This is a genomic window from Cupriavidus sp. 291-E7 (assembly GCF_057798835.1).
Map to the genome: position 1 here is coordinate 1 of NZ_JBYOJV010000016.1, position 55719 is coordinate 55719.

A 55719-nucleotide genomic window follows, 5' to 3' on the forward strand; every position below is an offset into this window, starting at 1 on the left:
TGAACTGCACCCCAGAAGTTGGACATCCATCCAACCTTTGGGGTGTTTTTCATGGCGAAGTACGATGAGCAATTCAAGCTCAGAGTGGTAAGGCAGTACCTGGCCGGTCGAGCCGGCTTCAACGCAATCGCAGCCGAGCATGGTATTGGCCATAGTCTGGTGGAGCGTTGGGTGGCCAGCTACCGACAGCATGGCCGAGACGGGCTGCGCAAAAAATTCAGCCACTACAGCGCCGAATTCAGATTGGCGGTGCTGCGGCGCATGTGGCGAGATGGTTTGTCGATCGGACAGACGGCCGCTTTGTTCGACATTCGCAGCCCTGGCTGCATTGGGGTCTGGGAGCGCCGCTATCATAGTGGCGGTATGGATGCCCTGTCGCCCCGACCTCGCGGGCGCCCCAAGACGATGCCACAAGCCACGCCTCGCAAGCCTGCAACCGACACCCCAGTCCCCGACGACGAGCGCTCCCGCAAGGACTTGCTCAAGGAGATCGAGAACCTGCGCGCGGAGGTGGCGTATCTAAAAAAGCTCGACGCCTTGGTTCAAGCGAACAAGACATCTGCGCAACCCAAAAAGCGCAAATAGTGCTTGAGCTGAGGCAGCAGTATCCATTGGTCGGCTTACTGAAGGCGGCGGGGCTGGCGCGCAGCACGTTTTACTACCAGCAGGCGGTGCTCCAGGCCCAAGACAAGTATGCGGGCCTGAAAGCGCGCATTCGCGACCTCTTCGACCGACACATGGGCCGTTATGGCTACCGCCGCATCACAGCAGCAATCCGGCAAAGCGGCATGATCGTCAACCACAAGACGGTCCAGCGCCTCATGAGCGAGATGGGACTGAAGTCGTTGGTACGGCCAAAGAAATACCGATCCTACAAGGGCACGGTAGGCCGTGTCGCGCCCAACGTTCTGCAACGGCAGTTCCGGGCCAGGCGTCCGAATCAGAAGTGGGTAACCGACGTGACCGAATTCAACGTGGCTGGCGAGAAACTGTACCTCTCCCCGGTGCTGGACCTGTATAACGGCGAAATCATCGCCTACGAGACCGCCCACAGGCCGGCCTTCGAGATGGTGAGCAGCATGCTGAAGAAAGCGTTCCGGCGCCTATGTCCGCAGGACCGGCCGGTCCTGCATTCCGACCAAGGCTGGCAGTACCAGATGCCGGCCTACCAGCGGATGCTCAAGCAGCGCAATATCCGTCCCAGCATGTCACGCAAGGGCAATTGCCTTGACAACGCCGTTATGGAAAGCTTCTTCGGGACCCTGAAGTCCGAGTTCTTCTACCTGAACAAGTTCGCCAGCGTCGAGGAGCTACAGCAAGGCCTGCGCCAATACATTCACTACTACAATCACGACCGCATCAAGCTCAAACTAAAAGGGCTGAGTCCCGTGAAGTACAGAACTCAGCCCTTGGCGGCCTAAGTTACCCGTCCAACTTTACGGGGTCCGTTCACTTCGGGTGCCTTTTTTTGGTGCCTCGGTGCCTTGCTGGCTCTCCCCCTGAATCGCGCAGCCGGGGAGAAAGCAACCCTATGCTTCCGTCAGTTGCTCGATCCAGATTGCCAGACGGTCCGAGGAGAACGATTCGTTGCGGGTACCGGCACGCGCGATGATGGCATCGCCTTCACGCACCAACTGCAGCGCCCCGCCCGCCTCTTCGAGCCACAGCAATGCCGCCAGCCATCCGGCATGTTCGACCGAAACGTCTTCGGCCACTGGCCGGGACACAAACTCGTTAAGCGTGGCGAGCGAGTTCCACGTGATGACATCGCCGTCGCGTCGCACCGCCGCTCCCAGCGTTTCCGCCAGAACGGCCGCCGCATCGCCCGCGCCTCGGCCCGACGCACGCAGCGTGGCCAGCTTCGTGCTCACCGCGTGGCCAAACGATCCGCTGCGCTTGCTCTCGGCACCCACCAGATCGGCATAGTCCAGACGCTGCCAGTCCGGCTCGGCGTTTTTCGCGCCCGCGAGCGACGTGCCGAACAGATATGTGTCCACCGGCTGGAAGCGGCCGGGACCGATCAGGCTGGCGCATATCGCATGGACCATGCCCACTCGCGTGGCCACGGTCTGCTTCTGCAGCACCATCAGCTTTTCTCGTACCAGCTGATCGCGCTCCCTGCGCAGCCCGGACATTTCCAGCGCCTGCTTCAGCTCCATGCGCAGCGCGGTGATGTCCCACGGCTTCTTGATATAGCGATGGATCTGTCCCTGGTTCACAGCCTCGACGGTCTGGTCGAGTTCCGAATAGGCCGTGGTCAGAATCCGCACGATATGCGGATAACGCTCGCGCGCATACCGCAGCAATTCATTGCCGTACTCGCCCGGCATGCGCTGGTCGGAAACCAGCACGGCCAGGCTGTCGGCGTGGGCGTCGAGCAGGGTCTTGCCCTCTTCCACGGATTGGCCGGTCACCACCGGCGCAAGCTGGCCAATGGCACGCTGGAAATATTTGACCGCAGTCGCTTCGTCGTCGACGAACAGAATCGCCGGGGGTGCCTGCGTAGTATTCGGTTCGCTCATCGGTCACTCCTGTGCATACGATTCTTGAAATTGGGGAAATCGAGGGTAACGGTGGTGCCGGCACCAGATGCCGACGCAATGCGAATGCCGCCGCCAAACGACTGCATCACGCGATTGCAGAAAATCATGCCCATGCCGCTGCCGCCCGCGGATGCATGGGTGGTCACGGGGTCCACCAGCAGTCGGCCCATGATCTCGGGCGGAATGCCGGGTCCGTTGTCGGCAATGCGTATTTCGGGGTGCTCGCCCGCCACCACCACAAAGCGCAGCGACGGGTCGCCCACATCGGCCAGCGCGCGCAAGGCGTTGCTCATGACCGACGACAGCACCAGCGCCACGCAATTGGGCAGCGTGGGCACCGGAAAATCGCCCTCTAGCTCCACTTGCACCCAGCTACGCTGATTGTCGGCAAATGGATAGGTATCCAGCAGGGATGCCACGAGGGCGCCCGCACTCACTTCCTGTCCGGCGCCGCGCTTTGGCGCCGCGCCGCCGGCACTGCTGCGCACCGATTGCAGGAACGATGACAGCACCGCCAGGCAATACTGGGCGTTGTCATGCATGGCACTGGCCGCGCGACCGATTTCCTGCTGGCGCTGTTCGCTGTACTCGCCATCGACCCGCGACCCGATACCGAGCGCGAAATTGGCGATGGCCGCCAGCGGCGTGTTCAGTTCATGCGCCAGAAACGCCAGCGTTTCGTCGATGGCCATCAGCCGCTGCTGGCGCACCGCGCGCTCGCGATAGCGCTCGCCCGCCAGGCGCAGAATTTCGCGCACATCGGCCACGCCAATCGGCTTTTCGAGGATGCGGAACACCTCGCCGCTATTGACCGTCTCCAGCAGCATGTCCTTGTCCGCATAGGCCGTGACCAGGATGCGCACGATCTGCGGATATTCCTGCGCTACCTGCCGCAGCAGATCGCCGCCATCGCGGCCAGGCATCCGGAAGTCCGTGACCAGCACCGAAATCCGCGCCTGATGCGCGCGCAGAATGGCCACTGCCTCGTCGGCGCCAGTGGCCGACAGCACTTCGTATTCACTACCGACCGCTCGCGCGAAATACTTGCACGCCATCTCCTCGTCATCGACGTAGAGGATGGTAGGGCGCGTCTGCGTGGTATCCGTCATCACAGCGTCACTCCGCGCGCGGCAGGTCGAAACTGAAGGCGGCCCAATGACCGACTTCGCTTTCGGCGAACAGCACGCCGCCGTGCCGCTCGATCACCGCGTAGCTGATCGACAGTCCCAGACCCAGCCCCTGCCCCACTTCACGTGTGGTGAAGAACGGTTCGAACACGCGGGCCAGGTGCTCGGCGGCAATACCGGGGCCGTTGTCCTTGACCGTCACGTGCAGGCGCTTGTCCTGCCAGCGCACCGTGGTGTGGATGGCCGGATCCTTGGTGCCAACCTTGCGCATGGCCAGCGCGGCATTCGAGAACAGGTTGATCAGCACGCCGATGATGGCCGCTTCGTCGCCCATCACCAGGGTGTCGTCGGGCATTTCGCGCGTCATCTTCACGCCGCGCAACTCGTGCGCGGTCAACCGCTGCGAGGAATCGAGCGCCTTTTCGAACAGGAACGGCGTGCCTTCCACCTCGGCGCCAGGCTTGCGGTAAGCAAAGGTCTTCAGGTCCGACACGATATGCTGGATGCGCTGCATGCCCTGCTTGGCATCGACCAGGCATTCCTCGAGCATCGGCTCGGACTTGGCCGCCGGCTCCTCCATCGCCACCTCGATGGCCATCAGACAGAAGTTCACCGGGTTATTGACCTCGTGCAGGAGACCAGCGGCCAGCGTACCGATGGCAGCCATTTTTTCCTGCTGCAGCATCTGCCCCTTGATATCGACGAGCTTGCGGTTGATGACTTCCAGCTCGGTATTCTTGTCCGCCACCTCGGCCTTCAACCGGAACAGCATGAAGCGCGCGCGTTCATTGAAGAACGTGTACACGCCACTGGCCGCCGCGGCAAACAGCAGGAAGAGTGAATTGACGATGAACGTACCCATCGGCTCGACACCGCCAGGGTGCAGCAGGCACGCCGCGGCGTAGAGCACGTACGACAGGATGCCGAATACCAGGTTCTGCCAGAGTCCGAACGGCAGCGCGATACCCGAGGCAAAGATCGCCAGGTTCAGGCCCACGTAGTAAGGCGACTCCACGCCTTCCGTGCGGGAGATCATCCACGCGATCATGATCTGTGGCAGCAACAGCCATGTCATGGTCAGCCACGGCGCAAAGCGTCGGCCAGCCTGGCTGTACAGCGCCACCACCACGCCCGCGATCATCAACGACACCACAACGCGCGCGATCGCGAACGGCACCTGGAAATGCGGATACTGGCCGTAGTCGAGTCCGACGCCGAGCATCACCAGTGCGATGGCCGTGTACGCGCCGCCCCGGCTGAACGCCAGGCGAAAGTCGGCCAGCTCGGACTGGTAACCGGCGTAAAGCTGGTTGGAACTCATGACCTTGGCGGGTGGCGCCGCCTCTTCTTCGTCGACCACCTCAGCTGATAGTGGCTTCGGCGAAGACATTGACGCCGGTTTCATCGACATAGAGTCGGTGGGCATGCGAGTTCTCCGGCAAAAGCGAGGACATCCCGGCCTCGTCGCGATAGATCAGGTACCACTCCAGCAGATGCTCCATCCCGAATTTTTCGGGATTGTCGGAGTGGACATTGGTAACCAGCAACTGTCCGCCCGGCTTAGAGCGCGACGCAAAATATTGCAGCAGCCGTGAGCACACCTTGTCGGACAGATAGTCGAACAGGCCCGCGCAGTAGACGGCATCGAATTCGCGCAGGCTTGGGTCTTCCATGGAAATGCGCCGCTTGAGAAGGTCGTGCACCGACTGGTGCACCATCTCGACCGACACCTTGCGGCCCGCGCCCGCGGCGGAGCGTTCCACCGAAGCGCGTGTGTATCCGAGCGTTTCATCGCTGAAGTCGATCAGCTGGAACGACAGCAGCTCCGGATTCGGATATTCACGCACGAACCGCTGGATCTCGAACGCCGGCCCGCAGCCCACGTTGAGCAGGCGGAACTGCCGTCCTTCGGCGCGCGCGCGTTCGGCCTGCCGGGTCAGGAAGTCCACCAGCAGGTCGATGCGGTTGCGGTGCGCGGTGGCGACCGCCGCCTTCAGGAACGCGGTATTGACGATCTGGAAGTAGGTGGTGGGACCCTGCTGCGGATCGCTCAGGATCTGGTTCACCATCTCGTAGTCGCCTGCGTATCCGAGCGGCTTGGTGAATGTGCGATATACGAATGGGGCGCGCAGCAGCAGCGGATGCAAGGCAGCCTGGGCATAGGTGCGATGCACCGGTGCGAGTTCCGGGTCCACGCGCTGGGCCTCGTCCTCCAGCCAGTCAAGATAGGTCTTGACCTTGCCCATCAACGGCGTGGCCAGTTCGTAGAACACGTCCTCGCGCAGCCGGCCTTCCTTTTTCGGCAGCGATTCGGTCAGGTCCACCTGCTCCACCCAACGCGAGACTTCCGACAGGAATGCGCGCATTTCGTTGACCACGATCTGATAATCGCGGCGAATATTGAAACGCGTGTCCCAATCCTGCACGAACATTTCGGCTTCGCGAGCCACCGATTTCGGTGCATCGTTCACGTCCGTCAGTTCGCGCCACTCGTCGATCAGCGTCAGCGACACCACCGCGGTCAGGCCCGTGTTCACGAGGCTCATGACCACCGCCTTGCCCAGGTAAGCGTTCTTGGCGCCCATGCGCACGCTCAGCTCGCTCAATACTTCGCTGACCTGGACAATCGAGTAGGGATTGTAGATTTCCATCACCAGCGACTTGCGCTGGAGATTGATGATCGTGCCCCGCACCTGCTCGCCCTGCGAGTTGCGGAAGCTAACTACCGGATCGATTTGCGTTTTGGAGTACACGGTATCGCGCCAGGGAAATCCGAGAAACGCTGCGGGACACGGCGCCAGCGGGCGTCGGCCGGGTACAGCTCAAGGCAAGGGTCTTGCGGCGAAACTACCACTCAGGGAATGCAGCCAATGCTCATATCGATGCGCGTGACCTGTTGCGGGGCGCACGCACCAGCCGGTGTACTCCGGGGCGGCGGCGCCCCTGAGGGTGGGACTGCGGCGAACCATTGTACTGTGGCAATTCTGAACCGTACAACAGTGCACCCGCAGCGTGAAGGGGGGTATGCAAAGGTCAAAAAAAATGAGCCAGCGACAACGCTGGCTCATTTTTCAACTTTGTATTGGAGAAATAACATTTTCTCCACTGGCGACATCAGCGCCAGTCAACCTGTCGTGGCGTGATCAGTCGGCCTTGACGGCTTCCACCTGGATCGCCAGATTCACGTCCTGCTTGAAGCCGTACTTCGCGCCGTAGTCGATGCCAAAGTCGGCACGGTTGAACTGGGCCACGGCGTCGGCGCCGCAGGCTTCACGCTTGAGCATCGGGTGCTGGATGCACTTGAACTCCTTGATCTGGAGCTTGACCGGCTTCGACACGCCGCGCAGCGTCAGCACGCCATCCACTTCGGTCGGCACATCGCCATTGAACTTCGAGAACTTGCCCTTGTACGTGGCATCCGGGAAGGCCTGCACGTCGAACATTTCCGGGCCCTTGGCGTGCTCGTTGAGCTTGTTGTTGCCGAAGTCGATCGAAGCGGCATCGATCTTGATATCGACGGTACCGGCCTTGGCGGTACGATCCAGCGTCACCACGCCGCTGGACTTGTCGAACTTGCCGCGCCACTTCGACAGGCCGCCCAGGTGGTCGGCCTCGAAGCTCGGGTACGTGTGCGTCGGGTCGATGTTGTACGTGCTGGCCGTGGCCATCGCGGTACCGGCGGCGAAGGTGGCGGATGCTGCCGCAACAGCGGCGATCAGGGTGCGCATTTGCATGTTGAGTCTCCCGTCAAGAAGTTGGAGAGGAAGGTCAGTAAAAATCGGCCAAGGAGCTGTGAGCGGGACGGATCCTGCTTCAGCCCTTCTTTGCCGGGGTCACGATATGAAACTTGATCTGGACATCGTCGGCCACGACGGAAGTGTCCTTCCACTCGCCGTCGCCGATATTGAACGTGGTGCGCTTGATGGGCAGCACGCCGTCAAACACCTGGCTGCCGTTTTCCTGCTTGTACGTGGCAGGCACGGTGACGTCGACTGTCTTGCCCTTGATGGTCAGCTTGCCGGCCACGTCGTACTTGCCGGCGGCACCGGCCTTGATGCTGGTCGACTGGAATACGGCCTTCGGATACTTGCCTGCGTCGAACCAGTCCTTGCCCTTCACTTCCTTCGTGGTCTCGGCATCGCCGATCTCGAAGGTCGCCACGTCGATCTCGACCTTGGCCGACGACGTGGCCAGCTTGGCCGGATCGAAGTCGAGGGTTGCATCGAACTTCTTGAACTTGCCTTCCATCGGCACACCGATCTGCTTGGCAGTGGCCGTGACCGAGCTCTTTGCGGCATCGATCTGCGCCCACGCCAGGTTGGCAGCCAGGCCGGCGGTGGCCAGCGCGGCGGCCACGAACATCGTGCCGGGACGGGTCATGCGTTTCATCTGAGACTCCAGTGGTGACTGGCCATCGCGGCCGGTTGGTCGGGCAATGCGGTTGGGTAACGGCTGCGGCTTAGCGCAGGAACGGGATCATGCGGCCCAGCGTGCCATCGCGATCGATCACCTGATGCTTGATGGCGGCGGCGGCATGGATCACGACGATCGTCGCCATGAAGTAGTTCAGCCAGACGTGGGCAAACTTCAGGATCGGCTTGAGCGTGTCACTGGCCTCGATCAGCGGCGGCAGCTTCCACAGACCCAGGTACACCACGGGCACGCCCGCCGCCGAACTGTAGAGATAGCCGGTGATCGGCACGATCAGGATCAGCACGTAAAGCAGATGGTGCGCGGCGGCGGCGGCCTTGGCCTGCCAGGCCGGAGTGCCCGGCGCCACGGCCGGCGCGGCGTGGGTGGCGCGCCAGATCACGCGCAGCACGGCCACGATGAAGATCGTCACGCCCAGCCACTTGTGCCACGAGAACAGCTTGAGCTTGGTTGGCGTCAGGCCGGGAATGCCCGTCATGTACAGGCCAAGGCCGAACGCCGCAAAGATGCCGAATGCGATCAGCCAGTGCAGCCCGATGGCCGTGGCGGTGTACGTCGCCTGGCCCCCCGGCCTGGATGCTTGGTAGCCCATCTCAATCAATCCCTTCGATCTTTGTTGTTTATTCTGATGCAGCGGCGGCGTGCCTGCACGGTTGCTGTACCGGTCCGGTCATTCGCCGACAATTCTTGCATTATTAGGTGACCGGCATCGGCTTGGAAGCGCCGAACTTCATGAAGTTGTTCAAATCATTTGATGTGTCGACGTGTCGCACCCTCCGCACGGGAACCGATCGTAGCGCGGCTGGCGCCGGTATGGCACTGGCTCCAGGTATCAGTCGGGTAACTTCTTTCGAAACCTGCGTGAAAAATAAAAAAGGCCGACCCGAAGGTCAGCCCTTGTTGCACCGGCGCCACTTGCGCGGCGCCGTCGGCGGTTTCGATAGTCGCCGTCAGATGCGATTGGCCAGTTCCACGGCCTTGCCGATGTAGCTGCCCGGCGTCATTTCCAGCAGCAGCTTCTTGGCGTCGTCGGGAATCGCCAGGCCTTGCACGAACGTCTGCAGCGCCTCGCGCGAAATGCCCTTGCCGCGGGTCAGTTCCTTGAGCTGCTCGTACGGGTTGGGCACGCCAAAGCGGCGCATCACGGTCTGCACCGGCTCGGCCAGCACTTCCCAGCAGTTGTCCAGGTCGTCGTTCAGGCGTTCGGGGTTGGTTTCCAGCTTGCCCAGACCGCGCAGGCAGGCCTCGTAGGCCAGCAGGCTGTAACCAAAGGCCACGCCCATGTTGCGCAGCACGGTGGAATCGGTCAGGTCACGCTGCCAGCGCGAGACCGGCAGCTTTTCCGACAGGTGGCGCAGCACGGCATTGGCCAGGCCAACGTTGCCTTCCGAATTCTCGAAGTCGATCGGGTTGACCTTGTGCGGCATCGTCGAAGATCCGATTTCGCCCGCCTTGGTTTTCTGCTTGAAGTAACCCAGCGCGATATAGCCCCACACGTCGCGGTTCAGGTCCAGCAGGATCGTGTTGGCGCGCGCGATGGCATCGAACAGCTCGGCCATGTAGTCGTGCGGCTCGATCTGGATGGTGTACGGGTTGAACGTCAGGCCCAGGCGCTGCTCGATCACCTGCTTCGAGAACGACTCCCAGTCGAACGACGGGTAGGCCGACAGATGTGCGTTGTAGTTACCCACCGCGCCATTCATCTTGCCCAGCAGTTCCACGCGCTCGACGCGCTCGATGGCGCGTGCCAGGCGGGCCGCCACGTTGGCAATTTCCTTGCCCAGCGTGGTCGGGCTGGCCGGCTGGCCATGCGTGCGCGACAACATCGGCTGCGTGGCGTTGAGCTTGGCCAGTTCCACCAGGCGGGCCTGCACGCGCTTGAGCGCCGGCACGATCACGCCGTCACGGGCGCCCTTGAGCATCATGCCGTGCGACGTGTTGTTGATATCTTCCGAGGTGCAGGCAAAGTGGATGAACTCGCTGGCGGCTTCCAGCTCGGCGTTCCCCTTGACCTGCTCCTTGAGCCAGTATTCGACGGCCTTCACGTCATGGTTCGTGACGGCTTCGATTTCCTTGATGCGGGCCGCGTGGTCTTCGGTGAAGTTGTCCACCAGCGACTGCAGCTTCGCCTCCGAAGCGGCCGAGAACTTCGGCACATCGGGCAGGCCTGCCTGGGCCAGCGCGATCAGCCAGTTCACTTCCACCTTGACGCGGTTGCGCATGAAGGCCGCTTCGGACAGCCATTCACGCAATGCATCGGCCTTGGCGGCATAGCGGCCATCGATGGGAGACAGGGCGGTGAGCGGCGAAAGGGAAGACGTGGACATGCTGGCAACCGGGAGAAAAGAGATATCGGAAGGTTCGGGCGGGGGCGCGGAACCGGACGGATAGCGACCAAAACAAGCGCCATCTTGGGCGCCTCGAAGCGGCGGATGCGCCGCCCAACCCGCCCATGCAGGGCCGGTCCGGCGTGGCCACGCACAGCGGCCGCCAAACGCGCAACGCGGGATTTTACCATCGCACCAAGGCGCTGTGCGGCTCCCCTCCACAGTTCCGGCCACCAGCGTGCGCAAGGCCGCATTGGCGCCGCATTCCCGTCACTCCGCATGTATACTCGCGCTCGCTCATCCATTAGCCTGTTATGAAGTTCATCGGGCACGCCGCCGCGCCTGCCAGCGCACCACGTGCCAAAGAGCGCCGATGCACTTCATAACAAGCTCAAGGGGAGAACATGAAGCTGTATGCGTCCCAGACCAGCCCGTATGCGCGCAAGGTGCGCGTGGTGCTGGCGGAGAAGAAGATCGACTACCAGATGATCGAGGAGAACGTCTGGTCGCCCGACACCACCATTGGTCAGTTCAACCCGCTCGGCAAGGTGCCGTGCCTGATCATGGAAGACGGCGGCGCGGTCTTCGATTCGCGCGTGATTGCCGAATACGCCGACACGCTGTCGCCGGTGAGCCGCCTGATTCCGCAAGGCGGGCGCGAACGGCTGGAAGTGCGCTGCTGGGAAGCGCTTGCCGATGGCCTGCTCGACGCGGCACTGCTGGTACGCCTGGAAGGCACGCAACGCCAACCGGCCGAGCGCAGCGAAAGCTGGGTAGCACGCCAGCGCGGCAAGATCGACGCCGCCCTGGCTGCGATGTCGAAGGGCCTGGCCGACAAGCCGTGGTGCACCGGCATCCACTACACGCTGGCTGACGTATCCGTCGGCTGCGCGCTGGCCTATCTGGACTTCCGCTTCCCGGACATCGCCTGGCGCGACCAGTATGCCAACCTGGTGGCCTTCCAGGACAAGATCGAGAAGCGCCAGTCGTTTATCGACACGGAACCGCCGAAGGCCTGACCTGCCGGCGAATTCCGCCATCGCTCTGACACATACTGTCTGCGCGATGCGCGCAGTAAGCCAAAGCAAAAAGGGGCCATTGGCCCCTTTTCAACTTACTGAATAATCCCCCCGCCCAGACAAATCTCCCCGTCATACAGCACGGCGGATTGTCCCGGTGTCACGGCCCACTGCGCTTCCGCGAACGACAGCCTCAACGCATCGCCCTCGGCCTTCAGGACCGTGCAAGCCGCATCGCTCTGCCGATAGCGCGTCTTCGCAGCCATCGTCGCACCGGTAGTTGGCGGTTCGCCGGCCACCCACGACAAATCCGCCGCGTCGAGTTCCGGCTTCAGCAGCCACGGGTGATCGTGGCCCTGCACGACGTAGAGCGTGTTCGCGGCCATGTCCTTGCGCGCCACGTACCACGCGTCGCCGCTGCCGTCCCTGCTGCCGCCCAGGCCGATGCCCTTGCGCTGGCCCAGCGTGTAGAACGCCAGGCCGATATGTTCGCCGACGACCTTGCCTTCGTCGGTCATCATCGGACCCGGCTTGGTCGGCAGGTAGCGGTTCAGGAAGTCCCGGAACGGACGTTCGCCGATGAAGCAGATACCCGTGGAGTCCTTCTTCTTGGCGTTCGGCAGGCCGATGTCCGCGGCGATTTCGCGCACACGGGTCTTCGGAATCTCGCCAAGCGGGAACATCGTGCGCGATAGCTGCGCCTGGTTCAGCCGGTGCAGGAAGTAGCTCTGGTCCTTGGTGTGGTCGAATGCCTTCAGCAGCTCGAACTTGCCGCTGGATGCCTGACGCACGCGCGCATAGTGACCCGTGGCGATCAGATCCGCGCCCAGGGACATCGCGTGGTCCAGAAAGGCTTTGAACTTGATCTCGGCATTGCAGAGCACGTCCGGGTTGGGCGTGCGGCCCGCCGAGTATTCGCGCAGGAAATCGGCGAACACGCGGTCCTTGTATTCGGCCGCGAAGTTGACGGCTTCCACATCGACGCCGATGACGTCGGCCACCGACGCCACGTCGAGCCAGTCCTGGCGCGTGGAGCAATACTCGCTGTCGTCATCGTCTTCCCAGTTCTTCATGAACAGGCCGATGACTTCATACCCCTGCTGCTTGAGCAGCCAGGCCGTGACCGACGAATCGACGCCGCCCGACATGCCTACCACCACTCGCTTGCCGCTCACGATGCCACTCCCGGCGCCGCGCCCGATACCGTCGCGGCGGGGTTGCCGATAGCGGTGGGATGCGCGTGCAGCACGTCCAGCGCAAAACGCTTGCCGGCCAGGTAATCGTCGACGCAGACCATCACCAGCGGTGAACGATGCTGGCCGATGCAGGCGCGCAACTCCTCGGCCGTCATCCACACGGTACGCACGATGCCGGTATCGAGTTGACGGCCCGAGTCGAGCGAACCGAGATCGCCGGTAAAGGCAAAGCGGATGTAGGTGGTATCGCCGCCGTCGCGCGACGAACGGCCCCGGCTCATATAGCAGCCAAGCAGCGCACGCGGTTCGAACGTGTGCGCGGTTTCTTCCAGCGTTTCGCGGATGACGGCGCAGATCAGGCTTTCACCCGGCTCCAGGTGACCCGCGGGCTGGTTGAAGCGCAGGCCATCCGCGGTTTCCTCTTCCACCAGCAGGAAACGGCCACCCCGTTCGATGACGGCGGCAACCGTGACGCTAGCATTCCATTCACGTGACATGATGCACATTTTTTAAGCAATCCGGCATTTTACCGGTTGCCGTTGGAACGTGCATTGTCCGCGGAGTTTCAGGCCGCTTCCGCTGTCAGCATCGGAGGCAGCAAGGCCAGCACCGCCTCGATCTGGGCGACAAGTGCCTTTGACGCCGGTGTCAGCGGCCGGCGCACCTCGGCCGTGGTCATACCGCAAAGCGACAGGGCGGCCTTGACCGGAGCGGGATTCGGCTCGGCGAACATCAGGCCGATCAGCGGCGACAACTGGCGGAACAGCGCGCGGGCCGCTTCATCGCGGCCGGTACGCGCATAGTGCAGCAGGCGGATGAACAGGTCTGGCCGCACGTGGGCGGCGGCGGGCACGATGCCTTGGCCGCCCCGCAACAGATGGTCGAGCATCGACGCATCGTCGCCGCAATACACGCCGATCAGGTCCTGCATGGCCAGAGTCCGCATGCCCGCCACATCGCATTCCTTGATGGCGACGATTTGCGGATGGGACGCGAGCCGCCACGCCAGTTCGGGCGAAATCGTGCAGCCTGTGCGCCGGGGCACGTTGTAGAGCATCAGCGGCCTGCCGGTCTGGGCGGCCACGCTGCGCATGTGCCAGGTGATGCCTTCGTCCGATACGCGCAGGTAGTACGGCGGTGGCACCAGATAGCCGGCCAAAGGCAGGCGGTCGAGCTTGCGCACCTGATCGCATACCGCATGCGTGGCTACACCGCCCACGCCCGCCATGACCGGCAGTGTGCCGTCCACAGCTTCGAGTACCGCGGCCGCCAGCATGAAGCGTTCGGCGTCGGTCAGCAGACCGCCCTCGCCCGTCGTGCCAAGAACGATCAGGCCATCGACGCCCGCCGCCGCGTAATGCGATGCCAGCCGCTGTGCCGCGTCGAGGTCCACCTGGTCTTTGCGCAGCGGGGTAACCATCGGCAGCCACAGGCCATCCGCAAAGACACCACGCTGCGTGTCAATGCGCGCCATGATCGTCTCCGAGCACCGAGGCCACGCCGAACTCCGCGGCAGGCAGCGCCTCCATGATCGCGTGCATCGCGGCATCACGATCGGCACGTTCCACTTCCACATGCAGCGTGGTCTCGCCGTTGCGATGGTCGACTTCCACCACGTAGATGCGCGCCATGTTGCCGATCGCGCGATGCATCGTCTGGCGCAGCGCAAACACCTGCGCCGACGATACGGCCAGGCGCAGACGGATCCATTGATCCTGGGGAATGGCACGGCGTCGCGGAACCGATGCAAACGCCACGGCGAGACTCGATGACTGTCGCATGAAGCGAAGATCCGCGCGGGGCGGATCGTCTGTTGAAGATGCGTTCAATGCTAGGGAGCCCGGCATCAATTTGATGCAGCGTTTGGCAAGCCGGATGTCAAGAATGCGTAAAGACAGTGAATCGGCAGAAAATGCCCTGGCGCCCCCCTCTCCCATAAGTGGAAAAAGGGGGAGAAAGCGCCGGGAATCAGAACGTCTTCGTGATCGATGCGAATGCCGTCGACTTGCCCAGATAGCGGCCGCGCGTATTCGTGTAGACGGTCTTGTTTGCATCGGTACCGATATACGCGACAGACAGCGAGAAACCCTTGCCCAGGTCTTTCGTCAGGCCGATCTTCCAGTCGGTGTATGACGCATCGCTGAAGTGCTGCACGCCCTGATAACCCACATGCGCGTTCAGCGTCAGGTCCCACACATTCAGCGGCACATTGGCCGACAGATCGATGTAGTAGCTGTTCTTGCTATCGGCAAACCCGAAGAGGTTGGTCACCGCATGCGAGTACTTCAGGAATACCGGACCCCATCCGATGCCGGCGTACAGCTCGGTCGTGTACGGGCGCGTGGCCGTGTAGCCGCCCGGATAGTAGTACTCGAGCACGCCAACGTCATAGTTGATGTCCTGGCCACCGACCGTGAACTTGTTCTTGAAACCGCCATAGAAATCCATCTCGATCGGTGCGGAGACTGAAGAATCGGCATCGCCGAGCCAACTGATACTCGAGTTCCAGTTACCGACGTAGAAGCCGCTTTCATGCGCATAGTCGAAGCCGCCCTGGATGGCCGGACGCCGGTCGGTCTGGCTGATCCCGCGGTAACGGTAGTCGGATACCACCGACACGTTGGCCGTGAACGTGTGCGGCGATGCCGGCTCTGCGGTGTCTGTCGGAGCCTGCTGGGCGAATGCGTTGGAAAACGGGGCGGCAAGCAGGATGGCGGCGGCCAGCGTGGCCGGTGCCGAAGTCATCAGGCGGGTTGCAATCATTAATGAAAAATCGTGAGCGCGTTTGAAGGAAAAAACGCCTCGAATGAGACGTGTGCGCCACGATACGCAGCCACGCATCAAATCGGCATCAAGATTGCGAGTGATGCCGATGTCATTCAATAAAGACCAATATTCGATGGAATCCGATGTGCATGAAACGAGTCATTTCATGAGGAGCAAAAATAAGTCTCGACCACGCCACAAATCTCCGACCGGTCAGTCACCATCGAACGTAAGTTTCGGGTAAGCTGCGCAAAAATTGGTGTGTTCTTTTGCAATGCACCAACGGGCGAGGACGTTGGCCCGACCACGATTACGAACGACGCCAGACAGGAGAAATTGACGATGCATATCGGTATCCCGCTTGAGACGCGGGCAGGTGAGACGCGTGTCGCCGCCACCCCGGAGACCGTCAAGAAGTACATCGCGCAGGGCCATCAGGTGACGGTGCAAGCCGGCGCTGGCGTACGCGCCAGTATTCCCGACGCGGCGTTCGAAGCTGCCGGTGCCCGCATTGGGTCGGCCGCCGATGCGCTGGGTGCCGAGCTGGTGCTGAAGGTCCGTGCGCCCGACGATGCCGAGCGTGCGCAGATGAGGTCCGGCTCCGTACTGGTCGGCATGCTCAATCCGTTCGACATCGAAAACAACGCCCGCATGGCCAGCTCCGCGATTACCGCGTTCGCGCTGGAAGCCGCGCCGCGCACTACGCGCGCGCAAAGCATGGACGTGCTGTCGTCGCAAGCCAACATCGCCGGCTACAAGGCCGTGCTGGTGGCCGCGCATCACTATCAGCGCTTCATGCCGATGCTGATGACCGCGGCGGGCACCGTAAAGGCCGCGCGCGTGCTGATCCTCGGCGCCGGCGTGGCCGGCCTGCAGGCGATTGCCACGGCCAAGCGCCTTGGCGCCGTGATCGAGGCCTCCGACGTGCGCCCCGCTGTGAAAGAGCAGATCGAATCGCTCGGCGCCAAATTCCTGGATGTGCCATTCGTGACGGACGAAGAGCGCGAGATCGCGCAAGGCGTGGGCGGCTATGCGCGCCCCATGCCGGCCGACTGGATGCGCCGTCAAGCCGAACTGGTGCACCAGCGCGCCACGCAGGCCGATATCGTCATCACCACGGCGCTGATCCCCGGCCGCAAGGCGCCCGTGCTGCTGGCCGAAGACACGGTCAAGCAGATGAAGCCCGGTTCGGTCGTGGTCGACCTGGCTGCCGCGCAAGGCGGCAACTGCCCGCTGACGGTGGCCGACGAGGTAGTGGAGCGTCACGGCGTCGTCCTGATCGGCCATACGAACCTTGCCAGCATGGTTGCCGCCGACGCATCCGCGCTCTACGCGCGCAATGTGCTGGACTTCCTGAAGCTGATCGTCGACAAGGACGGGCGCTACACGCTGAACCTTGAAGACGACATCGTCGCCGCCTGCCTGATGTGCAAGGACGGCCAGGTCGTCAGGCAGCAGGCCGCCTGAAATTCCACCCCGATGAAGCCGTGACGCGGACAGAGCCGTCCGTGTCGCGGCAGCCGCGTCCCGGCGTGCCTTGACCCCGCAGTTTTGATTCTTGCAGTCCCCGTGGACGCGATGCACAGCGGCAAGTATTCGAAAGCAACGGAGGAGAAGTCGATGGAGATGGTGAACCACACGGTGATCAACCTGATCATCTTCGTGCTGGCAATCTATGTGGGGTATCACGTGGTGTGGACGGTCACGCCCGCGCTGCACACCCCGCTGATGGCCGTGACCAACGCAATTTCGGCCATCATCATCGTCGGCGCCATGCTGGCGGCCGGCCTGACTGAAGGTGGCGTGGGCCGCGTCATGGGTACGCTGGCCGTGGCGCTGGCCGCGGTGAACGTGTTCGGTGGCTTCCTGGTGACCCAGCGCATGCTGGAGATGTTCAAGAAGAAGGAGCCAAAGGCGAAGGCCGGGGCTGAAGCCGCCAAGGGAGGTGCGTGATGGAAGGCATCAGCATGAACCTTGTGACGCTGCTGTACCTGGTGGCGTCGGTCTGTTTCATCCAGGCCCTGAAGGGACTTTCCCACCCCGCATCGGCCCGCAAGGGCAACGCGTTCGGCATGATCGGCATGGCGATTGCCGTGGTGACCACGCTGGTGCTGATCGTCAAGCTCAAGAACGAGTTCCTGGCAGTGGGTGCGGCGCAGTCGTCGGTTGGTACCGGCCTGGCGCTGATCTTCGGCGCGCTGGTCGTGGGCGGCGGTATCGGCGCCTACGTGGCGCGCAAGGTCGAGATGACCAAGATGCCCGAACTGGTGGCGGCCATGCACTCGCTGATCGGTCTGGCCGCGGTGTTCATCGCCGTGGCTGCCGTGGCGGAGCCGGCTGCATTCGGCATCACACCGGCCGGCTCGCACGCGATTCCGGTGGGCAATCGCATCGAACTGTTCATCGGCTGCTTTGTCGGCGCGATCACGTTCTCGGGTTCCGTCATCGCCTTCGGCAAGCTGTCCGGCCGCTACAAGTTCCGCCTGTTCCAGGGCGCACCGGTGGTTTTTGCCGGACAGCACTGGCTGAACCTGCTGCTGGCCGTCGCCATGATCGGCTTCGGGATCATCTTCTTCATGTCGCAGGCCTGGCTGCCGTTCCTGATCATGCTGGCCATCGCCTTCGTGCTGGGCGTACTAATCATCATTCCGATTGGCGGTGCCGACATGCCCGTGGTGGTGTCGATGCTGAACTCGTACTCGGGCTGGGCGGCGGCAGGTATCGGCTTCTCGCTGAACAATCCGATGCTGATCATTGCCGGCTCGCTGGTGGGATCTTCCGGTGCCATCCTCTCGTACATCATGTGCAAGGCGATGAACCGCTCGTTCTTCAACGTGATCCTGGGCGGCTTCGGCGCCGAAGCCTCGGCCGGCGCCACGGCTGGCGCACAAGCGCAGCGCAACGTGAAGTCCGGCTCGGCCGATGATGCTGCCTTCGTCATGAGCAACGCCGAAACCGTGATCATCGTGCCGGGCTACGGCCTGGCGGTAGCACGCGCTCAGCATGCACTTAAGGAATTGACCGAGAAGCTGACCGAGCACGGCGTGACGGTGAAGTACGCCATCCACCCGGTGGCAGGCCGCATGCCCGGCCACATGAACGTGCTGCTGGCCGAAGCCGAGGTGCCGTACGACCAGGTCTTCGAGATGGAGGACATCAACAGCGAGTTTGGGCAGGCCGACGTGGTGCTGGTGCTGGGCGCCAACGACGTGGTCAACCCGGCCGCCAAGACCGATCCGCAATCGCCCATCGCCGGCATGCCGATCCTGGAAGCGTACAAGGCCAAGACCATCATCGTGAACAAGCGCTCGATGGCTTCCGGCTACGCGGGCCTGGACAACGAGCTGTTCTACATGGACAAGACCATGATGGTGTTCGGCGACGCCAAGAAGGTGGTTGAGGACATGTTCAAGGCCGTCGACTAATCTGTCGTTAATGTTGTCAGGCAGTGTCCGTCAGGCCCGCGTTTTTGCCATGTGAATAAAGCAACGCGCAGACCTGTAATCAATAAAATCAAACCACTGCGGCCAGCAACCAACGCTGGCCGCTTCCTTTTGTGCCGTCTGTTTGCGCACGCAGGTGCAGGCGCTATACTGGCTTGCCCCATTGTTTTTCCCTCTTGCGGCCGGTGGCCTGATTTGATCGAACGATGACATTCCCCGCGCATGACCGGAACCTGTCGGTTTTCCATCACCCCGTCCTGACGGTGCTGGTGGACGATAGCAAATCGTTTATCGACAGCCTGGCTTTCCAGATGGATGCGTCGCGCGCGGTGGTCAGCTTCACCGATCCGCGCGAAGCCCTGGCATGGATACGCGATGCGTATGCCACGCGGCATCCTGCATTCCTGCCGGTACGCGTCACGCACGATGATCTGACCTTCCTGTCGGAACGTCGCACGGTGCAGCTCGATGTCGACCGCATTCACCGTCAGATCCATGACGTGCACCGCTTTCTGCAGCCGGGCGTGATCGTGGTGGACTACTCAATGCCGCAGATGGACGGGCTCGAATTCTGCCAGGCACTGGAAGACCTGCCCTGCAAGACGATTCTGCTGACCGGCACGGCTGACGAGAATATCGCCGTGCAAGGTTTCAATCACGGGCTGATCGATCGCTACGTCAAAAAGCACGATCCGAACATGGTGGCGCGTCTGAACGAAGAAATCGACGCGCTTCAGCAGCAGTACTTCGCATCGATTTCGCGCACACTGCGCGACCTGTTGACCCGCCATTCGTACTCGTTCCTGTCGGACCCGGTCATGACCGACCGCGTTCGCCAGACCGCTGCGCGCTACGGCTTCGTCGAGTACTACCTGTTCCCGAATCCCGTGGGCATGCTGCTGCTGACCGCGCAGGGCCACGCCACGCTGATGGTGATCGAGACACGTGCCGGGCTGATGAATCAGGTGGAATCGGCGGAAGCCTACGAGGCGCCAGCCGCGCTGATCGAGGGCTTGCGCGAAGGTCGCATCGTGCCGTTCTTCTGGCCCGGCAACGGCATGTACACACCGGCGTGCGCCGATTGGGAACAATACTGCCTGCCGGCCGAGCGCTGCGAAGGCAACGAGGAATATTTCTACGCGCTGTTCGACCTGCCGCGCCACATGCTGCAGGAGCCGGTGGTCAGCCTGCAGAGTTTCCTGTCGGAGTTTTCGCGCAACGCGGAAGCGATGACCGGGCGCAACCGGCACGCATAACCCGTCAGGCTCCGCAATCCCCGACGGGGTTCGCCCTTCCCTCACGACGTGAGAGACGGGCGAAAAACACTAGTCCTTCTTCTGCGCTTCCCGATTCCCGCCTCGCACCATATCGAACCGGAACAGGCGGCATTCGATATTCCCGTTGAACAGCGGCGTACGGCGTGATTCCTTGAGCCGCAGTCGCTTGGGGATGGTCAGGTCCCCGGTGAACACCCAGGCCTGCCAGCCAGCAAAATTCTGCTTCAGCGTGGTGGCGAACGCGCCGGCGAACTGGTTGGCCGCGGCTTCTTCCACTTCATCGCGCGGCGCCTCCTCCATCGCATCACGACGGTGGCCGCGAACGGCGATCCGCTCGCCGTACGGCGGATTCATCATCATCAGTCCAGGCTCCGCGAACGGCGGCTGCACAAAGCGAGCGTCCACCTGCTTCAACTGCACGTCGCCGGGCAGCCCCGCGCGCTGCCAGTTGGCATCAGCCATCGACAGCATGTCCGTGGAAATATCGGAGCCTGCGATCTGCAACTTCGCACTACGGCTGGCCGCCGTCTCGCGCGCGCGTTGCGCATCGGCGCGCAGCGCCTGCCATGCCTTCGTGTCCGCGCCCTTGAGCCATTCGAAGGCAAAGGTGCGGCCCACGCCCGGTGCAATGCCCAGCGCCACCTGCGCCGCTTCCACCAGGAACGTGCCGCTGCCGCACATCGGGTCGAAGAACGGACGATCGGTCTTTCCAGGCGTCCAGCCAGCCAGACGAAGGATGCCCGCGGCGAGGTTTTCCTTGAGCGGTGCCTCGCCCTTCTCCATACGCCAGCCGCGCTTGAACAGCGGCTCGCCCGTGGTATCCAGATACAGCGTGCAATCGGTCTCGGTCAGGTGAGCGTAGATGCGGACATCGGGACTGACCGTGTCGACGCTGGGCCGTGCGCCAAGCCGTTCGCGCATCGCATCGCAGACGCCATCCTTGACGCGCAGCGCGGTGAAATTGAGACTACGCAACTGCGACTTATGGGCGGTGATATCCACGCGCAGCGTCTCGTCGGGCGAGAACCATTGTTCCCACCGCTGCTGGCGCGTCAGCGAATAGATGTCGTCCTCGTGCCGATAGCCGCGCTGCGCCACGCGCAGCAGCACACGGCTGGCAATGCGCGAATGGAGGTTGACCGCGTAGGCCGCGGCCATCTCGCCCGAGAACGTCACGCCCCCCGGCATTTCACGATGCACCTCGAACGGCGCCGCGGCTGCCACGGCCGGATATTGCGCGATCTCGCGCAGCTCCTCGGCAAGCGCCGATTCAAGGCCACGTGGGCAAGGAGCAAAGAAGGCTTGGGTCATGGCAAGTGATTCCTGAAAACAAAAACGTCCGCGGCGGCGGACGGGCAATGCATGGGTCCGGGTTGCCGATCAGCCTGCCGCGAGCGCGCGGTCGAGGAAATCGAGCCGATCCTGGCCCCAGAACGGCTGGCCATCGTGGATGAACCACGGTGCGCCGAACACGTTGGCCGAGATCGCATCCTGCGTATTCTGCGCATAAACCGCCTGCACGGCCTGCGCTTCGCTGGCCTTCAGCAGGCTCGCGCCATCCAGATCATTCTCGTCGGCGATCTGCGCCAGCGTGGCGCCATCGGCGATATTGCGTTGCTCGGCCCAGACGCCACGCGCGATGGCCCCGGTGAGTGCGAGCGCGCGCGCCGTGCCATGCGCGAGCTGCGCCGCGATGATGAGCCTGGCCGCGGCATCGCCCGAAACCGGAAAGTACGTCGGATGCAGGTTCAGCGGGATGTTCAGGTACTGGCTCCAACGCTCAAGTTCCACCAGCCGGTACGCCTGGCGCTGCGGCGGGCGCTGCGCCAGCGGCAGCCCACCCGACACCGAGAACACGCGTCCCAGATCGGCCGGCTTCAGCAGCACCTGTGCCTGGTGGCGATTGGCGATCTCTACAAAGCGCGCGTGGCCCAGGTAGACAAACGGCGACTGGGGAGCCAGAAAATACTCGACCTGCTTGCTCATCACGACCTCATCGAAAGACAGTAAGGATCCGACAGATTAAAACGGCTTTACGACAACCAGAATCACGATGGCCAGCAGCACCAGCACCGGCAGCTCATTGAACCAGCGATAGAACGTGTGCGAGCGCGTATTGGCGCCCCGCTCGAACTTGCGCAGCAGCACGCCGCAGCCGTGGTGATAGCCGATCAGCACCAGCACCAGCGCCAGCTTGGCGTGCATCCACCCTTGCCCCGTGCCGCGCCCGATGCCGTAGCCGAGGTAAAGCCACAGCCCGAACACCACCGCCGGCACCGCCAGGATCGTCATGAAGCGGAACAGCTTGCGCGCCATCAGCAACAGCCGTTGCACGCTGGCCGCTTCGGTTTCCATCGCCAGGTTGACGAAGATACGTGGGAGGTAAAACAGTCCCGCGAACCACGAGATCACGAACAGGATATGAAAAGCCTTGACCCAGAGCATCTGCGTTCTCGCCCTTCCTTTATGTGCGAATCTCGCCGTGGCCGAACACCACGTACTTGACCGAAGTCAGGCCTTCCAGCCCCACCGGTCCGCGTGCGTGCAGCTTGTCGTTCGAAATGCCGATCTCCGCGCCCAGGCCGTACTCGAAGCCATCGGCAAAGCGCGTCGACGCGTTGATCATCACGCTGGCGGAATCCACTTCACGCAGGAACCGCATGCCCTTGGTGTAGTTCTCGGTGATGATCGAATCGGTGTGCGCCGAGCCATAAGTGTTGATATGGGCAATCGCCGCGTCCAGGCCGTCAACGGTACGGATGGCCAGCACCGGCGCCAGGTATTCCAGGCGCCAGTCTTCCTCGGTGGCATCGACCAGATTGCTGAAGCCGGCGGCTTCCAGCGTGGCGCGCGTATCGGCGCAAACGCGCAGCTCGACGCCCTTGTCCTGGTAGATGCGGCACAGGGGCGGCAGCACGGCAGCCGCGATCTGGCGCGATACCAGCAGCGTTTCCATCGTATTGCACGGTGCGTAGCGTTGCGTCTTGGCGTTGTCGCAAACGCGCACAGCCTTATCCAGATCGGCGTCATCGTCCACGTACACGTGGCAGATGCCGTCCAGATGCTTGATCATCGGTACGCGGCCTTCCTCGATCAGGCGAGCAATCAGGCTCTTGCCACCGCGCGGCACGATCACGTCGACGTATTCGGTCATCGTGATCAGGCGGCCCACCGCGGCGCGGTCCGTGGTCTCGATAACCTGCACGGCCTCGGCCGGCAGTCCGGCGCTGGCCAGGCCCTCGGCCACCAGCGCGGCCAGTGCCGTGTTCGATTCGATGGCTTCGGAACCGCCGCGCAGGATCGTGGCATTGCCGGATTTCAGGCAGAGTGCGGCGGCGTCGATCGTCACATTCGGGCGCGACTCGTAGATGATGCCGATCACGCCCAGCGGCACGCGCATCTGTCCCACCTGAATACCGGTGGGACGGAACTTCATGTTGGTGATCTCGCCGATCGGGTCCGCCAGTGCCGCGATCTGCTCCAGGCCGGCGGCCATCGTGTCGATGGCCTTGTCCGACAGCGTCAGGCGGTCGACGAAGGCGGCGTCCTGGCCGTTGGCGCGGGCGCGCTCCACATCGCGGGCGTTGATGGCCTTGAGCTTGTCCGCATCGCGGCGGATGGCCGCGGCAATCGTCAGCAGCGCACGGTTCTTGTCGGCCGTGGAGGCGCGCGCCATAGCGCGCGATGCCGCGCGGGCCTGCTGGCCGACGCGGTTCATGTAAGCGTGGAGATCGAACTCGGTCATGATGGTGTCCGGGCCGTGCCCGGTCTGCTGTGGGTGCCGCGGTGTCGAGGCGCCGGCGCGGCTGCCGGCAGTCTTCTGGTTCGGTCGCTGGTTCCGTCGGGGATGTCAGGCGGGCCGCGCGATCAACAGCGCCAGCTGCAGCAGGCCGTCCCACGGCTCGGCTGGCAGGCTGCCCGCCGCGCCGCCCGCGCCTGGCAGGTCGGACAGGCCCTTGACCTGGCGATCCAGCCGCGCCGCCAGGGCCAGAGCGGCCTCCAGCTGCGGCATCGACAGCCGTTGCGCAGCCTGTGGCACCAGGCGTTCACGCGGGCCCCAGACGCGCAATTCGCGCATCAGCACGCCCGCGGGCTTGCCCGCCGCCAGCCCTTGCCGGACCTTGGATAATACGCGAATTTCCTCGGTCAGCGCCCACAGCACCAGCACCGTGGCCTCGCCCTCGCCGCGCAGCCCTTCGAGCATGCGCGTCAGGCGCGGCACGTCGCCGCCGAGCATCGCTTCGGACAGCTTGAATACGTCATAGCGGGCCACGTTCAGCACCGCATCGTGCACCTGGTCGAAGGTCAGCACGCCGGGCGGGTACAGCAGCCCGAGTTTCTGGATTTCCTGGTGCGCGGCCAGCAGGTTGCCCTCAACCTTGTCCGCGATGAACTGAAGCGAACGCCGGCCCGGCTCGCCCGGCTCCACCCGCTGCTGCTGCAGGGCCAGACGGTCGCCCACCCAGGCCGGCAGGCGCGTGCGGTCCACGGCATCGACCTTGATCGACACACCGGCCGATTCCAGCGCCTGGAACCAGGCAGACTTCGACGATGCGAAATCAAGCCGCGGCAGCGTCACCAGCATCACCACATCGGGCGACGGCTGGGCGGCCACGGCGCGCAAGGCTTCTCCGCCATCCTTGCCGGGCTTGCCCGACGGGACGCGCAGCTCCACGATCTTGCGATCACCGAACAGCGACATCGACTGCTGGGCTTCGGTCAGCTGGCCCCAATGGAAACCGCGCTCGGCCACCAGTACCTCGCGCTCCGTAAAGCCGGACTCGCGCGCGGCACGGCGCAGGCGGTCCACCGCCTCAAGCACCAGCAGGTGCTCGTCGCCGTGCACGACGTAAAGCGGCGCCAGGCCCTTGGCCTGGGCCTGCTTCAGGTGTGCATCGAGTCCGTCGAGCTTGAGTTGCATCCGCGCTTCAATCGCCTCAGATCGTCTTGACGGCCGCCAGCCGGCGAATCAGCTGCTGAACGATGTCCTTCTGCATGTCGCGGTACAGCTGCTGCTCTTCGTAATCCTTGGCCAGCGTATTGGCTTCGTTGTACGTGAGGTCGCGCGTCAGGATCAGTGTCGACGGCGCGATCAGCTCCTTGCCCGAGGCATCGCGCAGGCGGTAGCTGAAACGCTGGGTCAGGCGGTATTCGCGCACCACGCCCTGGGCCGTGATCGAAAGGATCGACTTGGCGCGCGTGTCGGCCAGGACGTCGAGCAGCGCGTCGGCGTCCTTCTGGTCTTCGACGATCACCGTATCCGAGCCGTTGCGGATGTTGCGGCGCAGGTCCGATCCCATCAGCGAATTGACCGGCAAGCCGATATAGAGCCGCTTGAACGCAAAATCGGCATTGCCGCGCATATGAAAGCCGCAACCGGCCAGCAAGCCGGTAGCCGCCATAGCTGCTCCGATGGCGAGAAATCCGCGGCGTCCCATGTCCGGTCGATCCATTGCCGTTTTTCCTGGTTAGAGGTGGGCTCAGAGCACCACGTTGACGAGCCGGCCCGGTACCACCACGATCTTCTTGGGCGCGGCACCGTTGGCGAACTTCGCCACGATCTCGCTGTTGGCGGCCACTGCCTCGATAGCCGCGCGGTCGGCGTCGGCCGGTACCGTCAGGCTGCCGCGAACCTTGCCGTTGATCTGCAGCACGAGATCGATCTCGCTGCGCACCAGCGCGCCCTCGTCCACCTGCGGCCAGGCGGCGTCGAGGATGTCGCCGGCTTCCGCCGCGTATCCGAGTTCGCTCCACAGGCCGTGGGCGATGTGCGGAACCACCGGATACAACGTACGCAGCAGAATGCTGAAGCCCTCGCGGCGCGCGGCCGGCGAGGCGGTCTTGGCGTCTTCCAGCGCGTTCAGCATCTTCATCGTGGCGGACACCACGGTGTTGTACTGGATACGTTCGTAGTCGTAGTTGGCCTGCTTGAGCACCGTGTACAGTTCCCGGCGCAGATCGGCGTCGGCGGCTACCGGCTGCGTGCCAGCACCATCGCGAATCGCCTGGGCGTTGGCGTAGCCGTAGTTCCACACGCGACGCAGGAAGCGCGAAGCGCCTTCCACGCCCGAACCGCTCCACTCGAGCTGCTGCTCCGGCGGCGCGGCAAACATCACGAACAGACGCGCGGTGTCGGCGCCATGCAGGTCGATCAGCGCCTGCGGGTCGATGCCGTTGTTCTTCGACTTCGACATCTTTTCCACACCACCGATCACCACCGGCTGGCCGTCGGCCTTCAGCGTGGCGCCCACGGGGCGGCCGCGCTCATCCGTCTGAACATCGACCTCGGCCGGGTTGTACCAGGTCTTCTTGCCCGATACATCTTCGCGGTAGAACGTCTCGTTCAACACCATGCCCTGCGTGAGCAGGTTCGTGAACGGCTCGCTGAATTTGACCAGGCCCAGGTCACGCATGACCTTGGTCCAGAAACGCGCGTACAGCAGGTGCAGGATTGCGTGCTCGATGCCACCGATGTACTGGTCCATCGGCATCCAGTAGTCGTTGCGGGCATCCACCATCGTGGCGGCGTCCGGGCACGTATAGCGCATGTAGTACCAGCACGAATCGATGAACGTATCCATCGTGTCGGTCTCGCGTCGCGCCGGCTTGCCGCACGACGGGCAGGTGCATTCCAGAAAGCGCGCGTCCTTGTTCAGCGGATTGCCGGTGCCGTCCGGCACCAGGTCTTCCGGCAGCACCACGGGCAGGTCTTTCTCGGGCACCGGCACCACGCCGCAGCTATCGCAATGGATCAGCGGAATCGGCGTGCCCCAGTAACGCTGGCGCGAGATGCCCCAGTCGCGCAGGCGCCACGTCACCTTCTTCTCGCCCAGACCCTTGGCGGCCAGATCGGCGGCGATGGCATCGACAGCCGCCTGGTAGCCCAGTCCGTCGTACTTGCCGCTGTGGATGCAGGTACCGTGCTCCTTGTCGCCGTACCATTCCTGCCAGGCGTCGGTCGAATACGGCTGGCCCTTGACGTCGATGACCTGCTTGATCGGCAGGTTGTACTTCTTCGCAAACGCGAAGTCGCGCTCGTCATGCGACGGCACGCCCATCACGGCGCCATCGCCGTAGCTCATCAGCACGTAGTTGCCGACCCAGACTTCCACCTGCTCGCCGGTCAGCGGGTGCGTGACCTTCAGGCCGGTGGGCATACCCTTCTTTTCCATGGTCGCCATATCGGCTTCCATGACCGAGCCATGCTTGCATTCGTCGATGAATGCGGCCAGCGCCGGATTGTTGGCGGCAGCATGCGTGGCCAGGGAGTGTTCGGCGGCCACGGCGCAGAACGTGACACCCATGATGGTGTCGGCGCGCGTGGTGAACACGAACAGCTTGCCATCGCCCACGAGCTTGCCATCGGCGCCCTGGATCTCGTGCGGGAATGCAAAGCGCACGCCTTCGCTACGGCCGATCCAGTTCTGCTGCATGATCTTGACGCGCTCGGGCCAGCCCAGGCCGTCGAGGTCGCTCAGCAGTTCCTGCGCGTACTCGGTAATGCGCAGGTAGTACATCGGGATTTCGCGCTTTTCGACCACCGCGCCCGAGCGCCAGCCGCGGCCGTCGATCACCTGCTCGTTGGCCAGCACGGTCTGGTCCACGGGGTCCCAGTTCACTGTGCCGGTCTTGCGATAGGCCACGCCCTTTTCCAGCATCTTCAGGAACAGCCACTGGTTCCAGCGGTAGTAGTCCGGGCTGCAGGTGGCAACCTCGCGCGACCAGTCGATCGCCAGACCCATCGACTGCATCTGCTTCTTCATGTAAGCGATGTTGTCGTAGGTCCAGGCGGCCGGCGCCACCTTGTTGTTCAGCGCGGCGTTTTCAGCCGGCATGCCGAACGCATCCCAGCCCATCGGCATCAGCACGTTGCGGCCGTTCATGCGCAGGTAGCGCGCCATCACGTCATTGATGGTGTAGTTGCGCACATGGCCCATGTGCAGCTTGCCCGACGGGTACGGCAGCATCGAGCAGGCGTAGAACTTCTGCTTTTCCTTGCCGTCTGGCCCGACCGCGTGCTCCGACACCTTGTAGGCATCGATGGCTTGCCAGTGCTGCTGGGCGGCTTGTTCAACGGCGGACGGAAGATATTTGTCTTGCATGGTCGGGACGACGGTCTGGGCAACGGTCACGCGCGGCGACTGGCGCGCCGGACGGCCGGGGGGATCGGAAAAGCGAAAGAAGCGATTATAACCGTGGCCGGCCGTGAATCCGGGCCGCCACGGGGCACGCAGGAGCGGAACCGGCCCGCCGTGGCGGGCCGCGATAGATCGGCTTACTTCAGGCCCAGCACGTCCTGCATGTCGAACATGCCGGCAGGCTTGTTCGACAGGAAACGCGCGGCGCGGACGGCACCATCGGCGTAGGACTGGCGGCTGGAAGACTTATGGCTGATTTCGATGCGCTCGCCGATGCCGGCGAACATCACCGTATGGTCGCCGACGATGTCGCCGCCACGCACGGTTGCGAAGCCGATCGAGCTGGCGTCGCGCGGGCCAGTGTGGCCTTCGCGGGCGTACACGGCACAATCGTCGAGATTGCGCCCCAGGGCATTGGCGATCACCTCGCCCATCGTCAGCGCGGTGCCCGAGGGGGCATCGACCTTGTGGCGATGGTGCGCTTCGATGATTTCGATGTCATAGCCGGTCGAGAGCAGCTTGGCCGCCACCTCCAGCAGCTTGAACGTGGCGTTGACGCCAACGCTGAAGTTCGACGCGAACACGACGCCGATCGACTTGGCGGCATCCACCAGCGCCTGCTTGCCGGCCGCATCGAATCCCGTGGTACCGACCACGATCTTCTTGCCCAGGCGCCGCGCTGCTTCCAGGTGGACCAGCGTGCCTTCGGGGCGCGTGAAATCGATCAGACAATCGGCGGCGCTCATCACTGCCTCGATATCGGACGTGATCTCGATGCCTGTGGCGCGGCCCAGAAACAAACCGGCGTCCTGCCCCAGCGCGGGCGATGACGAATGTTCCAGCGCCCCCGCGAGCGTGACGCCGTCAGTGTTCAGAACGGTTTCGATCAGCATGCGGCCCATACGGCCGGATGCCCCTGCGATGGCGATTTTCATGTTTGGTATCGGGAGACTGCTGCCCGGCATCGGCTGCCGGGCGCGGGGGTGCGAGGGGAAGCAGGATCGGCCTTCGCCGATTGCCTGAAGCAGATCAGCTAGCCGGTTTATCCTGGGCGGTGTTCGTGGCGGGCTGGGCCGCGGGCTCCGATGCGGCCGGCACGCTGACGGCACTATCGGTCGCCGGCGCGGCAGGAGCAGCCTGCGCCGCAGAGGCGCCCGTCGGCTCGGACGGCTTGGCGCTCGACGACACAACACCGATCTTCTGGTTTCTTTGCGCCGCCTTCATGCCGTCAATTTCAGCAATCAACTCGTATTCCGACGGCAATTCATCGCCCTGCCACTTCGTCAGCGTGTCGCCGTCAAAGAACACCGTGAACTTGCGCGACTGCACCACTGGCGTGCTGCCGCGGCGGAATGAGAAGTAATAGTCCCAGCGATTGGCGTGGAACACGTCCTGCAGCAGCGGCGTGCCCAGCAGGAAGCGCACCTGATCGCGCGTCATGCCTTCGCGCAATTGCGAGGCCGCCTCGCGCGACACAAAGTTGCCTTGAACGATATTGATGCGATATGGCGTGATGGCCTCAGCCACCTTGCGCGACGTGCTGTCGTAGGCCGAGCAGGCGCCAGCCAGCAGCGCGGCAGCCAGCAGGGATGACACCAGCGCCGGGCGCATGGCGGACGAACGGAATGAACGCATGTATCTCGCTTCCAGACGGGAATGGTTCTGTGCCGGAACCGACGCACCGCTGAGAAGCGGCGGCGTCCGGCACGGCCAGGCGCATCGCGGGCACGTCGCCTTGCGGGCGGCGTCCGGGCGCCAGGGCACCGGGGCGACATTTGTCGCCAAAACCCTTATGATTCAACTATCCAGACATTGTACTCTAGGGAGTCACGCCCATGCCGAGTCCGGCGGACCTCAAAAATATCGGCCTCAAGGCGACCGTCCCCCGCCTGAAGATTCTCGAAATCTTCCAGACCAGCGAACAGCGCCACCTCAGCGCGGAAGACGTCTACCGAATCCTGCTTAATGAGCATATGGATATCGGCCTCGCCACGGTCTATCGTGTCCTGACCCAGTTCGAACAGGCGGGCCTGCTGTCCCGCAACAATTTCGAATCGGGCAAGGCCATCTTTGAACTGAACGAAGGCAAGCACCACGATCACCTGGTGTGCCTGGACTGCGGTCGCGTCGAGGAATTCTTCGATGGCGACATCGAGCAGCGCCAGCAAAGCATTGCGCGCGAGCGTGGCTTTGCACTGCAGGAACATGCGTTGTCGCTTTACGGCAACTGCACCAAGAACGACTGTCCCCACAGACCCAAACGATAAGCCGCCGGGCTGGCCTCAGGTCAGCCTCGAGCAGGCAGGCAAAAAGAAAAACCGGCGCTGATGCGCCGGTTTTTTTTGATCTTTATCGCCTGTTGACGGCTTATTCCTGCGGAAGGTCGTCCTCGGCCGCTTCGGTCACCATGCGCAGGTTGCGTGCGATGGACGCCGGCGGCAGTCCTACGAACTCTCCAACCACCTGACGAAAAAGATTGCGGGCCCAGACCAGCATCGGGTGCGTGTTGCGGCTACGGTGCCAGAACATGTTCAGGCCCAGCGTGGTGTTCAGCTCGGCCGGCAGCGGATATGCCTTGAGACCGTACGTTTCGCACGCCATGTCCTTGGTCAGCGCATTGACCGTGAAGATCATGTCGGTCTGAGCAGCCAGTTCCGCCTGGGCGCGCCACGAATGAACCGTCAGCGTGGCGTTGCGCTTGAGGCCGCGTTGCTGCAATGCGTAATCCAGCGGAATCAGCGCCGGGGCCGGTCGGCCCGCACCACCGGAATGCGCCATGAAGATATGGCTGCAATCGAGGTACTGTTCCAGCGTGCAATCGTCCTTGAGTACCGGGTGGCTCTTGCGCGCGCAAACCCAGAGGTTCAGCGACGTCACCATTTCCTCGACGATTTCCGGATGGCGCGTCGGGAACGGTGAAAACGCCAGGTCCAGCTCATTGGCGCGCATCGACGCCACGTCGCTTTCCCACGAATGCGATTCCACCAGCCGGATATGAAGATCCGGGGCCAGTTGCTTGATGCGCAGGATGAAACGGTTGAAGACGGTATCGCCAAGTTCGGCGGCAAAGCCGATACTCAGCGTGCCGGTGGCGATCGCTGGATCGAAATTGTCGGCATCGCCTTCGTTGATCGACGACCAGAGATCGAGCATGTCCCGGATTTTCGGACCAAGCTCAAGCGCACGAGGCGTCGGCGTCAGACCGTGGGGGACACGGATGAAAAGAGGATCATCGAAGATTTCGCGCAGGCGGCCAAGCGAATGCGAGACGGCTGGCGCCGTCATATGCATCTTTTCCGCCACATAAGTGGCGTTCCGCTTGCTCAGCAGCTCGGTGAAAATCACCAGCAGCTTGGTATCCACGTTCACCATGATCAGGCCCGGTTGTTATGTCTAGCGCTTCGATGGCCCCACCACTTTCACTGGCTGCACATCAGATATCAACAGATTCTTCCGAGTGTAAGAGAAAAAATCGGCAGGGAAAAGCAAATTCAGCATTTCTCGCACTAAGCGAATTGGTAATTGGCGGACTTTTGACGATTTTGAGACAGATAATGTCAAAAGACGGCGCCCATGCACGTGCAAACCTCGCTATATTGACCCGGCAGGGCCTGATCCTGCCTTGCGCCCACGCATATTCGTAGGATTTTCTGGACCTGGACCATGACTATTCCCCGCCTCGAAGTTGACCTCGCCAAAGCCTATCGGCTGCTCAACCACGGTCCTACAGTCCTGGTCAGTGCCGCTCACGGCGGGAAACGCAACATCATGGCCGCCGCCTGGGCCATGCCTCTGGATTTTGCGCCGCCGAAGGTCGCCGTAGTGCTCGACAAGGCAACCTGGACGCGCCAATTGCTGGAAGCCAGTGGCGAATTCGCCCTGCAGGTGCCAACCGTCAGCCAGGTCGACCTCACCCAGGCACTCGGTTCCAGCTCGGGGCTGACCATGCTGGAACAGCAAGGCGTCGACAAATTCGCCGCCTTCGGCCTTCAGACATTTTCCGGCAGCGTGATCGGCGCACCCTTGCTGGAGGGCTGTGCCGCCTGGCTCGAATGCCGGCTGCTGCCCGAGCCAGCTATCCAGGCTGGCTACGACCTGTTCCTGGGCGAAGTGGTTGCCGCCCATGCCGATAGCCGCGTGTTCAGTGAAGGCCGCTGGCACTTTACCGGCCATGACAGCCTGCGCACCATCCACCATGTGGCTGGAGGCCACTTCCTGGTGGATGGCGAAGCCGTGGATGCGAAACCGCTGACGCCGTGAGCCGCCCTCCCCCCGACGACGGACATAAAAAAACGCGCCCGAAGGCGCGTTTTTCATGAGGCGATTGCCAATTACTTGGCCACGACGCGCGCCATTTCCAGGCACTTGTTCGAGTAACCCCATTCGTTGTCGTACCAGCTCACGACCTTGATGAACGTGCCGTCCAGTGCAATACCGGCTTCGGCGTCGAAAATCGAGGTGCGGGCATCGCCGCGGAAGTCCGTGGCAACAACCTTGTCTTCGGTGTAGCCCAGCACGCCCTTCAGCGCGCCCTGGCTCTGGGCCTTCATCTCGGCGCAGATTTCCTCGTACTTTGCCGGGTTTTCCAGCTCGACGGTCAGGTCGACCACCGACACGTCCGAGGTCGGCACGCGGAACGACATGCCGGTCAGCTTCTTGTTCAGCTGCGGGATCACCACGCCCACGGCCTTGGCGGCGCCGGTCGACGACGGGATGATGTTTTCCAGGATGCCGCGGCCACCGCGCCAGTCCTTGTTCGACGGGCCGTCAACAGTCTTCTGCGTGGCCGTGGCGGCGTGCACGGTCGTCATCAGACCGCGCTTGATGCCCCACTTGTCGTTCAGGACCTTGGCCACCGGGGCCAGGCAGTTCGTGGTGCAGCTGGCGTTCGAGATGATCGCTTCGCCCTTGTACGTCTCGTGGTTCACGCCGTACACGAACATCGGCGTGTCGTCCTTCGACGGCGCCGACATGATCACCTTCTTGGCGCCAGCGTCGATGTGCTTCTGCGCGCCTTCCTTGGTCAGGAAAATGCCGGTCGATTCGATCACGACGTCGGCGCCGACTTCGCCCCACTTCAGCTCTGCCGGGTCCTTGACGGCCGTCAGGCGGATCTTCTTGCCGTTCACCACCAGCGTGTTGCCGTCCACCGACACTTCGCCGTCGAAGCGGCCATGAACCGAGTCGTACTTCAGCATGTAAGCCAGGTAGTCCGGCTCCAGCAGGTCATTGATGGCAACGACTTCAATGTCCTTGAAGTTCGCGGCGGCAGCGCGGAACACCATGCGTCCGATACGGCCAAAGCCGTTGATGCCGATCTTGATGGTCATGTCTATCTCCTAGAGTGCAATCGATAAAGCCGGTAGCTCGCGCCGGTTGCCGGCGCGTCGCACCGGCTGACCGCGCGGGCGGAAATTACTGGGCGAGCGTGGCGCGAACCGTGTCGGCCACATTCTCCACCGTGAAGCCGAAGTGCTTGAACAGCACGCCAGCCGGAGCCGATTCGCCGAACGTGTCGATGCCGACAACCGCCTGGACCTGGTACTTCCACCAGAAATCGGTCACGCCTGCTTCCACGGCGATGCGCGGCACGCCTGCCGGCAGCACGCTGGCCTTGTACGCGGCGTCCTGCTTGTCGAACACCGTCGTTGCGGGCACCGACACCACGCGCACATGCACGCCTTCGGCGGCCAGCGCGTCAGCGGCGCCAACGGCCAGACCGACTTCCGAGCCGGTGGCCAGGATCACGGCGTCCGGACGCTTGGTGCGCGGGTTCTTCGCATCGCGCAGCACATAGCCGCCGCGCGCGATATTGGCGCGCGTGACGTCGTCACGCTTCTGGAACGGCAGGTTCTGGCGGCTGAAAATCAGGCAGCTCGGGCCGTTCTCGCGGCGGATCGCCTCGGCCCAGGCCACGGCCGTCTCGGTCGTGTCGGCGGTACGCCAGACATCCATGTTCGGGATCAGTCGCAGGCTGGCCACGTGCTCGATCGACTGGTGCGTCGGGCCATCTTCGCCCAGACCGATCGAATCGTGCGTGAACACGAACAGCGTGCGAATCTTCATCAGCGCGGCCATGCGCAGCGCATTGCGGCTGTAGTCCGAGAACGTCAGGAACGTGGCGCCGTACGGCACGTAGCCACCATGCAGCGTGATGCCGTTCATGATGGCGCTCATGCCGAATTCGCGCACGCCGTAGTTGATGTGGTTACCCCAGGCGTCGACGCGCACGGCCTGGGTGCCCGACCAGTTGGTCAGGTTCGAGCCGGTCAGGTCGGCCGAGCCGCCCAGGAATTCCGGCAGCACGGGCGCGAACGCCTCGATGGTGTTCTGGCTGGCCTTGCGCGTGGCGATCGTTTCGGCCTTTTCCTCGCACTTGGCGATGAAGGCGTCGACAGCGGCGTCGAACGAGCCGGGTAGCTCGCCGCGCATGCGGCGCTTGAATTCGCCAGCCTCATACGGATGCACTTCGGCGTAGGCGTCGAACAGCGCGTCCCATGCCTTTTCCAGCGCGCCGCCGGTGGCCTTGGCGTTCCATGCCGTGTAGACGTCTTCCGGCAGTTCGAACGGTGCGTGGGCCCAACCCAGCGCCTCGCGCGTGGCCAGCACTTCGGCGCCGCCCAGCGGGGCGCCGTGCACGTCGTGGCCGCCTTCCTTGTTCGGGGCGCCCTTGCCGATGATCGTGCGGCAGCAGATCAGCGTCGGCTTGTCGCTGGCCTTGGCGCGTGCGATGGCGTTGTCCACCGCCACCACGTCATGACCGTCCACGCCGCGGATCACGTTCCAGCCGTAGGCTTCGAAACGCTTGGGCGTGTCGTCGGCAAACCAGTGCACCACGTCGCCGTCGATCGAGATGCCGTTGTCATCCCACAGCGCGATCAGCTTGTTCAGCTTCAGCGTGCCGGCCAGCGAGCAGGCCTCGTGGCTGATGCCTTCCATCAGGCAGCCGTCGCCCATGAACACATAGGTGTGATGGTTGACGATGTCGAAACCGGGGCGGTTGAATTCCTCAGCCAGCAGGCGTTCGGCCAGCGCCATGCCCACCGCATTGGTGATGCCCTGGCCCAGCGGGCCGGTCGTGGTTTCCACGCCCGGCGTGATGCCGTATTCCGGGTGGCCCGCGGTCTTGCTGTGGAGCTGGCGGAAGTTGCGCAGCTCCGCCACGGGCAGGTCGTAGCCCGTCAGATGCAGCAAGGCATAAATCAACATCGATCCGTGGCCGTTAGACAGCACGAAGCGGTCACGGTCGGCCCAGTGCGGATTGACCGGGTTATGCTTCAGGTGCCGACCCCACAACGCCACGGCGATGTCCGCCATACCCATCGGCGCGCCGGGGTGACCGGAGTTGGCCTGCTGGACGGCATCCATTGCAAGCACGCGGATGGCATCGGCCATCAGCTTGACGGGTTGATTGGCAAAAGGACTGGTGGCGGGATGGGCGAGGGCAGACATGCGAGAACCTGACGGCGGGAAAACCGCAATTTTAGCAGAAGCAGGCGGCATTTCCGGGCGCGTGGACGCGTCCCGAAGGGGGTGTCAAACGTGGACCGAGTGGCTGGCGCCCGGAGTGGGCACCACACTGGGCGACATCACGGTGCTGGCGGCGGCGCGCACGCCGCATCAACAGGTGGAAATCGGCGAGAACGAGAAATTTGGCCGCATTTTCCGCCTGGATGGCCGCGTGATGAGCACCGAAGCCGATGCCTATATCCAGCACGAATTGATGACGGTGCCGATGGCCGCAGTGCACGGTTCGCCACGTAGCGCGCTGGTGGTAGGCGGTGGAGATGGCGGATCGGCGTTCGAATTACTTCGAATTCCCACCATGCGAGAAGTGGTAGTGGCCGAACTCGACAGCGAAGTCGTGCGCCTGGCGCGCGAATGGCTGCCGGGGATCCACCGGGGCGCCCTCGACGAGCCAGGCGATCCGCGCCTGCATCTTGCGATTGGCGACGGCCTTGGCCTAATGGAAGCATTTGCACGGGCCGGCCGTCAGTTCGACCTGATCGTCTACGATCTGACCGAAGCCGACGACGGCAGCCCGGCGGCGGCCCTCTTCTCACCGCACGGCCTGCAGACCGCGCGGCGTTGCCTTGCAGCCGGTGGCGCGATGTCGCTGCATCTTGGCCCGCCCTGGCACCGGCCCGATGCCACGCGGATGCTGCTGTCGCGCCTGCGCCAGGCGTTCCGGCATGTGGCACCGCTGACCACGTTCGTGCCAGCCTACGGCGCTCAATGGTGCATCGCACTCGCCAGCGACACGCTCGACATCGCGGGCCATTCGCCAGAACGCATCGCCAGCCGGCTGCGCCAATGGAAACTGGACGCCGCCTTGCGTGCCTACCGCGCCGAGCTGCATCCCGCGCTGTTCAGCCACCCCCGTCATCTGCAGGCGATCTTCGACAGCGCTGGCCGTCCCGCGTAACATGCACAAACGCCCCGCCGCCACGCGCGGCGGAGCTTTCGTGCCATCCGGGAGACCCTCATGTCCAGACCGCCCAACACGCCCTGGCTGACGCCCTATCTCACGGTCGCCAGCGGACGCGCCGCCATTGATTTTTATCAAAAGGCTTTCGGCTTCGAAGCCGGGCATGTCGTCGATGAAAACGGCGTGCCCACCCATGCCGAGATGCACTATCAGGGCCAACTCGTCATCATGTTCGCGCCCGAGGGCGCATGGGGCAGCACAGCCCGCACACCGCGCTCGATGGGTGTAGAGGCGCCGCAGACCTTCTACCTCTATTGCGAGGATGTCGACGCGCTCTACGCGCGTGCCACGGGTGCTGGCGCGACGAGCGTGACGCCGCCCGCCGACCAGTTCTGGGGCGACAGATACTGCATGGTCGAAGATCCCGATGGATACCGATGGGGCTTTGCCACGCCACTGGCCAAGGCTCCGGACGCCACTCCCAACCCCTGATGCCATCAAGATTCTTTGTCGATGCGGCGCTGGCCGCCGATGCTGTACTGGATTTGCCCGAGTCCGTCGTCCGCCACGTCCAGGTGCTGCGCCTCTCCGTCGGCGACGCCATTACGCTGTTCAATGGCCGCGGCGGCAGCTATTCCGCCACGCTGGCCGACATCGGCAAGCGCCATGCCACGGCGCGGATCGGCGCATTCGATCCGGCCGAGGCCGAAACGCCGTATTCCGTGACGCTGGCACAAGGTCTGGCTGGCGGCGACAAAATGGACTGGCTGATCGAAAAAGCCGTCGAACTGGGTGTGACCGCGATCCAGCCATTGCAGGCCAACCGCTCGGTCGTGCGCCTGTCCGGCGACCGGGCAGCCAAGCGCCAGGCGCACTGGCAGGCGCTGGTGGAGGCCGCAAGCGAGCAATGTGGCCGGAATCGCTTGCCGGCAGTGGCGCCGGTCGCTACTTTTGAAGCGTGGCTGGCGGCCGCCCCGGCCACGGGCGCCCGGCTGCTGCTGTCGCCACGTGCCACGGGTTCTTTACCGGAGCTTGCCCAAACGCATTGCGATACCTGGCGTGCCGATGGCATAACGCTGCTGATCGGTCCGGAAGGCGGGCTGTCTCCTGAGGAAGAAGACGCCGCGCGGCGCGCCGGTTTTATCGGCGTGTCACTGGGACCGCGCATCCTTAGAACGGAAACTGCCGGGCTGGCATGCCTGGCAACGCTTAACGCCATTCTTGGCGGATTTTGAGAAAGGAGTCTGAGATGGGACTACTCGATAGCGTACTTGGCGGCGTGCTGGGCCAGATGGGCGGCCAGCAGCAGGGCCAGTCCGGTGGAATGAACCCGAAGCTGATGATGGCACTGGGGCTGCTGGCGATGCTGGCCATGCGCAACAAGAGTCAGGGTGCGGATGGCAGCGTGGCAGCATCCGATGCCGGCGACAATCCGCTCGGAGGCCTCGGCGGACTTGGCGGATTGGGTGGGATGCTCGGAGGCATGCTCGGAGGCGGCAGCGCAGCGGCGCCGGGTGGCCTCGATCTTGGCTCCTTGCTGGGCGGGTTGCTCGGCGGCCAAGGGGAAGCGGGCGGATCGGCGCAGGCAATGGGTGCCGCGGCCGGCGGCATCGGCGCGTTGCGCGATATCCTGGGCCAGGCGGGACTTGGGCAGCAGGTCGACTCATGGATCGGCACCGGCGCCAATCAGGCGGTCAGCCCCACGGACCTGTCGACGGCACTCGGCGGCACCGGTGCGCTGCAATCGCTGGCGGAGACCACGGGTATGTCGTCCGACGATATTGCGGCCAGCCTCAGTGAAGGCCTGCCGGAACTGATCGACCGACTGACGCCGAATGGGCAGGTCCCACCCGCGGCCTGAGCGATCGGCCTCGCCTTCGACCTTCCCTTGGATAAACAAAAAGCCCGCTGACATCAGCGGGCTTTTTCATGGGCGCGAAACCGGATCGGGCGACGCGGTCAGGCGAACGAGTAGAACACCCGGAACTGCACCTTGCGCTCGCCCCAGAATTCGGCGGCGTCGCGGAACACGTCCAGCAGCACCTCGCGCGCCTCCTTGTCGAACTTCTGCGCGATCGGCAAACCTTCCAGCACAATCACGAAGCCCGGCTGCGGGCCGGCCTTGTAAATCATATCGGTCAGACAATCGGACAAGGCATCGAAATTCTTGCCGAAATGCTTCGGGAACGTGAATTCGGTGGCGATGCGTTCCAGAATCTCCGCCTTGCTGGCGCAGTCGGCGCAGTTGGCATACAGGAAATGCTGGTTCAGCGCGGTGGCTGCCTGGGCCAGTTCGGGTACGCGGAATGCGCGGATCGACTGGACGATGTTGGGGCGCACCGTCTTGAACAGATTCATGGCTCCCTCGTTGGTGCCGTCGTCAGCCCACGTGACCATGACTGGCGCACAAGCGGGCGGAAGTCGGTGCGTCAGATCCTGGCGCGGCATCATCAGCACGTTGTCATATAGGTTCTGGGCCTGCAGGTGAGCCCTTTGCCAGCCATCTCCGGCGCCGCGCTCCTCGCGGGCGGCAAGGGCGTCGCCCAATCCGAAAATGTCAGTCATCATTTGGTTATCCGTTTGAAACTGTTGTAGTGGTCTTCCGTGTAGTAGCAGTCGTTGGCGGCGCGTTGATCACCACCGCAAACTATCCGCTTGGCTCCCCGATTCCGGCTTTTGCTGTTCTTGACGGTGTATTCGCGGTAATACCCGCGAGGCTGCTGCGGCAGGATGCGTTCGTAGTTGCCGAACCGCGAACCATCCTTCTCATACGGGAACGGCCCGCCAGCCTGTATCAGGTCCAGCGTTTGCCGCGCCTCGTTGGGCAACTGCGGTGCCGTGATGGTTCCCACCGCCCCGGCCATTTCGGGCTGCTGCCTTGCCATCGCGCCTTGCGGCGACAGGGCGAGCGCCATCGAGAGCGCCGCGCCGGCCAACACGTGGCCCAGGCTTCGCGCCAGGCTCAGGGACTGCCAATGTGACTGCCGCTGCGACTGGCTTTGAAAATTCCGGGAACCCACGATAGTGAATAAATCGTTGGCGAAAGTTGATGGGGGTCATTCCGGCTGCCCCTCGGGTTCCATCACGGGTCCCCAGCGGCTACCGGCACGCCCAGGCGAGCGTCCGCATTCAAAGGCGTAAGGTTACGCGTAAGTCCATCATTAATCAATCCCTGCGCCAGGGCGCGCAGAATTTCTTCAATTGTTTCAATATGTTATTGATATGTGTGCGCATACTAACCGTGCGAGCGGCCATTTGACACGGACATGAAAAAGCCGGGCGAACCCGGCTCTTGCACCACTTGGCTCCGGCGGCCCGAAACAGCCGCCGGTGAAACCCGCCGATCAGGCCTTGGCCGCGGCGTCCACCACCACCAGTGCGGTCATGTTGACGATGCGGCGCACCGTGGCCGACGGCGTCAGGATGTGCACCGGCGCCTTCACGCCCAGCAGGATCGGGCCGATGGCCACATTGTTGCCGGCCGCCACCTTGAGCAGGTTGTACGAAATGTTGGCCGCGTCGATGTTCGGGCAGACCAGCAGATTGGCTTCACCCTTCAGCGAGCCGTCCGGCACCAGCGAATCGCGCAGCTTTTCGTCCAGCGCGCTGTCGCCGTGCATTTCGCCATCCACTTCCAGTTCCGGCGCGCGCTCGCGCAGGATCTGCAGCGTATCGCGCATCTTGCGGGCCGACGGTGCTTCCGACGTGCCGAAGTTCGAATGCGACAGCAGGCCGATCTTCGGCTCGATACCAAAGCGCTTCAGTTCCTCGGCGGCCATGATCGTGATCTCGGCCAGTTCCTCGGCGGTCGGGTCCACGTTGACGTGCGTGTCCACCAGGAAGATCTGGCGGCCCGGCAGGACCAGGCCGTTCATGGCGGCGTACACGGTGTTCGTGCCACCCAGCACCTGGTCGATGTAGCGCAGGTGCGCGGCCGTGGTGCTGACCGTGCCGCAGATCATGCCGTCGGCTTCGCCCTTCTTGACCAGCATCGCGCCGATCAGCGTGGTGCGGCGGCGCATTTCCAGCTTGGCGTACTGCTGCGTCACGCCTTCGCGGGCCATCATGCGGTAGTACGCGTCCGAGTAGTCGCGGAAGCGCTCGTCGTGCTCGGGGTTCACCACGGTGAAGTCCACACCCATGCGCAGGCGCAGGCCGAAGCGTTCGATGCGGTGCGACAGCACTGCCGGGCGACCGATCAGGATCGGGTTGGCCAGCTTCTCGTCGACGATCACCTGCACGGCACGCAGCACGCGCTCTTCTTCGCCTTCGGCAAAGACGATGCGCTTCTTTTCCATGTCCACCTTGCGCGCAGCCGCATAGATCGGCTTCATCAGCGTGCCCGAGTGGTAGACAAACTGTTGCAGCTGCAAGCGGTACGCGTCCATGTCCTCGATCGGACGCGCTGCCACACCCGCCTTGGCGGCGGCTTCCGCCACGGCCGGCGCAATCTTGACGATCAGGCGCGGGTCGAACGGTTTCGGAATCAGGTATTCGGGGCCAAACGACAGGTCCTGGATGCCGTAGGCCGACGCCACGATATCGCTTTGTTCCTGACGCGCCAAGTCCGCCACGGCGTTGGCGGCGGCGATTTCCATTTCACGCGTGATCGTGGTGGCGCCGCAATCCAGCGCGCCACGGAAGATGAACGGGAAGCAGAGAACGTTGTTGACCTGGTTTGGATAGTCGGTACGGCCCGTGGCGATCACGGCGTCCGGACGCACTTCCTTGGCCAGTTCCGGCATGATTTCCGGATTCGGGTTGGCCAGCGCCAGCACCAGCGGCTTCTCGGCCATCTTCTGCACCATCTCGGGCTTCAGCACGCCCGCGGCGGACAGGCCCAGGAAGATGTCGGCACCGTCGATGACTTCGGCCAGCTTGCGCTTGTCGGTCTTTTGCTGGAAGCGCGCCTTTTCGGGGTCCATCAGCTCGGTACGGCCTTCGTAGACCACACCGGCGAGGTCCGTCACCCAGATGTTCTCGATGGGCAGGCCCATGTCGACGAGCAGGTCCAGGCAGGCCAGCGCGGCCGCACCGGCGCCGGAGGCCACCAGCTTCACCTTGGAGATTTCCTTGCCCACGACCTTCAGGCCGTTGATGACCGCCGCGCCCACCACGATGGCGGTACCGTGCTGGTCATCGTGGAAGACGGGAATCTTCATCCGCTCGCGCAGCTTGCGCTCAACGTAGAAACATTCCGGCGCCTTGATGTCTTCGAGGTTGATACCACCGAACGTCGGCTCCAGCGACGCGATGATGTCCACCAGCTTCTCGGGGTCCTTTTCGTCGACCTCGATGTCGAACACGTCGATGCCGGCGAACTTCTTGAACAGACCGGCCTTGCCTTCCATGACAGGCTTCGACGCAGCGGCGCCGATGTCGCCCAGGCCCAGAACGGCGGTGCCGTTCGTGATCACGGCCACGAGGTTGCCACGCGCGGTGTAGCGGAACGAGTTGGCCTGGTCGGCAACGATTTCCTCACACGCAGCGGCCACGCCCGGCGAATAGGCCAGCGCCAGGTCGCGCTGGTTCGACAGCGGCTTGGTCGGGGTGACGGAGATCTTACCGGGGGTCGGAAACTCGTGGTACTCGAGTGCGGCCTTGCGCAGCGCCTCACGCTGCTGCTGTTTCAGATCGTCTTGGGACGGGGACTGCTGAGGGCTTGTCATCTGCGCATCTTCCGATCAGTGGAGCCGCATGAATAACGCTGGGGATGAGCACGGGCCGGCTCCACGAACCCGCTGTCTCCGCTTTATAGGCGCTTAGGCTTGTAAGCTTAAGAATGGCGCATTTTATATTGTGAAAAACTATTTCACAATGGGCGTTTTGCGCGGGGCACCTTTGCGTTTCGGTACAATATGCCGCATGCCGAAGGGCTTGACCAGCCGGTATGCCCCCCACCTCGATGCCAAATCCCACCGCAGCTTCCCTTTCCGAATTCGACCTGATTCGCCGCTTCTTCACGCGCCCGGTGCACAAGGCCGCGCTCGGGGTGGGCGACGACTGTGCGCTGATTGACGCACGGCCGGGCCATCAGCTGGCGATCAGCACCGATATGCTGGTCAGCGGCCGCCATTTCTTTCCGGATGTGCCGCCGCGCTCGCTGGGCCACAAGGCGCTGGCCGTGAACCTGTCGGACTTGGCGGCGATGGGGGCCGAACCACGCGCGTTCACGCTGGCGCTGGCGCTGCCGGAAGCCGATCCGGCCTGGCTCGAAGCCTTTGCCGGCGGCATGCTGGCGCTGGCCGACAACCACGGTTGCGAGCTGATCGGCGGAGATACCACCAAGGGGCCGCTGACGTTGTCGCTGACGGTGTTTGGCGATGTGCCGCCCCGCCAGGCGCTGCGGCGCGATGCCGCACGGCCCGGCGACGACATCTGGATCTCGGGCACCCTCGGCGATGCCCGTCTGGCGCTGGGCGATTGCCGCGGCGAATGGCTGCTGCCCGAACCCGATTTCACGCTGATCCGTCCACGTATGGACACCCCAACGCCGCGCGTGGCGCTGGGAATGGCGCTGCGAGGCGTGGCGCATGCTGCACTGGACGTATCGGATGGGCTGATCGGTGACCTCGGCCATATCCTGGCCAGGTCATCCGTGGGTGCGATCGTCGATGTCGATGCCCTCCCCCGCTCCGAAGTGCTCGGCGCGCAACCGCTCGATCGGCAGCGCGAATGCGTACTGGCCGGCGGCGACGATTACGAGCTGTGCTTCACCGCGCCGGCGGGTAACCGCGAAGCCATCGCCGCCATCAGCCATCAGCTGGGACTGCCACTCACACGTGTCGGCTCCATCACTCCGGAGGCCGGCCTGCGTATCGTGGACCGTCACGGCGACCCCTTCACGTTTTCGGGCACGTCCTTCGATCATTTCACCGCAGCGTGACACACTGCCCGTCAGCCGTGTCATGATGCCAGGCATGCGCGCAACAGGGAGAGCTGTCGTCTTGCGCGCCATATATCACTAGAAAAATCGAGCCAGGTTCTTGATGTCCGCTTATCCCCCCGGGGCCGCGCCGCGCGACCCCGCCAATTCTGCCGAGCCTGTCACGCTGGAAGCCGGCCAGACGTCCAGCGTCACACGACCGACCGCCCGCTTCATGCTTGGCCATCCGGCCCGGCTGATCGCGCTCGGGTTCGGCTCCGGCCTGTCGCCGGTCGGCCCGGGCACCGTCGGCACGCTCTACGGCTGGCTGTCGTTTGTCGTGATCTCGATGTGGATCGAGCCGACCACCTGGCTGTGGATCATCGCGGCCGGGTTCGTGATCGGTATCTGGGCCTGCCTGCGTACCGCGCGTGACATGGGCGTGTACGACCACGGCAGCATGGTCTGGGACGAAGTGGTCGCTTTCTGGCTGGTGCTGGTCTTTGTCACGCCAACCGGCTTCTGGGGCCAGTTCGCGGCCTTCCTGTGGTTCCGTCTGTTCGATATCGCCAAGCCGGCGCCGATTCGCTACTACGATCGCACGCTCAAGGGTCCGGGGTTCACCGGCGCCTTTGGCGTGATGTTCGACGATATCTTCGCGGCGTTCTATACGCTGCTCGTCTTTGCCCTGTGGCGCTCGTTCTGAGCCCCACGCGACCTTTCTGCACCAGGAACCCAGGGAATCGCCGCCATGTCCGTCAGCCGCCTGCTTGACCAGCTTGCCATCCAGGCCGGAGTCGCCCTTGCGGAGCGTTCGCTCATGCTCGCCACCGCGGAATCGTGCACGGGCGGACTCGTCGCGGCGGCCATTACCGATGTATCGGGATCGTCAGGCTGGTTCGAGCGCGGCTTCGTGACCTACTCGAATGAAGCCAAGACGACGATGATTGGCGTGCCCGCCAAGTTGATCCGTGACCACGGTGCGGTCAGCGAGGAAGTGGCTCACGCAATGGCCGAGGGTGCCCTGCTGAACAGCCGCGCACAGGTGTCGCTGTCGATCACGGGCGTGGCGGGGCCGAATGGCGGCACCCCGGACAAGCCGGTGGGCATGGTCTGCTTTGGCTGGAGCAACCGCATCACCACGCGCACGGAAACCCAGCGCTTCAAGGGCGACCGGGCCCAGATCCGCCGCCAGGCCGCCGAGCATGCGATGCGCGGCCTGATCGAGCTGATCCGGAACGAGGAATAACTCTGGCCTTGCTTCCCTCCCGCATTTTCATGGGATAGGGAAGCAACCCTTCGGCCAGTCAACGCATCAACCGTGGCGATAACGGTTGATCGTCTCCCGCGTCTGCAGTGCCACATTGCGGGCTGCCGCCGCAAAGTCCTTGTCGCCGCTGGCGTACAGGATGGCGCGCGAGGAATTGATCATCATGCCCGTGCCGTCGGCCGTGCGGCCAGCCTTCACGGTAGCCTCGATATCACCGCCCTGGGCGCCGATGCCCGGAATCAGCAGTGGCATGTCGCCGACGATCTGGCGCACCTTGGCAATCTCGTTGGGGAACGTCGCGCCCACCACCAGGCCCATCTGGCCATTGGTATTCCAGCGCTCGCGCGCGGCCTCGGCCACCACCTGGTACAACGGCTTGCCATCGACCTGCAGAAACTGCACATCCGACCCGCCCGGGTTCGACGTGCGGCACAGCACGATGACACCCTTGCCCGCATGCGCCAGGTACGGCGACATCGAATCAAAGCCCATGTACGGGCTCACGGTCACGGCGTCGGCCTTGTAGCGGTCGAAGGCCTCGACCGCGTAGTGCTCGGCGGTGGAGCCGATGTCGCCACGCTTGGCATCGAGAATCACGGGGATCCCCGGGTGCGCGTCGTGGATGTATTCGATCAGCTGCTCGAGCTGGTCTTCGGCGCGCTGGGAATGGAAATAGGCAATCTGCGGCTTGAAGGCGCAGACCAGATCAGCCGTGGCATCGACGATTTCGCGGCAGAACGAAAAAATCGCGCCACCGGTACCGGTCATCGACAGCGGCAGCTTGGCGGGATCAGGATCGAGCCCGACGCACAGCAGGGAATCGTTTCGCTGCCAGGCACTGGTCAGCAGCTCGGTAAAGGTCATGGGATGCTCGGTAATCGGGTAAGGCCGGCGGCCCGCCCATGTTCGACAGTCTTCACAGCATAACGCGGGTGGACACCGGCCGGTTGGCTTGCGGCGGGCCGGATAGGGCATCCCGCGGCGCAGCATTATGGCGTCGGCGGCATTCTACCCGTTGGCGTGATATTGTCTGGAGCTTCCGCTTAAAAGAGCGACAACCACGTCGCCGTCTCTCCGATCCATGCAACTCGACCGCCGCGGTCTCATCCTGCTTGTCATCCTGACCATCGCCTGGGGCCTGAACTGGCCGGTAATGAAAATCGGCGTCGCGCATTTCCCGGCAATGGGATTCCGGCTGCTTTGCATGGCCGGAGGGCTGGTGGCACTGGGGCTGGCGCTGAAGGTGCGCGGAGAATCGCTGCGGGTACCGCGCCAGGCCTGGAGCACCGTCGTCAAGCTGGCGATTCCGAACATGGTGATCTGGCACCTGTTCGCGATCTGCGCGGTCAAGTTGCTGTCGTCGGGCCGCGCGGCCATCCTTGGCTACACCATGCCGATCTGGGCCGTGGTCTGGGGCCTGCTGATCTTTCGGGAGCGCATCGCGCTATCGGCGTGGATCGGCATTGCCTGCGCGCTGACCGGCACGGTCCTGCTGCTGTCCGGCGAGATTGCCGCGTTGACCGGCAGCCCCGCCGGCACGCTGCTGATGCTGGTGGCCGCCGCGGGATGGGGGTTCGGCACCCAGTTGATGAAGCGCACGCAGATCGACGTGCCAATCGGCGCGCTGACCTTCTGGATGCTGGCCATCACGCTCCCCTTCCTGGCCATCGGCACGCTGCTGTTCGAAACCGGCTGGCGCATGCCCACCGCCATCGAATGGGGCGCCATCGCCTACAACGCGGTGGTGGTCTTCGCCTACTGCCACCTGGTCTGGTTTGCGCTGGCGCGCAGCCTGCCGCCCGTGGTGTCCAGCCTGTCGATCATGTTCATTCCGGTGGTGGGCGTGTTCTCGGGCATGTGGCTGCTGGGCGAAACGCCGCACTGGCAGGACTACGCAGCCATCGTGTTGATGTTTGCGGCGTTGTCATCCGTCATGCTGGCCCCGCTGCTGCGCCGGCGCCTGTGAGCAACACGGGCGCAGAGATTTCACTTAACAAGCCCCCTCCCGTTGGATTACACTCGCGGCCATCAGAATCCCGGAGAAACTACGTGGGCAGTAGCATCGGGTGTTCGGGTTGTTGCAGCCACGCTGCGTCATCGCCGGATGCCATGTCACTGCGGGCTGCGTAACGCCGATCCGCGCGGGGCCATTGCCCTGCTCGTCGCCGTACTTGCCCGCAGACACCTGCGGGTGAGTGTGTCTTTCCGTTTCCCCCGTGGCCGTCTTCCGACTGCCGCGTCACGCTGCGGATCTTCCCTCCCCCGGCTTGCCAGCCAGATACAGGCAACAGGCAAACGTCATCGCCTTGCCACGGACGCGGCTTCCGCCGCGCGCAGGCAGCGCGATCACGCTTGCCGGCCGCCTCATGGTCGCTTTGCTGGCGATGCCTTGCCTGCGCGTGTCTCCGACCAGCGCAATCAGTAACAAGGAATCCAAGGGATGATCAATCTGTTCGTCCTGCAGAAAGGTCGGCTTGCCCAGGAGCAGGTCGACGAGCGCAACGAGCTGCTGCAGCACAAGCCCATCTGGATCGACGTCGTCAGTCCCGACGACGAGGAATTGGCGTGGATCAAGGAAGCCTATGGCGTGGTCCTTCCGGAACTGGAAGACCTCGGTGACCTTGAGGCATCGGCCCGCTATTTCGAAGGCGAGGACGAGAACATTCACATCCGCACCGATTTTCTGCTGGCGGAGGATGAAGCGTCCCGCAACGTGCGCGTTGCATTCGTGCTCACGCGCGACGTCCTGTTCTCGATCCACGACGAGGACCTGCCCGTGTTCCGGCTGGTACGGCTGCGCGCGCGGATGCGCCCCGGCTCGGTACGCAACGCCAAGGACGTGCTGATGGACCTCTACGCGACCGACGCCGAGTATTCGGCCGATTCGATCGAGGAAATCTACGAACGCCTGGAAGAAGCCAGCCGCCGGGTGCTGGCCGAGAACGTGACCGATGCCGCCGCGGCCGATGTGCTGGAAACCATCGCGCGCGAGGAAGACTTGAACGGCCGCATCCGCCGCAACGTCATGGATACGCGCCGCGCGGTATCGTTCCTGATGCGCAGCCAGCTACTGTCGGCCGAGCAGCAGGATGAGGCGCGGCAGATCCTGCGCGACATCGATTCGATCGAGAACCACACCGCGTTCCTGTTCGACAAGATCAACTTCCTGATGGACGCGACGGTCGGTTTCATCAACATCAACCAGAACAAGATCATCAAACTGTTCTCGGTGGTGTCGGTGGCGCTGATGCCGCCGACGCTGATCGCCAGCATCTACGGCATGAACTTCAAGCTCATGCCGGAACTGGACTGGGCCGTCGGCTATCCGTGGGCGATCGCCCTGATGGCCGTGTCGGCGGCGATTCCGCTGGTGTATTTCAGAAGAAAGGGCTGGTTGAGCTGACGCTCATCCTGTCTCCCTCTCCCGCAAACGTGAGAGGGGGAGACAACCATCCGCATCCCTAGTCCGGGAGCGTCGCCGCGCCCATGCGCCGGGCGATGATCGATGCCTTGACGCGGAAGTTCACGCGCACATTGGCGCAGTATTCCTTCTTGTCGAAGCACTTCGGCGCCGGCAGTGCAGCAGCCAGCCGGGCGGCCTGGCCCACCGTCAGTTTCGCGGCCGATGTGTGGAAATAGTGCTGGGCCGCGGCCTCGATACCAAACACGCCCTCGCCCCACTCCACCGAGTTCAGGTAGATCTCGAAGATCCGCTGCTTGTCCAGCCAGAACTCAAGCATCCACGTGATGGCCAGCTCCTGGCCCTTGCGCACGTAGTATTGCTCCGAGGACAGGAACAGGTTCTTGGCCAGTTGCTGCGTGATCGTGGAACCGCCGCGCACAATGTGGCCGCGCTTCTTGTTGCGCTCCCAGGCATCGAGCATCGCGTCGAGTTCATAGCCGGGATGGTTGACGAAATCAGCGTCTTCGCTGGCAATCACCGCGCGCTTGAGATTGCGCGAGATCTCGTCGTAGCCCACCCATTTGCGGTCGACCGAACAGCTCCAGAAATTGAAGCCGCACAGCCGCCAGCGCTCGGCGCGCATGAACGATGTGGAAGACGGATTCAGGTATTGCCAGGCCGCAATCTGCAGGAAGAAATAGACCTGCAGCACCAGCACGCCGATGACCAGGCATTCCCCCAGATAGCCGATCCAGCGCAGCGGATTGGCCGCGCCGCCGGATGCTCTTTCCGGTGCGCGCGCGGCGGCGGTTCGCTGGCGTGCCAAGGCCGCTGCGCGCTGGTTAGCGGGCCGCTTCAGCCTGCAGCGCGGCGCGCAGCTCGGCCAGCACCGGCGCGGTGCTCGGTCGCACGCCGCGCCAGTTGTAGAACGCCTCGGCGGCCTGCTCCACCAGCATGCCAAGCCCGTCGGACGTACGCGCGCCGCACTTCGCGGCATAGGCCAGGAATACGGTCGGCCTGGCCCCGTACATCATGTCGTAGGCCAGCACGCCTTCGCCCAGCAGGTAGTCCGGCACCGGCGGCAGTTCGCCCTGCAGGCTGCTGGCCGATGCATTGATGACGACGTCGCAGCCCTCGTCATCGGACAGCGCGCTCAGCGCGTCGAGGCCACCAGCCCACAGCTCCACGCCATACTGGTCAGCCGCTTCCACGAACGCTTCGACCATGTCGCTGGCTTTCTGCGCGGTACGGTTGGCCACCACGATCCGCGCGGGGCGGCATTCGATCAGCGGCAGCATCGCACCCATCGCCGCGCCACCGGCGCCGAGCACCAGGATGCGTTTGTCTTCGAGCAATACGTCGAGGTTGTCCTGGATATCGCGCACCAGCCCGATACCGTCGGTGTTGTCGCCATGAATCAGGCCGTCCTCGATCCACATCGTGTTGACCGCGCCGGCCGCTTCCGCGCGCGGCGTCAGGCGGTCGGCCAGATCATAGGCATCGAGCTTGAACGGCGTGGTCACGTTGAAGCCATGACCGCCATCGGCCAGGAATTTGCGCACGGTATCCGCGAACGCGTCGAGCGGTGCTTCCAGACGGTCGTAATGCACGGCTTCGCCGGTCTGGCGCGAAAACGCGGCATGAATGGCCGGCGAGCGGCTATGCGAAACGGGGTTGCCGACCACGACGTAGCGGTCGACCGATTGCTGTTCTGCGGTCATCAGCGTCCTTGCAGGCGGACGTCGAGCCCGCTGCGTGTGAACTTGAAAGTGGAAATGACTTCGAGGATGTCCTGCTTCGACTGCATCTCGGGCGTGAACGCTCCGAATGGCGCAGCGGCGCGGACGATGGCCACGGCCTGGCGATCGAGCGCGGGGTCGCCCGAGCTCTTGGCCACGTCGATGGCGTCGATGTTGTAGCCGTCACGGTTGTAGCCGAGCTTGCCCTGGCGGTTCACGTTGATCACCAGGATCAGCTGGCCGTAGAGCGGCTTGCCATTCTTCTGCGGAAAGTCGCTCGTGCCACGCACCTCGATCTTGCGGCGCAGCCGGTCGTAGTACTGGGCATAGTCCACGCCTTGGGCACTGGTGGCCGTCAGCTGCATGCGCTTGGGCCGCTTGGCGTATTGTTCGAGATTGCGGCCGATCTCCGCTTCGAGCTTGGCCATCTCGTCAGTGGACGTGCGTTCGTCCTGCCCGCGCGTCGGCGAGTCGTTCCGTTGATCGCCCGGCTTCACCGGCTGGCTGCGCACCGACGGCGCGGGCTCGCGGGCCTGCGTCATCAGCCGCCGCTGCTCTTCTTCGAGCTGTTCGATCCGGCGCTGCGTCAGTTTGACGAGGTCGCCTTCCTTGGACTCGGTCTGTGCCGGCAGCGGCGTGGTCGCGCGCTGGGCATCGTGGTCGCCACCGCCATCGAGGTTGGCCTGCGCCAGCACCGTGGGATTGCGCGGTTTCTCCGCCGACTTCGAATTCACCAGCACCACGTCGAGCTGTGGATCGGACCGCTTGATCTCGAACACTTCCGGCGCCGCAATGCGCACCATCAGCAGCACCGCATGGATGGCGACCGACACGGCAAGCGCCTTGACCAGCGTGCTGCTGGATTGCCACCATTCGCGCGGATGCGTGTGGCGGAAAGCAGGAAGAACGGCGTTCACGATGGGTTCTGGAACCTGGGGCGGTGGGTTGGCTCGGTCTAAAGCCGGCCACCCCTCGACAGAGGGATGGCCGGAACAGACTTCGATTGTACGGGAGCCGCCCGGTTTACCGAAGGACTCAGGCGGGGGGGTTGGCGCCGGTGTCGCGTGGCGCCGACGCATCGTCGGCAGCGGCTTCGGCAGCCTGGCCTTCCGACGGCTCGGTAACGCCCTCGGCCGCGGCTTCCGCGGCATCTTCGGCCGCCGCTTCCGCAGCCGCCTCGGCGGAAACTTCCGACATTTCGTCGTCGCTGTCGCCTTCCAGTTCTTCTTCCGGCAGCTCGCCCTCGCCCGCGAAGATCTCCAGCACCCGGCACGAAACTTCCAGCGAAATCTCGTCAGTCGCCCCGATCTCCAGCAGCACCTGCGTACCGCGCACGGCCTGAGCCAGTTCCGGCACGCGCGTCACCAACGGAATCTCGGCAAAGCGCACCGCGCCGTCCTTGAGCACCGTGGCCATCAGCTTGCCCCGGCCTTCCTGCGCGATCCAGCGCAGGCACCAGTAGCGCTCCATCGTCGACTGGTGGTCGGCGTAGGCGGCGTAGGTGCCCTCGAAGTCGGCCACGGCCGCCAGCAGGTCGGCGTCCTTGGGCTTGAACGGCGCCACGAGCTTGGCCGTGACGCCATGCTGGGCCACCGCCAGGATCTGCCACTGGTTGACCAGATCGACGTAGCGGCGCAACGGCGACGTGCTCCACGCGTATTGCGCCACGCCCAGCCCTTCGTGCGGAGCCGGGTAGGTCTGCATGCGCGTGCGATGCATGCCCCACGCCTTCTGCGTGCGATAGATGCCCGGCACGCCGTGGTCGGCCAGCAACTTGCCCCACGTGCTGTTGGCCAGGATCATCAGCTCGGCCACGATCTTGTCCAGCGGCGACCCGCGGCGGCGCTGCTCGATGCGCACGCGCTCGCCGCCGCCTTCGACGGGATCGATATAGAAATTGAAATCCGCCCGGTTGTGCGCCTCGGGGCGCAATCCGCTGGCCAGTCGCGCCTTCTGCCGCTCGTCGTGCAGATGGTTGGCCAGCCGGAACAGCTCGCCCAGCGCCTCGCGGAACGGATAGTCGCCGGTCCCCGCGGCCAGCGCGGCCTCGGTGACCACGTCTTCGAGCAGGTTATGCCGCAGGTTGGCGGCAATCGGCACCAGCTCGGCACGCGTTTCGCTGCCGGTAATGGTCAGGCCATCGGGGCCGTTCGGGTCGACCGTCACGTAGAGCGACAGTGCCGGACAGGTGCGGCCTTCCTGGAGCGTGTAGCGTTCCACCACGCTGTCGGGCAGCATGGTGATCTTGTCGCCAGGGAAGTACACCGTGGACAGGCGCTGGCGTCCGATCGCATCGAGCGGCTCGCCACGGCGGAAACCGAGGCCAGGCGCCGCGATGTGGATACCCACGCGCAGCTTGCCGTCGGGCGTGTGCGTCACCGACAGCGCGTCGTCGATTTCCGTGGTCGTGACATCGTCGATCGAAAACGCTTCGACATCGGCCAGCGGCAGGTCGGCCGCCGGATCGGGCACGTCAACGTCAGGAAAGCCGGTGCCCTTGGGGAAACAGTCGGCCAGGAACTTGGCCTCGTGCAGCGCGCGCGGGCTTTCCACACCGCCCACGGCCACCATCAGGCGCATCGGCGCCATGCCCAGCGCCGTGCAGGCGGCGTCCATCGCCTTGTATTCGAGGCTGTTCTTGTCCGGCTTGAACAGCAGCTGCAGCACCTTTCCGCGAAACGCGTCGGGCAGCTTGAGCGCCTTGAGTTGTTCTTCGTATTCGCCCTGCACCAGAAGCTGCTGCTTCTTGCGTTCGACGGCGGCCAGCGCGGCCTTGAGCTGGTCTTCGGGCGCGCGCAGGTAGCGGCCGCGCCCCTTGCGGCGGAAATAGACCGGGTTGCCATGCAGCGCCATAGCGAGTGCCGCCTGCTGCACGGCGCCAGCATCGGCGCCGTAGTATTCGGCAGCCAGCTCGGTGAAGCCGAATTCGTCGGCCGGCGCACATTCCCAAAGGAAGTCGAGATCGATCTCGGCGGTCAGCTCGCCAGTTTGCCGCACCATTTCGATTGCCGAAGGCTGGGCAAACTGCAGCAGCACGTCCTTTGCCTTGACCTTGGTGCGCTTGCCCGCGGGCAATTCAACCTGGTAGGCCTCACCCTGTTGGGTGAGTACGGTGCCGGCGCGGATTTCGCCGCCTTCTTCGAACAGCAACTGCATGGATCGGTACTTTCAGAAGTGCCGGGACATGCCGCCGCGGTGCGCAGTGGTGCACGCGAAAGCCGGCCTGTCCGGGCGGATATTTGACCCGGGATGATACCGCACCACGCTAAAAGCCTAGTGCCGGCGCCACCTCCGGGCCAGAGGAGATCAGAGCGACATGCCGCCGCTGGCCTCGATCGTCGTGCCGTTGACGTAGCTGGCGTCGTCGCTGGCCAGGAACGCGTAGATCGCGGCGATTTCGGATGGCTCGGCCAGCCGGCGCATCCAGCAATGGTCCTTCATGCCGTCGAGCACCTTGTCCGGCACGGTCTGCAGGATCTCGGTGTTCACAAACCCCGGACACACCGCGTTCACGCGCACGCCCTTGGGTCCCAGCTCCCGTGCCCACGTCTTCGTGAAACCGATCACGCCAAACTTGCTGGCCGCATAGTTGGTCTGGCCAAAATTGCCATACAGGCCAACCACGCTCGACGCGTTCAGGATCACTCCGCGGCCCTGCTCCGTCATCACCGCGGCCACGGCCTGCGAGCAGTGGAACACGCCCTTGAGGTTCACGTCGATAACGGCGTCGAACTGCGCTTCGGTCATTTTGGCCAGCCGCGCGTCCTTGGTGATGCCAGCGTTGTTGACCAGGATATCGATGCTGCCGTGGCGCGCCAGCGTGGCGGCCACCATGCCGTCGACTTCCTCCCGGCTGGTGACGTCGACCTTGTGCGCGTCGACGTTGGCGCCCGTCGCGGCCAGGCGATCAGCGGCCTCGCGCACGCGCGCTTCATTCACATCGCAAAGCACCAGCTTCGCGCCTTCGGCGGCAAAGCGCTCGGCGGTGGCAAACCCGATACCGGCGGCTGCACCGGTGATGATGGCGACCCGACCTTCCAATTTCATGATGCTTGTCTCGCTTCCTTGCTGTGTGTGTCGATACGGCGGGGCAGTCTGGTGCCGCCCGCGCCGATGTTGGCAGGCGCTGCACGCTCCAGCAGGTCTGGCAGAAAGACCTCTGTCACGAGCATGGCGCCGGCGCCGCGACGGAATACCGAGCGCCGCGCGGGCAGCATCGGTACCGACGAAAACGCCGGCAACACCCGCTGCAGCGCCTGGCGCAGCGGATGGTTTGCGGATAGCCGCGCGAACTGGAACGGCTCGCGCCGCACGCGCGGATCGACGAACAGCGCGCCACCGAGCGGCCGGTTGCCCAGGCCGCGAAGGAAAGGCCAGTCACGCCGCGCGCGATACGGATCGACGATCGTGTGCGCGAAGACCGCTGGCACATCGTCGCAGATCAGCAGCACTTCCCGCGTGATGGCGGGCACGGGCCGGATCAGCCCGAGCGCCCGCCATTCGTCGGCAAACGGCAACTTCGGTGTCTGGCTCAGGCGCTCGACACGAAACCGCGAAGACGCCGACATCAGCCGCGCCGTGAGCGAACCCTCGCCCGCGATCCAGCGCCGCTGATTCAGCGGTATGGCCGCGTCATACGGCAGGTGCGCGTGCCAGCCGGCGCGCAGGCCCTTGAGGCCAGACACTGCCGTCGTCATACCGTGCGTTTTCCGCCCGGTACATAGCCGCAGAAAGCCAGTACTTCGTCGACGTAATCGTCGAATTCGCTGATGCCGTGATCGCTGCCTTCGATCACGCGGATCTTCGCGCCGGGGCAGCCCTCGACCATCTCGCGGTAATCGAGTACCTCATCGCCCGTGGCGGCAAGCAGGTAATAGCGTTCGGGCCGTGTGATCTTGTCCACGCGCAGCGCCAGCAGTTCGTCCAGATGCTCGCGCTTCACCACGACCGAGCCACCGCCGTGATAGAGCGGCTGCTCGCCAAGGTATTTCTCAAGATCGGTCCACGGATGGATCGCCGGGTTCAGCAACACGGCGCGGCAGCCATGCTGCTCCGCCAGCCAGCGTGCATAGAAGCCACCGAGCGACGAGCCGACGATTGCGATATCGGTCTCGCCGCCAGCCTTGGCGCCACGGATGGCGGCCTCGGCCTGGGCAATCGCCTGGGACGGCGACACATTGAGCGTGGGGCAGGCGAAGTACTTCTCCAGGCCCCATGCGCGCATCCGTTCCTGCACGAGCCTTGACTTCATCGACTGCGGCGAGGAACGGAAACCGTGCAGGTACAGCAGCATGTGATTCCCTGTCAGATATCAGGCCTTGGCGCCGATGGCATCGAGCAGCTTCTGGTGAACACCACCGAATCCGCCGTTGCTCATGACCAGCACATGGTCGCCGGGCCGGGCGGCCGCCGTGACTGCGTCGACCAGGGTGCCAAGATCCTGGAAGGCCTTGGCCTTGTCGCCGATCGGCGCCAGCGCCTCGCCCAGGTTCCAGCCCAGCGCGTCCTTGCCGGAGGGCGCGCCATAGCCGAACACAAGGTCGGCGGCTTCCAGGCTGGCCGGCAATTGCGCGGCCATCACGCCAAGCTTCATCGTGTTCGAGCGCGGTTCCAGCACGGCCAGGATGCGGGCGCCGCCCACGCGGCGGCGCAGGCCGTCGAGCGTGGTCTGGATGGCGGTGGGATGGTGCGCGAAATCGTCGTAGACCGTCACGCCATTGGCCACGCCACGGATTTCCATGCGGCGC

Annotated in this window: 54 protein-coding genes (1 of these 54 only partly in view); 17 read left to right on the top strand and 37 right to left on the bottom strand. The window is 63.8% G+C overall.

Annotated features, from left to right (window positions below):
• Nucleotides 1–51: 51 nt before the first annotated feature.
• Nucleotides 52–1421, top strand: a protein-coding gene (locus tag AC3FLX_RS24410) for an IS3 family transposase (protein ID WP_488693732.1) whose coding sequence is annotated in 2 segments (ribosomal slippage) — nucleotides 52–520 and nucleotides 520–1421 — 1371 coding nt in all. Because the reading frame shifts where the segments join, the coding sequence is not laid out codon by codon here.
• Between the two features lie 108 nt (nucleotides 1422–1529).
• Here AC3FLX_RS24410 and AC3FLX_RS24415 read toward each other — a convergent pair.
• The 8 genes from AC3FLX_RS24415 to purB all read right to left on the bottom strand — a co-directional run bounded on the left by AC3FLX_RS24415 (nucleotide 1530) and on the right by purB (nucleotide 10428).
• Nucleotides 1530–2522 (bottom strand): response regulator, encoded by a 993-nt coding sequence (locus tag AC3FLX_RS24415; protein WP_488699896.1) that lies wholly within the window; start codon nucleotides 2520–2522, stop codon nucleotides 1530–1532.
• On the bottom strand, nucleotides 2519–3652 hold the full coding sequence (locus tag AC3FLX_RS24420) for an ATP-binding protein (RefSeq protein WP_488699897.1): 1134 nt from the start codon (nucleotides 3650–3652) through the stop codon (nucleotides 2519–2521). The genes AC3FLX_RS24415 and AC3FLX_RS24420 overlap by 4 nt, the downstream gene beginning before the upstream one ends.
• Nucleotides 3653–3659: 7 nt before the next feature.
• Nucleotides 3660–4991, bottom strand: a complete 1332-nt coding sequence (locus AC3FLX_RS24425) for a sensor histidine kinase (RefSeq protein ID WP_488700044.1) — start codon at nucleotides 4989–4991, stop codon at nucleotides 3660–3662.
• A 40-nt stretch (nucleotides 4992–5031) separates the two neighbouring features.
• Nucleotides 5032–6423 (bottom strand): class I SAM-dependent methyltransferase, encoded by a 1392-nt coding sequence (locus AC3FLX_RS24430; protein WP_488699898.1) that lies wholly within the window; start codon nucleotides 6421–6423, stop codon nucleotides 5032–5034.
• Nucleotides 6424–6813: 390 nt separating this feature from the next.
• Nucleotides 6814–7404: a YceI family protein gene (locus tag AC3FLX_RS24435; protein ID WP_488699899.1), complete on the bottom strand. Its 591-nt coding sequence runs from the start codon at nucleotides 7402–7404 to the stop codon at nucleotides 6814–6816.
• 79 nt (nucleotides 7405–7483) lie between these two features.
• Nucleotides 7484–8059, bottom strand: coding sequence for a YceI family protein (locus AC3FLX_RS24440; RefSeq protein ID WP_488699900.1), 576 nt, complete (start codon nucleotides 8057–8059; stop codon nucleotides 7484–7486).
• Between the two features lie 70 nt (nucleotides 8060–8129).
• Complete coding sequence (locus tag AC3FLX_RS24445; RefSeq protein WP_488699902.1) at nucleotides 8130–8693, bottom strand: cytochrome b; 564 nt, start codon at nucleotides 8691–8693, stop codon at nucleotides 8130–8132.
• 358 nt (nucleotides 8694–9051) lie between these two features.
• On the bottom strand, nucleotides 9052–10428 hold the full coding sequence (gene purB / locus AC3FLX_RS24450; RefSeq protein ID WP_488699903.1) for an adenylosuccinate lyase: 1377 nt from the start codon (nucleotides 10426–10428) through the stop codon (nucleotides 9052–9054).
• A gap of 404 nt (nucleotides 10429–10832) precedes the next feature.
• Here purB and AC3FLX_RS24455 point away from each other — a divergent pair, with 404 nt between their 5' ends.
• Nucleotides 10833–11447 carry a glutathione S-transferase C-terminal domain-containing protein gene (locus tag AC3FLX_RS24455; protein ID WP_488699904.1) on the top strand — a complete coding sequence of 205 codons (615 nt, stop codon included), beginning with the start codon at nucleotides 10833–10835 and terminating at the stop codon, nucleotides 11445–11447.
• 95 nt (nucleotides 11448–11542) lie between these two features.
• Here AC3FLX_RS24455 and mnmA read toward each other — a convergent pair whose 3' ends face one another.
• The 5 genes from mnmA to AC3FLX_RS24480 all read right to left on the bottom strand — a co-directional run bounded on the left by mnmA (nucleotide 11543) and on the right by AC3FLX_RS24480 (nucleotide 15406).
• Nucleotides 11543–12622, bottom strand: a complete 1080-nt coding sequence (mnmA, locus tag AC3FLX_RS24460) for a tRNA 2-thiouridine(34) synthase MnmA (protein ID WP_488699905.1) — start codon at nucleotides 12620–12622, stop codon at nucleotides 11543–11545.
• Nucleotides 12619–13149: an NUDIX hydrolase gene (locus AC3FLX_RS24465; RefSeq protein WP_488699906.1), complete on the bottom strand. Its 531-nt coding sequence runs from the start codon at nucleotides 13147–13149 to the stop codon at nucleotides 12619–12621. Before AC3FLX_RS24465 ends, mnmA begins: the two co-directional genes overlap by 4 nt.
• 59 nt (nucleotides 13150–13208) lie before the next feature.
• Complete coding sequence (dapA, locus tag AC3FLX_RS24470; protein WP_488699907.1) at nucleotides 13209–14117, bottom strand: 4-hydroxy-tetrahydrodipicolinate synthase; 909 nt, start codon at nucleotides 14115–14117, stop codon at nucleotides 13209–13211.
• A complete protein-coding gene (locus AC3FLX_RS24475) occupies nucleotides 14104–14424 on the bottom strand; it encodes a hypothetical protein (protein ID WP_488699908.1) in 321 nt (106 codons plus the stop codon). Before AC3FLX_RS24475 ends, dapA begins: the two co-directional genes overlap by 14 nt.
• A gap of 187 nt (nucleotides 14425–14611) precedes the next feature.
• On the bottom strand, nucleotides 14612–15406 hold the full coding sequence (locus AC3FLX_RS24480; RefSeq protein WP_488699909.1) for a TorF family putative porin: 795 nt from the start codon (nucleotides 15404–15406) through the stop codon (nucleotides 14612–14614).
• A 345-nt stretch (nucleotides 15407–15751) separates the two neighbouring features.
• Here AC3FLX_RS24480 and AC3FLX_RS24485 point away from each other — a divergent pair, with 345 nt between their 5' ends.
• From AC3FLX_RS24485 to AC3FLX_RS24500, 4 genes are all read left to right on the top strand, one after another.
• The gene (locus AC3FLX_RS24485; RefSeq protein ID WP_488699910.1) at nucleotides 15752–16876 is read left to right on the top strand and encodes a Re/Si-specific NAD(P)(+) transhydrogenase subunit alpha; all 1125 of its coding nucleotides are present in this window, start codon (nucleotides 15752–15754) and stop codon (nucleotides 16874–16876) included.
• A 153-nt stretch (nucleotides 16877–17029) separates the two neighbouring features.
• The gene (locus tag AC3FLX_RS24490; RefSeq protein ID WP_488699911.1) at nucleotides 17030–17362 is read left to right on the top strand and encodes an NAD(P) transhydrogenase subunit alpha part 2; all 333 of its coding nucleotides are present in this window, start codon (nucleotides 17030–17032) and stop codon (nucleotides 17360–17362) included.
• A complete protein-coding gene (locus AC3FLX_RS24495; RefSeq protein WP_488699912.1) occupies nucleotides 17362–18834 on the top strand; it encodes an NAD(P)(+) transhydrogenase (Re/Si-specific) subunit beta in 1473 nt (490 codons plus the stop codon). The genes AC3FLX_RS24490 and AC3FLX_RS24495 overlap by 1 nt, the downstream gene beginning before the upstream one ends.
• A 224-nt stretch (nucleotides 18835–19058) precedes the next feature.
• A complete protein-coding gene (locus tag AC3FLX_RS24500) occupies nucleotides 19059–20108 on the top strand; it encodes a response regulator (protein ID WP_488699913.1) in 1050 nt (349 codons plus the stop codon).
• A 69-nt stretch (nucleotides 20109–20177) separates the two neighbouring features.
• Here the strand turns inward: AC3FLX_RS24500 and AC3FLX_RS24505 are convergent, their stop codons facing one another.
• The 9 genes from AC3FLX_RS24505 to AC3FLX_RS24545 form a co-directional block, all read right to left on the bottom strand.
• A complete protein-coding gene (locus AC3FLX_RS24505; RefSeq protein WP_488699914.1) occupies nucleotides 20178–21440 on the bottom strand; it encodes a THUMP domain-containing class I SAM-dependent RNA methyltransferase in 1263 nt (420 codons plus the stop codon).
• Nucleotides 21441–21509: 69 nt separating this feature from the next.
• Entirely contained in the window at nucleotides 21510–22115 is a 606-nt protein-coding gene (locus tag AC3FLX_RS24510; protein ID WP_488699915.1) for a 2-hydroxychromene-2-carboxylate isomerase, read from the bottom strand.
• Between the two features lie 36 nt (nucleotides 22116–22151).
• The gene (locus AC3FLX_RS24515; RefSeq protein ID WP_488699916.1) at nucleotides 22152–22574 is read right to left on the bottom strand and encodes a CopD family protein; all 423 of its coding nucleotides are present in this window, start codon (nucleotides 22572–22574) and stop codon (nucleotides 22152–22154) included.
• Between the two features lie 19 nt (nucleotides 22575–22593).
• Nucleotides 22594–23874, bottom strand: a complete 1281-nt coding sequence (locus tag AC3FLX_RS24520) for a glutamate-5-semialdehyde dehydrogenase (RefSeq protein WP_488699917.1) — start codon at nucleotides 23872–23874, stop codon at nucleotides 22594–22596.
• Between the two features lie 105 nt (nucleotides 23875–23979).
• Nucleotides 23980–25050 carry a DNA polymerase III subunit delta gene (gene holA, locus AC3FLX_RS24525; protein WP_488699918.1) on the bottom strand — a complete coding sequence of 357 codons (1071 nt, stop codon included), beginning with the start codon at nucleotides 25048–25050 and terminating at the stop codon, nucleotides 23980–23982.
• Nucleotides 25051–25066: 16 nt separating this feature from the next.
• Complete coding sequence (locus AC3FLX_RS24530) at nucleotides 25067–25582, bottom strand: LPS-assembly lipoprotein LptE (RefSeq protein WP_488699919.1); 516 nt, start codon at nucleotides 25580–25582, stop codon at nucleotides 25067–25069.
• 27 nt (nucleotides 25583–25609) lie between these two features.
• Entirely contained in the window at nucleotides 25610–28231 is a 2622-nt protein-coding gene (leuS, locus tag AC3FLX_RS24535) for a leucine--tRNA ligase (protein ID WP_488700045.1), read from the bottom strand.
• A 173-nt stretch (nucleotides 28232–28404) separates the two neighbouring features.
• Nucleotides 28405–29202: a 4-hydroxy-tetrahydrodipicolinate reductase gene (gene dapB / locus AC3FLX_RS24540; protein WP_488699920.1), complete on the bottom strand. Its 798-nt coding sequence runs from the start codon at nucleotides 29200–29202 to the stop codon at nucleotides 28405–28407.
• A gap of 94 nt (nucleotides 29203–29296) precedes the next feature.
• Entirely contained in the window at nucleotides 29297–29902 is a 606-nt protein-coding gene (locus AC3FLX_RS24545) for an outer membrane protein assembly factor BamE (RefSeq protein WP_488699921.1), read from the bottom strand.
• Between the two features lie 200 nt (nucleotides 29903–30102).
• On the opposite strand from AC3FLX_RS24545, the gene fur reads away from it, so the two are divergent.
• A complete protein-coding gene (fur, locus tag AC3FLX_RS24550; protein ID WP_066732268.1) occupies nucleotides 30103–30534 on the top strand; it encodes a ferric iron uptake transcriptional regulator in 432 nt (143 codons plus the stop codon).
• Nucleotides 30535–30634: 100 nt separating this feature from the next.
• Here the strand turns inward: fur and AC3FLX_RS24555 are convergent, their stop codons facing one another.
• The gene (locus AC3FLX_RS24555; protein WP_488699922.1) at nucleotides 30635–31639 is read right to left on the bottom strand and encodes a LysR family transcriptional regulator; all 1005 of its coding nucleotides are present in this window, start codon (nucleotides 31637–31639) and stop codon (nucleotides 30635–30637) included.
• Between the two features lie 291 nt (nucleotides 31640–31930).
• On the opposite strand from AC3FLX_RS24555, the gene AC3FLX_RS24560 reads away from it, so the two are divergent.
• Nucleotides 31931–32527 (top strand): flavin reductase family protein, encoded by a 597-nt coding sequence (locus tag AC3FLX_RS24560; protein WP_488699923.1) that lies wholly within the window; start codon nucleotides 31931–31933, stop codon nucleotides 32525–32527.
• A gap of 71 nt (nucleotides 32528–32598) precedes the next feature.
• Here the strand turns inward: AC3FLX_RS24560 and gap are convergent, their stop codons facing one another.
• Together gap and tkt are read right to left on the bottom strand one after the other, a co-directional pair.
• Nucleotides 32599–33597: a type I glyceraldehyde-3-phosphate dehydrogenase gene (gap, locus tag AC3FLX_RS24565; RefSeq protein ID WP_488699924.1), complete on the bottom strand. Its 999-nt coding sequence runs from the start codon at nucleotides 33595–33597 to the stop codon at nucleotides 32599–32601.
• 85 nt (nucleotides 33598–33682) lie between these two features.
• On the bottom strand, nucleotides 33683–35770 hold the full coding sequence (tkt, locus tag AC3FLX_RS24570; protein WP_488699925.1) for a transketolase: 2088 nt from the start codon (nucleotides 35768–35770) through the stop codon (nucleotides 33683–33685).
• A 64-nt stretch (nucleotides 35771–35834) separates the two neighbouring features.
• Here tkt and AC3FLX_RS24575 point away from each other — a divergent pair, with 64 nt between their 5' ends.
• The 4 genes from AC3FLX_RS24575 to AC3FLX_RS24590 are packed head-to-tail and all read left to right on the top strand — an operon-like array spanning nucleotide 35835 to nucleotide 38556.
• Complete coding sequence (locus AC3FLX_RS24575; RefSeq protein WP_488699926.1) at nucleotides 35835–36692, top strand: spermine/spermidine synthase domain-containing protein; 858 nt, start codon at nucleotides 35835–35837, stop codon at nucleotides 36690–36692.
• A gap of 60 nt (nucleotides 36693–36752) precedes the next feature.
• The gene (locus tag AC3FLX_RS24580; protein ID WP_488699927.1) at nucleotides 36753–37187 is read left to right on the top strand and encodes a VOC family protein; all 435 of its coding nucleotides are present in this window, start codon (nucleotides 36753–36755) and stop codon (nucleotides 37185–37187) included.
• Nucleotides 37187–37930 (top strand): 16S rRNA (uracil(1498)-N(3))-methyltransferase, encoded by a 744-nt coding sequence (locus AC3FLX_RS24585; protein ID WP_488699928.1) that lies wholly within the window; start codon nucleotides 37187–37189, stop codon nucleotides 37928–37930. The genes AC3FLX_RS24580 and AC3FLX_RS24585 overlap by 1 nt, the downstream gene beginning before the upstream one ends.
• Before the next feature lie 14 nt (nucleotides 37931–37944).
• Nucleotides 37945–38556 (top strand): YidB family protein, encoded by a 612-nt coding sequence (locus tag AC3FLX_RS24590; protein WP_488699929.1) that lies wholly within the window; start codon nucleotides 37945–37947, stop codon nucleotides 38554–38556.
• Between the two features lie 98 nt (nucleotides 38557–38654).
• Here AC3FLX_RS24590 and AC3FLX_RS24595 read toward each other — a convergent pair whose 3' ends face one another.
• From AC3FLX_RS24595 to AC3FLX_RS24605, 3 genes are all read right to left on the bottom strand, one after another.
• On the bottom strand, nucleotides 38655–39263 hold the full coding sequence (locus tag AC3FLX_RS24595) for a barstar family protein (protein WP_488699930.1): 609 nt from the start codon (nucleotides 39261–39263) through the stop codon (nucleotides 38655–38657).
• A complete protein-coding gene (locus tag AC3FLX_RS24600; RefSeq protein ID WP_488699931.1) occupies nucleotides 39260–39610 on the bottom strand; it encodes a guanyl-specific ribonuclease in 351 nt (116 codons plus the stop codon). The genes AC3FLX_RS24595 and AC3FLX_RS24600 overlap by 4 nt, the downstream gene beginning before the upstream one ends.
• A 429-nt stretch (nucleotides 39611–40039) precedes the next feature.
• Complete coding sequence (locus tag AC3FLX_RS24605) at nucleotides 40040–42364, bottom strand: NADP-dependent malic enzyme (RefSeq protein ID WP_488699932.1); 2325 nt, start codon at nucleotides 42362–42364, stop codon at nucleotides 40040–40042.
• 221 nt (nucleotides 42365–42585) lie between these two features.
• Between AC3FLX_RS24605 and thiL the strand changes: the two genes are divergently transcribed.
• From thiL to AC3FLX_RS24620, 3 genes are all read left to right on the top strand, one after another.
• Complete coding sequence (gene thiL / locus AC3FLX_RS24610; RefSeq protein WP_488699933.1) at nucleotides 42586–43581, top strand: thiamine-phosphate kinase; 996 nt, start codon at nucleotides 42586–42588, stop codon at nucleotides 43579–43581.
• Between the two features lie 103 nt (nucleotides 43582–43684).
• A complete protein-coding gene (locus tag AC3FLX_RS24615; RefSeq protein ID WP_488699934.1) occupies nucleotides 43685–44266 on the top strand; it encodes a phosphatidylglycerophosphatase A family protein in 582 nt (193 codons plus the stop codon).
• A gap of 45 nt (nucleotides 44267–44311) precedes the next feature.
• On the top strand, nucleotides 44312–44809 hold the full coding sequence (locus AC3FLX_RS24620) for a CinA family protein (RefSeq protein WP_488699935.1): 498 nt from the start codon (nucleotides 44312–44314) through the stop codon (nucleotides 44807–44809).
• Between the two features lie 66 nt (nucleotides 44810–44875).
• On the opposite strand, the gene pyrF is transcribed toward AC3FLX_RS24620, so the two are convergent.
• The gene (gene pyrF, locus AC3FLX_RS24625; protein WP_488699936.1) at nucleotides 44876–45694 is read right to left on the bottom strand and encodes an orotidine-5'-phosphate decarboxylase; all 819 of its coding nucleotides are present in this window, start codon (nucleotides 45692–45694) and stop codon (nucleotides 44876–44878) included.
• Between the two features lie 217 nt (nucleotides 45695–45911).
• Here pyrF and AC3FLX_RS24630 point away from each other — a divergent pair, with 217 nt between their 5' ends.
• Both AC3FLX_RS24630 and corA read left to right on the top strand, forming a co-directional pair.
• Nucleotides 45912–46796: a DMT family transporter gene (locus AC3FLX_RS24630; RefSeq protein ID WP_488699937.1), complete on the top strand. Its 885-nt coding sequence runs from the start codon at nucleotides 45912–45914 to the stop codon at nucleotides 46794–46796.
• A gap of 474 nt (nucleotides 46797–47270) precedes the next feature.
• Complete coding sequence (gene corA, locus AC3FLX_RS24635; protein WP_238265553.1) at nucleotides 47271–48233, top strand: magnesium/cobalt transporter CorA; 963 nt, start codon at nucleotides 47271–47273, stop codon at nucleotides 48231–48233.
• A gap of 58 nt (nucleotides 48234–48291) precedes the next feature.
• Here the strand turns inward: corA and mtgA are convergent, their stop codons facing one another.
• The 8 genes from mtgA to mpl all read right to left on the bottom strand — a co-directional run.
• Entirely contained in the window at nucleotides 48292–48993 is a 702-nt protein-coding gene (gene mtgA / locus AC3FLX_RS24640; protein ID WP_488700046.1) for a monofunctional biosynthetic peptidoglycan transglycosylase, read from the bottom strand.
• An 82-nt stretch (nucleotides 48994–49075) separates the two neighbouring features.
• On the bottom strand, nucleotides 49076–49954 hold the full coding sequence (aroE, locus tag AC3FLX_RS24645) for a shikimate dehydrogenase (RefSeq protein ID WP_488699938.1): 879 nt from the start codon (nucleotides 49952–49954) through the stop codon (nucleotides 49076–49078).
• Entirely contained in the window at nucleotides 49954–50889 is a 936-nt protein-coding gene (locus AC3FLX_RS24650) for an energy transducer TonB family protein (protein ID WP_488699939.1), read from the bottom strand. Before AC3FLX_RS24650 ends, aroE begins: the two co-directional genes overlap by 1 nt.
• 118 nt (nucleotides 50890–51007) lie before the next feature.
• Complete coding sequence (locus AC3FLX_RS24655) at nucleotides 51008–53128, bottom strand: ribonuclease catalytic domain-containing protein (protein ID WP_488699940.1); 2121 nt, start codon at nucleotides 53126–53128, stop codon at nucleotides 51008–51010.
• A gap of 150 nt (nucleotides 53129–53278) precedes the next feature.
• Nucleotides 53279–54019, bottom strand: coding sequence for a 3-oxoacyl-ACP reductase FabG (fabG, locus tag AC3FLX_RS24660; RefSeq protein WP_488699941.1), 741 nt, complete (start codon nucleotides 54017–54019; stop codon nucleotides 53279–53281).
• Nucleotides 54016–54669, bottom strand: coding sequence for a chorismate--pyruvate lyase family protein (locus AC3FLX_RS24665; RefSeq protein ID WP_488699943.1), 654 nt, complete (start codon nucleotides 54667–54669; stop codon nucleotides 54016–54018). Before AC3FLX_RS24665 ends, fabG begins: the two co-directional genes overlap by 4 nt.
• Nucleotides 54666–55265 (bottom strand): YqiA/YcfP family alpha/beta fold hydrolase, encoded by a 600-nt coding sequence (locus tag AC3FLX_RS24670; RefSeq protein WP_488699945.1) that lies wholly within the window; start codon nucleotides 55263–55265, stop codon nucleotides 54666–54668. Before AC3FLX_RS24670 ends, AC3FLX_RS24665 begins: the two co-directional genes overlap by 4 nt.
• 18 nt (nucleotides 55266–55283) lie before the next feature.
• On the bottom strand, nucleotides 55284–55719 hold the end of the coding sequence (gene mpl, locus AC3FLX_RS24675) for a UDP-N-acetylmuramate:L-alanyl-gamma-D-glutamyl-meso-diaminopimelate ligase (RefSeq protein ID WP_488699946.1). 944 nt of this gene lie beyond the right edge of the window; the window shows 436 of its 1380 coding nt (coding positions 945–1380); its start codon lies beyond the right edge, outside the window; the stop codon is at nucleotides 55284–55286.

What these genes read in the sequence shown, in the direction of transcription:
- AC3FLX_RS24415 (WP_488699896.1), bottom strand. Translation starts at nt 2,522, where the DNA reads ATGAGCGAACCGAATACTACGCAGGCACCCCCGGCGATTCTGTTCGTC.
- AC3FLX_RS24420 (WP_488699897.1), bottom strand. Translation starts at nt 3,652, where the DNA reads ATGACGGATACCACGCAGACGCGCCCTACCATCCTCTACGTCGATGAC.
- AC3FLX_RS24425 (WP_488700044.1), bottom strand. Translation starts at nt 4,991, where the DNA reads ATGAGTTCCAACCAGCTTTACGCCGGTTACCAGTCCGAGCTGGCCGAC.
- AC3FLX_RS24435 (WP_488699899.1), bottom strand. Translation starts at nt 7,404, where the DNA reads ATGCAAATGCGCACCCTGATCGCCGCTGTTGCGGCAGCATCCGCCACC.
- AC3FLX_RS24440 (WP_488699900.1), bottom strand. Translation starts at nt 8,059, where the DNA reads ATGAAACGCATGACCCGTCCCGGCACGATGTTCGTGGCCGCCGCGCTG.
- AC3FLX_RS24445 (WP_488699902.1), bottom strand. Translation starts at nt 8,693, where the DNA reads ATGGGCTACCAAGCATCCAGGCCGGGGGGCCAGGCGACGTACACCGCC.
- purB (WP_488699903.1), bottom strand. Translation starts at nt 10,428, where the DNA reads ATGTCCACGTCTTCCCTTTCGCCGCTCACCGCCCTGTCTCCCATCGAT.
- AC3FLX_RS24455 (WP_488699904.1), top strand. Translation starts at nt 10,833, where the DNA reads ATGAAGCTGTATGCGTCCCAGACCAGCCCGTATGCGCGCAAGGTGCGC.
- AC3FLX_RS24465 (WP_488699906.1), bottom strand. Translation starts at nt 13,149, where the DNA reads ATGTGCATCATGTCACGTGAATGGAATGCTAGCGTCACGGTTGCCGCC.
- dapA (WP_488699907.1), bottom strand. Translation starts at nt 14,117, where the DNA reads ATGGCGCGCATTGACACGCAGCGTGGTGTCTTTGCGGATGGCCTGTGG.
- AC3FLX_RS24475 (WP_488699908.1), bottom strand. Translation starts at nt 14,424, where the DNA reads ATGCGACAGTCATCGAGTCTCGCCGTGGCGTTTGCATCGGTTCCGCGA.
- AC3FLX_RS24480 (WP_488699909.1), bottom strand. Translation starts at nt 15,406, where the DNA reads ATGATTGCAACCCGCCTGATGACTTCGGCACCGGCCACGCTGGCCGCC.
- AC3FLX_RS24485 (WP_488699910.1), top strand. Translation starts at nt 15,752, where the DNA reads ATGCATATCGGTATCCCGCTTGAGACGCGGGCAGGTGAGACGCGTGTC.
- AC3FLX_RS24490 (WP_488699911.1), top strand. Translation starts at nt 17,030, where the DNA reads ATGGAGATGGTGAACCACACGGTGATCAACCTGATCATCTTCGTGCTG.
- AC3FLX_RS24495 (WP_488699912.1), top strand. Translation starts at nt 17,362, where the DNA reads ATGGAAGGCATCAGCATGAACCTTGTGACGCTGCTGTACCTGGTGGCG.
- AC3FLX_RS24500 (WP_488699913.1), top strand. Translation starts at nt 19,059, where the DNA reads ATGACATTCCCCGCGCATGACCGGAACCTGTCGGTTTTCCATCACCCC.
- AC3FLX_RS24505 (WP_488699914.1), bottom strand. Translation starts at nt 21,440, where the DNA reads ATGACCCAAGCCTTCTTTGCTCCTTGCCCACGTGGCCTTGAATCGGCG.
- AC3FLX_RS24510 (WP_488699915.1), bottom strand. Translation starts at nt 22,115, where the DNA reads ATGAGCAAGCAGGTCGAGTATTTTCTGGCTCCCCAGTCGCCGTTTGTC.
- AC3FLX_RS24515 (WP_488699916.1), bottom strand. Translation starts at nt 22,574, where the DNA reads ATGCTCTGGGTCAAGGCTTTTCATATCCTGTTCGTGATCTCGTGGTTC.
- AC3FLX_RS24520 (WP_488699917.1), bottom strand. Translation starts at nt 23,874, where the DNA reads ATGACCGAGTTCGATCTCCACGCTTACATGAACCGCGTCGGCCAGCAG.
- holA (WP_488699918.1), bottom strand. Translation starts at nt 25,050, where the DNA reads ATGCAACTCAAGCTCGACGGACTCGATGCACACCTGAAGCAGGCCCAG.
- AC3FLX_RS24530 (WP_488699919.1), bottom strand. Translation starts at nt 25,582, where the DNA reads ATGGATCGACCGGACATGGGACGCCGCGGATTTCTCGCCATCGGAGCA.
- leuS (WP_488700045.1), bottom strand. Translation starts at nt 28,231, where the DNA reads ATGCAAGACAAATATCTTCCGTCCGCCGTTGAACAAGCCGCCCAGCAG.
- dapB (WP_488699920.1), bottom strand. Translation starts at nt 29,202, where the DNA reads ATGAAAATCGCCATCGCAGGGGCATCCGGCCGTATGGGCCGCATGCTG.
- AC3FLX_RS24545 (WP_488699921.1), bottom strand. Translation starts at nt 29,902, where the DNA reads ATGCGTTCATTCCGTTCGTCCGCCATGCGCCCGGCGCTGGTGTCATCC.
- fur (WP_066732268.1), top strand. Translation starts at nt 30,103, where the DNA reads ATGCCGAGTCCGGCGGACCTCAAAAATATCGGCCTCAAGGCGACCGTC.
- AC3FLX_RS24555 (WP_488699922.1), bottom strand. Translation starts at nt 31,639, where the DNA reads ATGGTGAACGTGGATACCAAGCTGCTGGTGATTTTCACCGAGCTGCTG.
- AC3FLX_RS24560 (WP_488699923.1), top strand. Translation starts at nt 31,931, where the DNA reads ATGACTATTCCCCGCCTCGAAGTTGACCTCGCCAAAGCCTATCGGCTG.
- gap (WP_488699924.1), bottom strand. Translation starts at nt 33,597, where the DNA reads ATGACCATCAAGATCGGCATCAACGGCTTTGGCCGTATCGGACGCATG.
- tkt (WP_488699925.1), bottom strand. Translation starts at nt 35,770, where the DNA reads ATGCCGCCTGCTTCTGCTAAAATTGCGGTTTTCCCGCCGTCAGGTTCT.
- AC3FLX_RS24580 (WP_488699927.1), top strand. Translation starts at nt 36,753, where the DNA reads ATGTCCAGACCGCCCAACACGCCCTGGCTGACGCCCTATCTCACGGTC.
- AC3FLX_RS24585 (WP_488699928.1), top strand. Translation starts at nt 37,187, where the DNA reads ATGCCATCAAGATTCTTTGTCGATGCGGCGCTGGCCGCCGATGCTGTA.
- AC3FLX_RS24590 (WP_488699929.1), top strand. Translation starts at nt 37,945, where the DNA reads ATGGGACTACTCGATAGCGTACTTGGCGGCGTGCTGGGCCAGATGGGC.
- AC3FLX_RS24595 (WP_488699930.1), bottom strand. Translation starts at nt 39,263, where the DNA reads ATGATGACTGACATTTTCGGATTGGGCGACGCCCTTGCCGCCCGCGAG.
- AC3FLX_RS24600 (WP_488699931.1), bottom strand. Translation starts at nt 39,610, where the DNA reads ATGGCGCTCGCCCTGTCGCCGCAAGGCGCGATGGCAAGGCAGCAGCCC.
- AC3FLX_RS24605 (WP_488699932.1), bottom strand. Translation starts at nt 42,364, where the DNA reads ATGACAAGCCCTCAGCAGTCCCCGTCCCAAGACGATCTGAAACAGCAG.
- thiL (WP_488699933.1), top strand. Translation starts at nt 42,586, where the DNA reads ATGCCCCCCACCTCGATGCCAAATCCCACCGCAGCTTCCCTTTCCGAA.
- AC3FLX_RS24615 (WP_488699934.1), top strand. Translation starts at nt 43,685, where the DNA reads ATGTCCGCTTATCCCCCCGGGGCCGCGCCGCGCGACCCCGCCAATTCT.
- AC3FLX_RS24620 (WP_488699935.1), top strand. Translation starts at nt 44,312, where the DNA reads ATGTCCGTCAGCCGCCTGCTTGACCAGCTTGCCATCCAGGCCGGAGTC.
- pyrF (WP_488699936.1), bottom strand. Translation starts at nt 45,694, where the DNA reads ATGACCTTTACCGAGCTGCTGACCAGTGCCTGGCAGCGAAACGATTCC.
- AC3FLX_RS24630 (WP_488699937.1), top strand. Translation starts at nt 45,912, where the DNA reads ATGCAACTCGACCGCCGCGGTCTCATCCTGCTTGTCATCCTGACCATC.
- corA (WP_238265553.1), top strand. Translation starts at nt 47,271, where the DNA reads ATGATCAATCTGTTCGTCCTGCAGAAAGGTCGGCTTGCCCAGGAGCAG.
- aroE (WP_488699938.1), bottom strand. Translation starts at nt 49,954, where the DNA reads ATGACCGCAGAACAGCAATCGGTCGACCGCTACGTCGTGGTCGGCAAC.
- AC3FLX_RS24655 (WP_488699940.1), bottom strand. Translation starts at nt 53,128, where the DNA reads ATGCAGTTGCTGTTCGAAGAAGGCGGCGAAATCCGCGCCGGCACCGTA.
- fabG (WP_488699941.1), bottom strand. Translation starts at nt 54,019, where the DNA reads ATGAAATTGGAAGGTCGGGTCGCCATCATCACCGGTGCAGCCGCCGGT.
- AC3FLX_RS24665 (WP_488699943.1), bottom strand. Translation starts at nt 54,669, where the DNA reads ATGACGACGGCAGTGTCTGGCCTCAAGGGCCTGCGCGCCGGCTGGCAC.
- AC3FLX_RS24670 (WP_488699945.1), bottom strand. Translation starts at nt 55,265, where the DNA reads ATGCTGCTGTACCTGCACGGTTTCCGTTCCTCGCCGCAGTCGATGAAG.